The following is a 56,988-nucleotide window of genomic DNA, read 5'->3' as shown; positions in this document are numbered from 1 at the left end:
GTGTACACCAGGGTTTGCAACTAAATACCACTTTTCTTGCTGCTCGGCTGGTGTGATATTTTCCCCTACGCCTCCTGCAAAAGCGGTTTTGCCCCGAACAAAAATGGGCACGTCTGCGCCAAGTGCTAAACCAAGGTCAGCCAGTTGATCTTCACTAAGCCCTGTTTTCCACAGTAAATTAAGCGCCACTAATGTTGTGGCTGCGTTCGACGAACCCCCGCCGATACCGCCTCCCATAGGTAAGCGCTTATTGAGGGATATTGTGACACCTAACGGCGAATTTGCTTCCTTTGCCAGTAGTTTGGCCGCTTTTACAATAAGGTTATCTTCATCCCTGACGCCCTCAAGTGGGCTAGCCATGGTTATTTTTCCATCATTAGTAATGTCGAAAGCCAGCTCGTCGCCGTAATCTAACATCTGAAAAAGGCTTTGAAGCTGATGGTATCCATTATCTAAGCGACCAAGTATATGCAGAAATACGTTGAGCTTGGCGGGGGATGGCCACCAGTCTTTTTTTAGTGAGTTAGCGTTTGGCATAGATGCACTCATTACAAAGTTGTCCATTTATATATTTTTATTTTTAATTGAGTTTGCGGCGTCAGTGATGCATCAGGTTGTGTGTTTGAAGAGTTCTGTTCTTGTGCGAACGCCTGCTGCATCGGCAATTGAGTTAGCGTAATGCTGTGGGGTAGCCATACACTGCTGTCTACTTTACCGTATTGGCCGTAGCGTACTGTCCAATTGCTGCAGCCATTACATCCGCTTTGTAAAGTATCAACAAGGCCTTTATCGGTTAACGTAAAAGTATCGTCTTTAAGAGGAAGTCCTTTTACCCATGAGAGCAGCGGTGCCACAGGGATGATAATGCCAGTGGTGTTGTAAATTAGCGATTCTGGTTCTGCATCGTAATAAGTTTCACCATCCACCACTAATGTAGATTGTTCACTGGTTACATTTAAGTCAACCATGCTTACGCCGAGAAAATTACTTAATCTAAAATCAAAATCGCCTGAATCGTTTTTCCAGACTAGATTTAGACTTACCGCTTCGTTTCCTTGCTTAAATGCAATTTTGCCGCGCATTTGCCAGCGCTGAATTTCGGCTACCTTTTCAAGCTGTGCGGTGAGGTTTACTGCGTGCTGTGGGCCTTTTGGTGCGGTGCTACAAGCACTTAAAAATACTCCGGTGAGAAGAATTACGGTAATGACACGCAGCATAATGTAAATAATTTCCTTGATGGGTTGGGCGAAAACATCGCACATATTATGTGAACACAGTTTCACGAATACTTTCAATCATTTTGGCTTTTTCGTACAATGCGCGTCCGACGTTGCCAGCACAGATTTGAATGACTTTACTTGCCCTTGGCATTAACCACAAGACAGCCCCCGTAGCGCTTCGCGAAAAAGTGGCTTTTACACCAGATTCTCTGGTGGCTGCGCTTGCGAGTTTGAAAAGTGTTGAGGGTGTAAACGAGTCAGTGATCGTCTCTACCTGCAATCGAACCGAACTCTATGTTAATACGCAAGATGACACCGGAGAAAAAATTCTGCGGTGGTTAAGCGACTTCCACCATCTTGATGAGCAAGAGATTGCGAAAAATAGTTATCTTCTTGCGCAGGATGACGCGGTTAAGCATATAATGCGCGTAGCCAGTGGTTTAGACTCGTTAATTCTTGGCGAGCCGCAAATATTGGGTCAGGTAAAACAGGCGTTTGGTGATGCCAAACATTCTGGCATGATAAGCAGCGAATTCGACAAACTGTTCCAGCACACTTTTTCAGTAGCAAAACGCGTTCGCAGCGAAACCGATATTGGCGCTAACGCGGTAAGCGTAGCTTACGCTGCCGTGCAGCTGGCAAAACATATTTTTGCTGAGCTACCCAAACGCTCTGTGTTGTTGGTTGGTGCTGGCGAGACTATAGAGTTAGTGGCACAGCATTTAAAAGAGCAGGGCGTTAAACGCCTTGCTGTAGCAAACCGCACGGTAGCAAGGGCAGAAGCACTTGCCGAAAAACTCGATGCAAGTGTGTACACACTGTCTCAAGTTCCAGAACACCTGCACGAATTTGATATCGTTATTAGCTCTACAGCCAGCCAGTTACCATTAATCGGTAAAGGCATGGTAGAAAAAGCACTAAAGCAGCGTAAAAATACGCCTATGTTTTTGGTCGACCTAGCCGTTCCCCGTGATATCGAGTCGGAAGTTAACGAGCTAGGCGATGCGTACTTGTACACTGTTGATGACCTACAGCACATTGTTCAAAAGAACTTAGAGAACAGAGAGCAAGCGGCGTTAGAGGCGCAAAAGTTGATTGACGAGCAGGCTAGCCATTACATGAGTTGGAAGCAATCTCAGCAGTCAATAGATTTGGTCAAGCAATACAGACAGAAGGGCATGCTTCACCGCGATGATATAGTGGAAAAAGCAAAAGCCCAGCTAGAAGAAGGCAAAAGCGCAGACCTTGTTATCGAGGAAATGGCGTACAAGCTAACCAATGCGCTGTTACATCCCACCACGCTTGCGCTTCGCGAAGCGGCAAGACACGACGACCCAGCATTGAGTCGCTGGATGGGACAGGCATTAGATTTATCTGATGATCCATCAGATGAAAATAAATAAGGTAATAAAAAGAATATGAAAGAGTCGGTAGTTAGAAAACTCGAACATCTTGTTGAGCGTTTCGAAGAGGTTCAGGCTTTACTTGGCGATCCTGACGTTATCGGCAATCAGGATAAATTTCGCAATTTATCAAAAGAATTCAGTCAACTTGAAGGCGTTGTCGATGGCTTTAATGCTTATCAGCAAGCGCAAGAAAACCTTTCATCAGCGCAAGAAATGATGAATGAAGACGACGCCGAAATGCGCGAGATGGCCCAAGAAGAGTATAAAGAGGCCAAATCTGAAATAGAACGTCTTGAAACAGACCTTCAGTTATTACTTCTTCCTAAAGATCCGAACGATGATAATAACTGCTTTTTGGAAGTTCGTGCTGGCGCAGGTGGCGATGAGGCGGCTATTTTTGCTGGCGATTTGTTCCGCATGTACAGCCGATATGCCGAAAATAAAGGCTGGCGTGTAGAAGTGATAAACGCCAATGAAGGCGAACACGGCGGCTATAAAGAAGTGGTTGCAAACATTAGCGGTGACGGTGTGTATGGAAACCTTAAATTCGAATCTGGCGGTCATCGCGTACAGCGTGTGCCAGAAACAGAATCTCAGGGCCGTATTCATACCTCCGCGTGTACGGTAGCCATTTTACCTGAAATTCCAGAGTCTGAAGCGATTGAGATTAACCCTGCCGACCTACGCATAGATACGTTTAGAGCCTCGGGTGCTGGTGGTCAGCACGTCAACAAAACCGACTCTGCTATTCGTATTACGCACTTGCCTACCGGCCTGGTGGTAGAGTGTCAGGACGAGCGTTCTCAGCATAAAAATCGTGCTAAAGCTATGTCTGTGCTGCAAGCGCGTTTAAATCAGATAGAAGAAGAGAAACGCGCAGCAGAAGAAGCGTCTACTCGTAAGAGCTTGGTAGGGAGCGGCGATCGCTCTGAGCGCATAAGAACGTACAACTTCCCGCAGGGGCGAGTTACCGATCACCGTATCAACTTGACGATTTACCGCTTAGATGAAGTGGTTGCAGGTGATTTAAATCAGCTAATTAACCCTATTTTGCAGGAGCATCAAGCCGACTTACTCGCGTCTTTGTCTGACGAATAGTATGCGCATCGATGATGCCCTTGTATGGGCAGCAAAAGAGCTAGAGGGTGGTGAGTCACCCTCGGTTGACGCTAAAGTGCTGTTAGCCAATGTTATTGGCAAAGATGCCACCTACCTGTTTACTTGGCCAGATAAAACCCTCGAAACACAAGCTTTAGAGAGATTTAAACAGGCGATAGAGCGAAGACGTCTTGGTGAGCCGGTAGCCTATATAACGGGAAAACGAGATTTCTGGACGTTAACGCTTGCTACTTCGCCTCATACACTCATACCACGTCCTGATACCGAGGTGTTGGTTGAGCAAGTGCTTAATCGGTTGCCTCATAGTAATAAAGGTAATGAAGATAATGACGCTTGCTTCTCCATTTGTGACTTGGGCACGGGAACGGGGGCCATTGCGTTAGCGCTAGCCACGGAACTTCCGCAAGCCTCTGTAACCGGTATTGATTTCAAGCAGGAGGCCGTTGAACTTGCCACACACAACGCGTCAGTCAACCGCATAAGCAACGCCACATTTATTCAGAGCGATTGGTTTGCTGCACTCAATAATATGCAGTTTGATGTAATCGTGTCTAACCCGCCATATATTGAAGACTCCAGCACTTACCTAAAACAAGGTGACGTTCAATTTGAGCCTAAAACAGCGCTTATATCTGGAAAAGATGGCTTGCGTGACATCAGGCATATTATTAACAAATCGCAGTCATACCTCGCCGCCGGTGGTCTTATTGCTTTTGAGCACGGCTTTAATCAGGGAGAGTTGGTGAGAACGCTACTACTTAAAGCTGGCTTTACTGATGTTGAAACAGTCAAAGATTACGGTGGAAACGACCGAGTGACCTTGGGTTTTCTTCCAATCTAGCACCGCGTTATCCGCCATGCTGTCAGGGCACTTGCTAATATTGTGATATGCATTAGTATCTTGGTTAAAAAATAAAAAGGACATTTACCCAATGAGTGACGACTTTCTTTTTGCTGAGGATGACGACGATAGTAGCGGTGAGAATCTTGGTAGCTGGAAGATACTTATTGTCGACGACGAGCCCGAAGTTCACACAGTAACTCGGCTTGCATTGAATGACTTTATTCTTAATGGTAAATCACTCGAATTTATAAGCGCTTACAGCGGCGAAGAAGCAAAGGCTATGTTTAGAAAGCATAGCGATATCGCTGTTGTGTTACTCGATGTAGTGATGGAAACCGACGACGCTGGTCTTCAGGTTGCGAATTACATCAGAAACGAATTAGACAATCATTTTACCCGCATTATTCTGCGCACAGGTCAGCCCGGCCAGGCCCCCGAAAAAGACGTCATTATAAACTACGATATCAACGATTATAAATCTAAGACCGAGCTAACAGCGCAAAAGCTTTTTACCGTTATGATTGCTGCGTTACGTTCATATCGCGACATCATTGTAATTGAAGAAAACAGAGCCGGTTTAGAAAAGATCATTGATGCATCGGTAGATCTCTTTTCATCTCATTCGTTAGAAAAATTTATGCAGGGCATTATTCAGCAGCTCGCGTCTATATTGGGTTGTTCTAAGGATGCGGCCTACATCACTACAGCTGTGGCAACCACATCGCGTACACTTGATGTGGATAATGGCAAAATTGATGAAGACGAGCTTTATGTGTTTGCAGGTAACGGAGAGTATTCCTCGAAAGAGGGGCTACCACTTAAAAGTGCAATCACAGATGAAGAGTACGCCCTTTGCGAACAAGCGATGAAAGAAAAGCAAATTGTGTATGCCGACGACCATGTGGTTGCCTATTGCAATAGTAAGTCGCACAAAGGCGCGCTTTTGTATCTTTCTGGTTTGCCTCGCCGTTTGTGTGAAAACGATAAACACCTAGTGAAGCGATTTTCAAACAGCGTTCAACTCGCCTTCGACAACGTGTTAAAGACACTAGATTTGGAGGGCACGCAACGAGAAATTATTGAGCGCCTCGGTCACGCTCTAGAGCACGAATCTGGTGATTCAAACCACATTAAGCGAATGGCAGAAATGGCAGGTTTAATGGCACAAAAATTAGCGCTGCCTGAGCAAGAAATTGATACTTTCAAATTAGCCATATCCTTACATGACATAGGAACATCTCAGGTACCTAAATCTATATTGCACAAAAGTACGCCGTTATCCGACGATGAGATTTTTGCGATTCGTCAGCACGCGGAGTTTGGCTACCAAATATTAAAAGACTCTTCTCGACCTACTATTCAGCTAGCTGCTACCCTTGCGCGCCAGCACCATGAGCGATGGGACGGCGACGGATACCCAGAAGGCTTAAAAGGCGAGGAGATAGATCAAAAAAGTCGTATTGCGACACTGCTAGATGTTTTCGATGCCTTACTTAACGAGCGTCCTTATAAGCCAGCATGGAGCGTGGAAAAGGTTGTAAACACGCTAGAAGAGGAAAGCGGACGCCATTTTGATCCTAAACTGGTGTCTCGATTACTTAAACATTTACCCGCGTTTTTAGAGATACAAGCGCAGTACCCCAACAAAAATCAATAATAGGAACGCAAATTATGTACATGATGGCAAAACATCTTCATTTAACGGCAGTTGTGCTAAGTATTCTTTTCTTTATCTTTCGTTTTGTGTGGGCACAATTCGATGCCACAGTATTAGCAAAAAAATGGATAAAAATATTACCTCATATTATCGACACCATACTGTTGGGAAGTGCGCTTTGGCTATGCGTTATTTTGTCGCAATACCCCTTTGTTAACGCTTGGCTCACCTTCAAGTTATTCGGTGTTATTTTGTATATCGTATTTGGGTTGTTTGCACTGAAAAAAGCGAAGACGGCTGCGAGTCGCTGGGGTTTCTTCGTTGCTGCATTAGCCGTCCTCATGGCAACTGCCATGGTAGCCGTGACAAAGCAACCGCTTTTCTAGAAATTAATATTGGAAGTAAAAATGTCTGTATCTAAGCAAGTGATAAGTGTTGGCAATGTAGAAGTGGCTAACCATCTACCGTTTGTTCTCTTTGGTGGCATGAACGTGTTGGAGTCGAGAGACTTGGCAATGCAAATAGCCGAGCACTATGCTGAGGTGACGCAAAAACTGAATATCCCTTACGTGTTCAAAGCGTCCTTCGATAAAGCCAATCGCTCTTCTGTGACTTCTTATCGAGGGCCTGGCATGGAAGAAGGTCTGCGTATATTTGAAGAAATAAAATCTACTTTTAACGTTCCCCTCATCACCGATGTTCACGAGCCGCATCAGGCAGCACCCGTTGCTGAGGTAGTCGATGTTATTCAGCTTCCCGCATTTTTAGCCCGTCAAACTGACCTTGTTGTAGCAATGGCGAAAACGGGAAATGTGATTAACGTGAAAAAGCCGCAGTTTTTAGCGCCTCATGAGATGCGTCATATCATTGGTAAACTTAACGAGGCCGGTAACGATAAGGTTATCCTTTGTGAGCGAGGAAGCAGCTTTGGCTACAACAACCTGGTGGTTGATATGTTGGGCATGGACGCGATGAAAGCCTACGCACCGGTAATTTTCGACGCTACTCATGCGCTGCAAATGCCTGGCGGTCGTGCAACGTCTGCAGACGGTCGTCGAGCACAGGCTGCTCAATTGGCAAGAAGTGGGATGGCGTTAGGTTTAGGAGGATTGTTCATTGAAGCACATCCAAACCCTGATGAGGCGAAATGTGATGGACCTTGCGCATTACCGCTGTCAAAACTGGAGCCTTACTTAGCGCAAATGAAAGCCTTAGATGATTTAGTGAAAGGGTTCGCAGAGCTTGATACCAGTAATACCTAGTAAAAATCTACCTTTGTTATAGCTAGCAGCCAACAAGATGTCTTGTAGCAAGATTGCACTTAGCGAGATTAAACTTAGCGAGATGAAACTTAGCGAGACGGCATTTAACCGGGTGATTTGTAAACAATTGATATTCAGCGCCGTGGTTACTCGTTGTCTACAGCGAGAATAGCTAAAAAGTGAGTGCTGATGGCGTATGCCGGTGTTAGACACCGGCATGCGGATCAGGTGTGATGAGGAATTATTCGCCCGCTTTTTCTACCAGGCTCTCTTCACGTTGGGTCTTTGCTAACAAGTTTTTGTGTAGCGAGATTTGAGTCTCTTCAGTCAATATTGCCGTTGACTGTTTCTTAACAACAATGTGTGCATCGTTAGCCGGTAATACTTCAGCCATTTTTACATTCGTCATAGCGGTATTGATCAGCGACGCAAGATTGATCTTTTCTGGTTGTACGTTAGCATTTGCAGCGGCGCTTACGAACGCCATAACTGATACACTAGCAACAAGTAATTTTTTCATTTTCACACCTAATAAAAATAATTAAATAAAATGTGTTTAATTGTTAATGCGGTTAACAATTAAGCATCATAAAATACTGAAATTAATAGTTCTTTTTTAATTTCGGGTGAATTGTAGACAGTTTGAGCGTAAAGTGAAAACGAGTAAAAGTATGGCTTACCATTAGTAAATCTAATGCTATTGTCATGATCAGGTCACATTGGATTAAGAAAACGCTATGCATCGACGTTTACCCCCGCTAAATGCGCTAAAAGCCTTTGAGGCAGCAGCTCGACACCTTAGCTTTACTAAGGCGGCGGAAGAGCTTTTTGTGACCCAAGCAGCGGTTAGTCACCAAATAAAAGCACTTGAAGAATACTTATCAATGAAATTATTTCTCAGGCGCAATCGTACCCTGCTGCTCACCGAAGAAGGGCAGGCTTATTTTCTTGAACTAAAAGAAATTTTTAAGCACCTGCAAGATGCCACCGAGCGTTTGTTAGCAAAAGGTAGCAAAGGCGCTATAACGGTAGCCATGCCGCCAAGCTTCGCCAGTCAGTGGCTGGTACCCCGCATCAATAAGTTCAGCATTGCCCACCCAGATATTGATGTTCGTATTAAAGCAGTAGATTTTGATGAAGGATTTTTAGCTGACGATGTCGATGTAGCCATTTACTACGGCAAGGGGCGTTGGACAGGCTTACAAGCCGATCAGCTACACAGAGAGTTTTTAACACCCTTATGCTCGCCCATGTTATTTCAAGGGCCTAAGCCATTATCTACGTTATCAGATCTGCGCCATCATGTTCTGCTTCACGATATGAGCAGAGCCGCGTGGAAAAATTGGCTGAAACATGTCGATGTATTAGGCGTAAATGTTAATCAAGGTCCCGTATTTAGCCACTCTATGCTAGTGCTGCAAGCGGCAGCCCTTGGCCAAGGGATAGCGTTAGGTAACACTATTTTGGCGCGACCAGAAATTGAAGCCGGGCGGTTAGTCATGCCCTTTGAAGAGCGGGTGGAAAGTAAAGATGCGTTCTATCTGGTGTGTGAGGAATCTCAGGCTGAATTGGGCAAAATTGCCGCTTTTAGAGAGTGGATCCTCGCGTTAGTTGAAGAAGAGCAAGACAATGTTTGATATTGAAATAAAAAGAGCAGCTTCGCCTTTTGCACGCCTGTTTTTAGCCCATGGGGCAGGAGCCGGTAAGGAGCATGAGTTTATGCAGGCGATGTCGCTGCATCTCACAAACCTTGGTATTGATGTTGTACTGTTTAACTTTGCTTATATGCAAACGATAAAAGCTACCGGAAAGCGCCGTCCGCCAGACAAAGCAGATAAATTGCTTCAGCATTTCACAGACGTAATTTGCGACGTTAACGCAAAAGAGCCTCTGCTGCCTTCGTTCATTGGCGGTAAGTCAATGGGCGGGCGTATGGCAACCATGTTGTTGAGCGAAGCAACTGCATCTCAGCAACATCAATCCAATGAACCTTCCGTTGAGCAATGTGAGTATTTAGCTGGTATCTACGGCGCTATCGCTCTTGGCTATCCGTTTCACCCTCCTGGAAAACCAGAAAAAACGCGCACAGCGCATTTAGAAACACTCACCAAGCCGCTGCTTGTTATGCAGGGAGAGCGTGATACCTTCGGCACTCAAGCAGATATCAGTACATATTCACTGTCTTCGTCGATAAAGGTGAAGTATCTGCCCGACGGCGAACATAGCTTTAAACCCAGGAAAGCGAGTGGATACACACAAGAGTCTCATATTCAAACCGCGGCCGAAGCTACAGCTGAATTTATAAAAGCAGTAATGAATGAGCGAAAAAGCGTTATAGAAGAGACCGGTTTGGATGAGAAGTCGCACGCTCAGAATTCATCTGCTGAGAGGTTGTTATGAAAAGCGATACAAAAAGCTATACGAAAAGTCACACGAAAAACGAAACGAAGAGCCAGACTGACACCGTTAATGAGAGCACCTGCGAAGATACAAAAAGTATTGCGAAAGTCTATTTAGTTATTGGAGCACTTGCGGCTGGGTTAGCCGTGATATTAGGCGCATTTGCTGCGCATGGCCTCAAAGCTGTGCTGTCCGCACAGCAATTAGCCACATTCGAAATTGGCGTTCGGTATCAAATGTATCACGGTCTAGCACTCTTGTGTTTACCAGCCCTGTCCACAGTAATAGTGTCGAAATGGGCAAATCGTGTGGGTTTTTGTTTTACAGTAGGCTGCGTACTATTTAGTGGTAGCTTGTATGCCCTTGCCATCACAGGAATTAAATGGCTTGGACCTATCACGCCGTTAGGTGGCACATTTTTCATCGTTGGCTGGACGCTACTTACTGTTGCCTTAGTAAGGTCTAAAGCTAGTAAAAATGCTCAGGAAAACCTAGGGCAAACAGTATCGCCAGAGCAAACCGCTGATTCTGAGCAACAAAATGCAAGTCAATTTAAATGAGTCAAAAATGAGTCAAACTAGTGTAATAGCCTATTGTCGCCCAGGGTATGAAAACGATGCTGCAAACGAGCTAACCACGCGCTATGGCGAGGTAAGTATATATGGGTATCCGGTCTCAAAGAAAAATAGCGGGTTCGTGTTATATCATCTCTATGATGCGCAGCAGCTCAGTAACGCCATTGCCGAGTTCGCCGTTAGGGATACTATTTTTCCTCGTCAATTAATTGCTGCTTTTGCGACCTTAGCGAATATCGAAAAAGAAGATCGCGTGGGCCAAATTCTTGAGTGTCTGAAAGATGTTGAAAAACCCTTGTCTATCTTTGGAGCCATTGATATTGAATATCCTGATACCGAAGAAGGGAAAACATTAGCCAAGTTTTGCAAAAAGTTTACTGTGCCCATGCGCCAAGCTCTTCGCAAAGCAGGTTGGCTTACTGCAAAGGAAAATACCGGCAAAGCAAAAATTCATATTTTCTTTGAGTCCTTCGAGACATGCCACATTGGCTATTCGTTACCCACTCATGCAAGCAAAGACCATCTGGGAATATGCAGACTTAAATTTCCCAGCGACTCACCAAGTCGCTCAACCTTAAAACTAGAAGATGCTCTGGTTAATATGTTGAGCTCTCAAGAGCAAGCAAAAGTGCTTCGCAGCGGCGGGAGAGCGGTAGACCTGGGCGCCTGCCCTGGTGGTTGGACTTATCAGCTGGTAAAACGAGGTATGTATGTAGAGGCCATTGATAACGGATTGGTAGCCGACTCACTCATGCAAACAGGTCTTGTAGAACACCACGCCGCCGACGGCTTTACATATAAACCACAATTTGGTCGCGTCGATTTATTAGTCTGTGATATGATAGAGCAACCCGATAGGGTAGCAAAGTTAATGGGCGATTGGCTGGTAAAACACTGGGCGACGCATGCTATCTTTAACCTAAAGCTCCCTATGAAACGGCGCTTTGAAACAGTGGAAGACGCTGTAGCGCTGCTAAAGACGCGATTACAGGCATTGGAAGATGCGTTTTCGGTCAAGGTGAGGCATCTCTACCACGACAGAGATGAAGTAACAGTAACAATTATTCGCACTTCAAAACATGAGGTGTGATTTTGTTATTTTAAAAAAAGTGTCAAAAATGAATAAGTTTTTGATATTTATAGAAAAGAATTAATCGGGGCTTGGTTTTGTACAGTCGATTTATCGGTTTGTGCTAAAAAAGGTGTAAATTTGGTACAGAAATCCTTATAATCCAGCCGTTTTTTTACTCTGAACCAATTGAAAGTGAACTAATGTCAGACTTATCTCATTACAGAAACATTGGTATTTTCGCCCACGTAGACGCGGGTAAAACTACCACAACAGAACGTATTTTGAAGCTAACCGGTAAAATCCATAAAACTGGTGAGGTTCACGATGGTGAATCTACTACCGACTTCATGGAACAAGAAGCTGAGCGTGGTATTACCATCCAGTCTGCAGCGGTAAGCTGTTTCTGGAAAGACCACCGTTTCAACGTTATCGATACTCCTGGACACGTTGACTTCACCGTTGAAGTTTACCGTTCACTAAAAGTACTTGATGGCGGTATCGGTGTATTCTGTGGTTCTGGTGGTGTTGAACCACAATCAGAAACTAACTGGCGTTATGCTAACGAATCAGAAGTTGCACGTATCATTTTCGTGAACAAATTAGATCGTATGGGTGCTGATTTCTATCGCGTAAAAGAGCAAGTTCGTAAAGTGCTAGGCGCTACACCTCTTGTTATGACATTACCTATCGGTATTGAAGACGAATTCGTTGGTGTTGTAGACGTACTTAACAAGCAAGCATACGTTTGGGATGACACAGGTCTTCCTGAAAACTACGAAATTAAAGACGTTCCAGAAGACATGGTTGACTTGGTAGAAGAATACTACGAGCAACTAATCGAAACTGCTGTAGAGCAAGACGATGACCTTATGGAAGCGTACATGGAAGGTGAAGAACCTTCTGTTGAAGACATCAAGCGTTGTATCCGTAAAGGTACTCGCGACCTTGCATTCTTCCCAACATACTGTGGTTCTGCATTTAAGAACAAAGGTGTTCAGCTAGTACTAGACGCCGTTGTTGATTACTTACCTGCGCCTACAGAAGTTGATCCACAGCCTCTAATGGACGAAGAAGGTAACGAAACTGGCGAACACGCTATCGTATCTCCTGATGAAACGTTTAAAGCGCTTGCGTTTAAAATCATGGATGACCGTTTCGGTGCCCTGACATTCGTACGTATATACTCTGGTAAACTTAAGAAGGGTGACACCATCCTTAACTCGTTTACTGGTAAAACAGAGCGTGTTGGCCGTATGGTTGAGATGCAAGCTGATGAGCGTATTGAATTAGAAAGTGCTCAAGCCGGTGACATCATCGCAATCGTGGGTATGAAGAACGTTCAAACTGGTCACACACTTTGTGATCCGAAAGACAAAGTAACGCTAGAGCCAATGGTATTCCCAACTCCAGTAATCTCAATTGCTGTACAGCCTAAAGATAAAGGCGGTAATGAGAAGATGGGTATTGCTATCGGTAAGATGGTTGCTGAAGATCCGTCGTTCCAAGTAGAAACTGACGAAGATTCTGGTGAGACTATCCTTAAAGGGATGGGTGAACTTCACCTAGACATCAAAGTGGACATTCTTAAGCGTACTTACGGTGTTGACCTTATCGTTGGTCAGCCTCAGGTTGCTTACCGTGAAACTATCACGCAACAAGTTGAAGATAGCTACACGCACAAGAAGCAATCAGGTGGTTCTGGTCAATTTGGTAAAATTGACTACCGCATCAAGCCTGGTGAGCAAGGTTCAGGCTTCACGTTCAAGTCAACAGTTGTTGGTGGTAACGTACCAAAAGAATTCTGGCCTGCAGTAGAGAAAGGCTTCAAGTCAATGATGGACGAGGGTGTTCTAGCTGGATTCCCAGTACTTGACGTTGAAGTTGAACTTTACGACGGTGGTTTCCACGCAGTAGATTCATCTGCAATCGCATTTGAAATTGCAGCGAAAGGCGCATTCCGTCAGTCTATTCCTAAAGCAGGTGCACAACTTCTTGAGCCAATCATGAAAGTTGACGTGTTTACTCCTGAAGATCACGTTGGTGACGTAATCGGTGACCTTAACCGTCGTCGTGGTATGCTAAGTGACCAAGAAGCAGGTTTAACAGGCGTTCGCATTAAAGCCGACGTACCGCTTTCAGAAATGTTTGGTTACATCGGTTCACTACGTACAATGACATCAGGTCGTGGTCAGTTCTCTATGGAGTTCAGCCACTATGCACCATGTCCACAGAACGTATCTGACAAAGTAATTGAAGAAGCGAAAGCACGCAAAGCTGCTAAGTAATTAGCAACTTGCTTCCACCGCTTTAGCGGTGGTTTTAATAGTATTTAAAGCCAGTCTTCACAGACTGGCTTTTTTGTTTGCCCAGCGAAGCTGGCAAACCCGTCAGGTTGAAAGAAACCTGAATCACCCTGACTGAGGGGAAGATAATCCGAATGGCAAGGGCGTTGTTGGCCAACGGCAGGGTCTCCGGGGGCCGGCCCGAAGCAAGCCATAGGAAGTTAGAGGTACACAACGCAAGTGAACCTGATTCGGCAAGACAGGAGGGTAAGCGTGCAAAATAGCGCGAAGCCCGATACTCAGTCAGTCCTGTTTTGTGTTTGAGGGTGGAATTTCTAACAGGGAGCCAGTGCAGTAACTGGGGAAGCCTGGCATTAGATCCAATCAAATGGTTGGACGTATCGTTCAAGGAGTGATCCAAGAATGTTGCGAGTGTGAGGTGGCATAACGTGGTTACCAGATAGAACCCGTAGTAGTGAGTAAGGCTAGGCCGATGAAAGCCAGTAATGGTGTGGAGGGTAAAACCAAGCCGACTATCAGCATTGTGTTTGATAGGATCTATTTTAGCCAAAAGCTTAAATGGATTGCGAAGGGGGGAAGCAGACTTTAAGACTCTGATGAGTTGTGAGTTTTTTTATCATTGATACACAAGCCGCCAGATCAGCGGGACAAGTCGAATCGGTGCGCTAGGAATAGTGATGTCTGGTGAGACAGGCCGTATATGGGAAGTAATTGTAGTCAAATTTGGTAGATTGCCTCAGTGCTAGAACGCCAAACCCTGCAATGAAAGTTACCACAATGTTAGAAAATGAACGATGTCCATAGGGCGCACGATACTAGATTGCAAATTAGCATTGTGTCACTTAGCAAGTGATATGAAGTATGCAGGAGCCGTATACGAGGCCCGTACGTACGGTTCTGTGAGAGGGATGAGGCGCAAGCCTCACCCTACTCGATGTTTGCCCAGCGAAGCTGGCAAACCCGTCAGGTTGAAAGAAACCTGAATCACCCTGACTGAGGGGAAGATAATCCGAATGGCAAGGGCGTTGTTGGCCAACGGCAGGGTCTCCGGGGGCCGGCCCGAAGCAAGCCATAGGAAGTTAGAGGTACACAACGCAAGTGAACCTGATTCGGCAAGACAGGAGGGTAAGCGTGCAAAATAGCGCGAAGCCCGATACTCAGTCAGTCCTGTTTTGTGTTTGAGGGTGGAATTTCTAACAGGGAGCCAGTGCAGTAACTGGGGAAGCCTGGCATTAGATCCAATCAAATGGTTGGACGTATCGTTCAAGGAGTGATCCAAGAATGTTGCGAGTGTGAGGTGGCATAACGTGGTTACCAGATAGAACCCGTAGTAGTGAGTAAGGCTAGGCCGATGAAAGCCAGTAATGGTGTGGAGGGTAAAACCAAGCCGACTATCAGCATTGTGTTTGATAGGATCTATTTTAGCCAAAAGCTTAAATGGATTGCGAAGGGGGGAAGCAGACTTTAAGACTCTGATGAGTTGTGAGTTTTTTTATCATTGATACACAAGCCGCCAGATCAGCGGGACAAGTCGAATCGGTGCGCTAGGAATAGTGATGTCTGGTGAGACAGGCCGTATATGGGAAGTAATTGTAGTCAAATTTGGTAGATTGCCTCAGTGCTAGAACGCCAAACCCTGCAATGAAAGTTACCACAATGTTAGAAAATGAACGATGTCCATAGGGCGCACGATACTAGATTGCAAATTAGCATTGTGTCACTTAGCAAGTGATATGAAGTATGCAGGAGCCGTATACGAGGCCCGTACGTACGGTTCTGTGAGAGGGATGAGGCGCAAGCCTCACCCTACTCGATATTGGCGAAGAGATTTTTTCAAGGCGCGGTTATGGTGTTTCATCTTCAACGTAACCTTGGCTTTATCGTCACCAATACCTTCACGGCTGTAACTACTCTCGATAAAGAGCAACGTCATTTCACTAAGGATCTTTTGAGTATTTTCATTTAAATGCGAAGAGACCTTGTTGAGATATTCCCGAGGGCTTAAATATTGCCTTTCAACGCCGCTATGTTTTTCAATGGCTGACAAAGCGTTAAGATAAATACGGTGATACTTAGGCAGGGTAGACTGGCGCTGGATAGGAAAGAAATACACCAGCAATATAACGCCTACAATGCTCAAGGTAGCCAGAAATACTGCGGTCATTTTCTTTGTCGTGATTTGGCCTAATAAGTCTTCAAGTAAGTCTTTTTGCTTGTTTGCATCGAATCCTAAAATCCACTTACTCCATTGATAATCCATCTGCCGCATCCAGTTTTGCAGCGTAGTAAATAGCGCTCCTTCCCGCAAATCACCTAACAGTCCGTCGGTACGCTTTTCACCAAATTCAGCTAAAGCCTGCTCAATGCCATACTGCAAACGCGAAGGCGCTACCATGCTGGTGGGGTCGTAGCGCACCCAGGTATCGTCTATTAACGCTTCCACCCACGCATGCGCGTCGTATTGTCTTACTTGCAACACGTTATCGTCTAGTTGCTCACCTCCCTGATAACCTGTCACCATTCGGGCTGGCACACCGCCTGCTCGCAGTGCAAACGTCATGGCACTGGCGTAATGAGCACAAAATCCGGCTTTTTCTTCAAATATAAATCTATCGATAGGGTCTACCGGCATCGCGTTAGGCTCTAGCGTGTAGGTAAAGCCCTGTTGTTTGAAGTAGTTCATTATGGCTGATGCTAACCCCTTGGGCGTTGGGTTCGCTTGTTTAAGGTTGCTTACCCACTGGCGAGTTTCTTGGTTAGATGTTGCTGGCAATAAGCTATTCAACTGCCGCTCAAATTCGCCAACCGGGTTGGTTACCGGCGCAGTGGGTAGGTAATCGAAGTAAAACGACTTTTTGCTCATAAGTGGCGTCGATGTCCGTAGGGTGTAGTCGAACTGCGCATTAACCGTAATGTTATTTTTTCCATTATTGGGCGCGGATAACTCCAGAGCAAACAGCCAGTTTTGCTTTGTGGGTTCAACAATCATTTCATAGCTTTTTGTCTCGCTTACACTGCTTTCATCGCTTTCTTCACTTTCGGCAGTATTGGCAAGACGTACAAGAGGAGGCGTACGCCGCATAGTTGCAAGCTGTCTTTCTGCCTGCTTGCGTTTTTGACTTATTGACCATGTTTTGCCATTAAAGTCTTCCATAACCAGGGCACGCCAGTAGCGCTGTTGAGGCTCTGGAACGGCGCTCGCTGATGGAAAAGTGGCAGTGAACGCGAGCTCTGATGATTTTGCCAGTGACGCTATGTCTCCGGGCGTTACTGTGTCTGACAGACCCGTTTGCTGAGACTTGGACGTGGGCATTTGCCACAGCGGCGGCAGTTGAGGCATCACCAAAAACAGTAATGCAGCAATGGGAATAGATTGAACAACCAAAGTGCCTACAAATTTAGCGCTACTTTTAAGCGGGGTTATCGGGCCATGGTAATAGGCAAGGGAGAGCAATAAAAATAGCAAAACTCCAAGATACCCTAGCCATGCAATAACACTGAGCGCTGAAATAAAGCCGCAGCCAATAAGAAAGAGGCTGGTACAAAAAAGAAGGTGGAAGTCTCGTTTGCTATCTAGCAGCATAAGTTTAAGGGCAAATGCGATAGCCAGCAGATTAATCATGCTGTTAAGCAAGCCTATTGAAAAGCCAAACCATGTAAGCGCAAACAAAGATAACACTGCGAGCAAGTTAACGGTGCGAGCATTGGGCAAATGACTGCTCTTTTCAAAAGAGACAGTGCGAACAACAATGGCGCACAATCCCAATATGATTACCCATATCATCAACTCTTCGGTTAGTGTAAGTAGCAATACTCCGTACGCAATAGCCAGCATGAAATATGAAATAGGCTTGTGAGATGATAGCGCCGAAGGCTTTAAAAGCGCTATCACGATGACGCTGCCTCTGCTGAGAAGGTGTCATTTGGATAGGTGCGCTGTGGTAAATTCAGAAGTGACAGTGCTTTTAAGCATTGATGAGTATGGCTGTCTCCATAATGGGGGCTAATATCGATAGAGCGATACTGCAAGCCAAACTGATTACCATTTTTACTCTGCTCAATAACATGATGGGTGAGAATACTGATAGCCCGCTCAACGTCTATTTGGTTATCTACAGAAAGATAATATTTTTCGTTAATAGGATCTGAAAACTGTTTAACTACCCAGTCACCGCTTTTAGCAACTTGCTTCCAGACCACCCGGTTGAGCGGCTCTCCTGCTTTATAGTCACTCAGGCTATGAAAGTCTGTACTGCTATGGCTAGAGGTTGTTGTATCGTTTTTACTTTGCTCTGACTCATCAAAAGGTAAGGCGACTTGTATTGCCTCATCTTGCAGTGGTTTAGGGTAAACCAATATATCTGCATCAAAGTCGAGGTGTGTCCAGCATTTAAACAAACCCAGTGGAAAATCGCAGGCAAGGGTAAGTCTAGGTAATGAATATTTACCCCTTTTGCTTCTTTTAATGGGTACTGAGAGCCGTTGTTGAGATTTTTCTTCGGCGTTAAGAATAAAAGACACGTGCTCTTTTGTGTCTAACCACCTTGCAACTAAATTACCTTTGCACGGTTTGTCTTGCTGTGCGTAATGCTTAATGACAACAAGCTGAAATGTACCTGTTTGATGGCAATGAAAAGGGGCTGTTGGCTGGGATTTTACCGCCAGGCGGGCAAAGTTTTGATGAGTGTAAAATAGCGTAAGAAGCATCACACTCAGTAAAATATAGCTCAGCAATACCATAAGATTGTTTTGATAATTCGTGCCCAATAAAAACAGACAAAGCGCCATAACAATAAACGACCAGCCAAAGCCAGTGGGTAATACAAAAATGGAATTCAAGGTAAGGCTGTGCTGTGAGGCTGGCGGAATTCGCTTATCTAACCATCTTGAAAGCATTGTTGATAAGATTGCTTTCCTACGTTGAGAAAGCCGTGCTCTTACACTCGTATTTTGCTTTTGCTTGAATTCGTGCTTCGCCGCGTTAGACACCGTTATTAACCTTACTCACCTTATCAAGCCGCCAGAGGATCGATGCTTTCAAGCAGTTTTTTACTGAGCGTTTCGCCAGCAGACTCTCTCGCGTAAGTGCTGTTATCAAAGCCAGTGCCTTGATGCTGTGATGATGACGTTAGTCTGTGAGCGGTAATGGCCGTAAATACCGCTTGTACATCATCCGGGGTTGCAAACGCCTTGTTGGAAATAAAGGCCCAGGCTTTTGCTCCTTGCAAAAGCGCTCTACTGGCTCGTGGCGAGAGCGGGTTGGGGTAAGCGCTGTTACTTCTACTTTCATTAACCAGCATCAAAATGTAATTGATAAGCGCATCACTGGCGTGCACGTCATCAACACTTTTTTGAAGCGCCGTAAGACTCCTTTCATCTAATATCTGTGAAAGTGCGGTTGAAGCATTAGATTGTTTCAGCATAGCTTTTTCGGCATCCCACTCTGGGTAACCTAACGATATACGCATGAAAAACCTGTCGAGCTGAGATTCTGGCAGCGGATATGTGCCCGACTGAGAACTTGGGTTTTGAGTCGCTATAACGAAAAAAGGCGAGGGCAGAGAGTGAGTCGTGCCATCTATACTGACCTGGCGCTCTTCCATAGCTTCAAGTAAGGCACTCTGGGTTTTAGGACTTGCTCTGTTTAGCTCGTCGGCCAGCACCACTTGACTAAAAATAGGGCCGTGGCGAAAAGTAAATTGTTTATCGGTATCGGCCTCGCCAGTGTGGAAAATATTAACCCCTAGCATGTCGGAAGGAAGCAAGTCTGAAGTAAACTGAATGCGTGAATATTGTAACCCGAATACTTGGGAAAGCGCATGAGATAGGGTGGTTTTCCCCATGCCTGGTAAATCCTCAATAAGCAGGTGGCCGTTTGAGAGCAAACAGGTAAGCGCCAGCTTGAGTTGGTGCTGTTTGCCAATTATTTTTTCACCTAAAGCCTGTAAAATTTCTTCAATATCTAAACGCATTGCATTATCACTTAAGGTTAATTGTTGTGGATTGCCTACTTCATTAAACATGCTTGAATTAAAGCACATAATTGCAGCTATTATTTACTGTTACGTGCCTGCCTTCATTAAAGCGCAATAGTGCTGTTGTAGCTTCTTATTACTTTTTGGGGCGCTTTGTTGTCGTTGCATTCTCATAAATGAACCAGAATTGTTTTTTAGTTCAGTCTATTAAAAGCCGCATAGTTTAATTCTAGCAATGTCGGCATAGTAGATTCTGCTGTGCTTTAATACCCAAGTATATTTGCTCATTACTTGGCTGCTTACATATTAAGTGGCATTTTGTGCTGCGTAGTTATTCTGGGTTGTCTATAATGGTGCATCTAAAAAAGGAAGTAGTTATGAAAAGCATTGAAATAGATGATGATTTATATGCCTTTATCGCCAGTCAAACAAAGCATATTGGTGAGAGTGCATCGCAAATTTTAAGACGTTTACTGTTACCCGAAGACGGGGCAGCACTGCACAGCGTTAAAACGCCAGCGGCATCTTTGGCAAACAATACAGCAAACAGCTCAGTAAAGAATGCGAGTGCTTCGCAAAGTGCTGAAGCGGATAAAAAGGTAGAAGTATCAACAACTCAAAAACAAGTGCCTTCTGCAACCGCCATCTCAAATACGGCTACCGAAAAAGCCACAGTAACCAGACAACGTAAATCGACTGCAGGCGCAGCTCAAGATGATGCGAGCACTAGCACGTCAGCAACCTCCTCTTCAACGAGCAGAGCGAAGCAATCTCCGGTGAAAAAGGCAGCCTCGGCAAAAGCAGCGGTAACATCTGCAGCACCAGTTAACGAGAATGCCGATAGTGAAGCAAGCAGCGCTGCACAAGCTCATGATAAAGACGATATTTTAACTCTGGTATCTAAAAGCGCATTGTCTACATTCACAAAACGAGTAGATCAATTCTTGTTCGTTTTAAGTGCAGCGCACAAACTTAATGCAGATAGCTTCGAGCGCGTAGAATCAATTAAGGGCAAAAATAGAACCTATTTCGCAACAAGCAAAGAAGCCTTGCTCGAGAATGGCAGTAGCACCAATCCCAAAGCGATACCAGACAGTTCTTATTGGGTAGTAACCAATAACAACACCGCTAAAAAAGTGAGTATGTTGGAACAGGTCTTGCGTCAGTTAGGCTATTCACCAGAAGTTATCGACAGCGTGATCTCTCGTTTCTCTTCTGAAGGCAAATAATCGACCCTATATCATAAAGGACTAAAACATGGCATTACACCCTCAAGCTGGACAGCCTGCGGCAAAAGAACAGCTTATTAACGTTGCGCAACTGGTAAGTCAGTACTATAGCTTTAAACCTGATATTCGCGAGGCTGGTCAAGGCGTATCCTTCGGTACGTCTGGTCATAGAGGTACAGCGTCAAACTGTACTTTTACCGATACCCATATCAGTGCCATATGCCAAGCGTTGGTTGAGTACAGACAGCAAGAGGGAATAACGGGGCCTTTATATATAGGGAAAGACACCCATGCACTTTCTGAACCCGCTATGGTGACTGCAATAGAAGTACTTTGCGCCAATGGTGTCGATGTTGTTGTTCAACGAAGTGATAATGCAAGCTTGGGCTATACACCAACGCCGGTTATTTCTCGCACTATAATACGCTATAACCGAGATAACACGGAACATCAGGCTGACGGCATTGTAATTACGCCATCACACAACCCGCCTTCAGATGGTGGATTTAAATATAATCCTCCCCACGGCGGTCCAGCCGACAGCGATGTGACCAAACTCATCCAAGACAGAGCCAATGCGCTTATTGCCGATGGAAACAAAGACGTTAAAAGAATTGATATTTTAAATGCCCGCGAGCGCAAGCTTGTTCGCGAAGAAGACTTCATGGAACCCTATATTGATGACTTAGCGAAGGTTATCGATATGGAAGCGATTGCTAAAGCAAACCTCACGTTGGGTACAGACCCGCTCGGCGGGGCAGGCATAGGCTATTGGTCGCGTATAAGCGAAAAATACGGTATCAAAATTGAAGTGGTCAACGACAGTGTAGACCCCCAGTTTGGTTTTATGCGAAGAGATAAAGACGGCAAGCTGCGCATGGACTGCTCTTCTGCTTACGCCATGGCTGGACTTATTGAACTGAAAGATAACTTTGATTTAGCGTGGGGCAACGATCCAGACTTCGACAGACACGGCATTGTGTGTAAGAGCGTAGGGCTGATGAACCCCAATCATTATCTTGCTGTGGCCATTAATTATTTATACACCCACCGCACCGAGTGGCCAGCTTCACTTAAAATAGGCAAAACCTTAGTATCTAGCAGCATGATTGACCGCGTAGCGAAAAGTTTAGGCAGACCGTTGGCAGAAATGCCCGTTGGCTTTAAGTGGTTTGTAGACGGACTAGCCAATAGCCACATTGGCTTTGCGGGCGAAGAAAGTGCCGGAGGCATTTTTCTAGAGAGAAATGGTGACACTTGGGCAACTGACAAAGATGGCTTCATTCTTTGCTTACTCGCCGCTGAAATTTTAGCGGTAACGGGTAAAGACCCAGGCGAGCACTATATTGCTTTAACAGAACAATTCTCTGCTCCCGTTTATAACCGTGTCGATGTTGCCGCCACCCTAGAGCAAAAACAAAAACTATCGGCAATGGATGCCTCTGTTGTAACCAACGATATGCTGGCGGGAGAGCCCATTGTATCCATACAAACTCACGCACCTGGTAATAACGCAGCTATTGGTGGTGTGAAAGTATCGACTGAAAATGGCTGGTTCGCTGCGCGTCCTTCAGGTACCGAGCAAATATATAAAATATACGCAGAAAGCTTTAAAGGTGAAACTCACTTACAGAACTTAATTGAAGAGGCCGAAGCGTTAGTAGGTAAAATTATCGGTTAGCGCTTAAAAATTAAACTGCTTTTAGCTTTAAATGTAATTTAAATGTTAAAAAACGCATGAATGCATACGAATTCATGCGTTTTTTTGTTTTGTTTACAAAATAATAACAACATAATCGTTTAAGTATTGATATATTACTGTCATATTATTGACGTAAGCTGTAATTAAATTACGTTTTAGAGGGTGCATGAGCACCGTTTAACCTAAGAGTGAGACGCAATATGAATGCAAAAGCGGCAAAGACGCAAACCTCTCAAAAAATTGACAAGTCTGAATTTAAGGCTGCGGTCATAAACCATCTTCATTGTTCGTTGGGCACCGACGAAAACAAAGCAAACAACCACGCATGGTGGAAAGCAACGTGTGCCGCTATGCAGCAACAAGTATTAGAGGGGCTGCGTAAAACTCAAAAGTCTCACTATTTAAACGACACGCGTGCAGTACATTATTTCTCTGCTGAGTTTTTAATGGGGCGTTTGCTATCGAACAACCTGCAAAACTTTGGTCTGTTTGAAGTTGCAAGCGAAGCATTAAAAGAGCTGGGTGTAGAAATTTCAGACGTGCTGGAAGAAGAGCCGGATATGGCGCTAGGAAACGGTGGTTTAGGCCGCTTAGCAGCGTGCTTTATCGACTCACTGGCAACGATGGAAATGCCTGCAATTGGCTATGGTATTCACTACGAGCACGGTCTGTTTCGTCAGGAAATTAAGAGTGGCGCGCAAATTGAGCGTCCTGATAGCTGGCGAGATTACGGCAATCCATGGGAAATTTGTCGCCCAGAATCTACTCAAGAAATTTCACTATACGGTTACGTAGAAACTAAATACGGTGAAAACGGACGTGTAGTAAAAGAGTGGCACCCTGGTTCGATTGTTAAGGGTGTGCCATGGGATATTCCGGTTGTTGGTTACGAAGGTAAAACCGTTAACGTATTGCGTTTGTGGCAGTCTGAAGCATCAGGTTACTTTAACTGGGATGTATTCAATGCAGGTGGTTATGTAGATGCACAACGTGAAAACGTGCAAGCAGAAACTATCTCTAAAGTATTGTATCCGAATGATGAAACCGAAGCCGGTAAAGAGCTTCGTCTTATTCAACAATACTTCTTCAGCTCATGCTCACTAAAAGACATCATTCGCCGTTATAAGCGCGCGCATGGAGATGACTGGAGCCGCTTTGCTGATCAAGTTGTTATTCAGCTTAACGATACTCACCCAGCCATTTCAATCCCTGAATTAATGCGCATTCTTGTGGATCGCGCCGAACTTAATTGGGACGACGCGTGGGCAATTTGTACTAAAGTATTCGCCTACACAAACCATACTTTGCTTCCTGAAGCACTAGAAAAGTGGCCTGCACGAATGATTGAGAAAATCCTTCCGCGACACTTAGAAATTATTTACGAAATTAACCATCGCTTTATGGCTGAAGTTGATAAGCAGTGGCCTGGCGACAATGCCATGAAAGCGAAGCTGTCGATTATTGAAGAGGGCAGTGAGAAGATGGTACGTATGGGTAACCTATCGGTTATCGGTTCGTTTGCGGTTAACGGCGTGGCAGAAATGCACTCTCGCCTAGTCAAGTCTTCTCTTTTCCCAGAGTTTGATGAGCTTTATCCAGGTAAGTTAACTAACGTGACAAACGGTATTACGCCACGTCGTTGGTTGAAAGCGTGTAACCCAAAACTTTCAAAGCTTATCGACAAGAAAATTGGTGATGACTGGCCGACGGACTTAGATAAACTTCAAGGTTTAGCTAAGTTTGCCAAAAACAAAACGTTCCAAAAGCAGTTCATGAAAGTGAAGCTAGAGAACAAAGAGTTATTGGCAGAGGAAATTCGCAAGTCTTTGGATATCGAAGTTGACGTAAATGCTATTTTTGATGTGCAAATTAAACGTCTGCACGAGTACAAGCGACAGCATCTAGCGCTTCTTTATATTATGGCTCTATACCGTCGAATCTTAGAAAACCCAGATTATGACATGCATCCTCGCGTGTTTATCTTTGGTGCGAAAGCGGCTCCGGGCTACAAGCTGGCAAAAGATATCATTTATGCCATCAACAAAGTGGCTGAAAAGATAAATAACGATCCGCGTGTAAACGACAAGCTTAAAGTGGCGTTTTTACCGAACTACCGCGTTTCGTTGGCAGAGAAGATGATTCCGGCTGCAGATGTGTCTGAGCAAATTAGTACAGCGGGTAAAGAAGCCTCTGGTACAGGTAATATGAAGCTTGCGCTTAACGGTGCGGTGACTATTGGTACATTAGACGGCGCGAACGTTGAAATTGCCGAAGAAGTAGGCGATGAAAACATCTTTATCTTTGGCTTAACTGTTGAAGAAGTGAATGAGCGTAAAGCTGCGGGTTATAACCCTCACGACTATTACTACAAAGATGCAGAGATAAAAGCGGTTCTTGACTGGTTAGAAACAGACTACTTCACTCCCGGTAAGCCAGGTGCACTAGTTTCTATTAAGCAGAGCCTACTGGATCACGGCGATCAGTACATGGTGTTGGCTGACTTTAGAGCTTATTCTGATGCACAAGCTCTAGTAGACGCCGCCTATAGAGATAAAGAGCGTTGGGCTGAAATGGCCATTATCAACACGGCGAAAATGGGTAAATTTACCTCAGATCGCTCAATAAAAGACTATGTAGAGCGTGTATGGAAGCTTTCACCGTGTAAGATCGAAGGCTAATCGCAATACATCATCGAAAAAGCTCGAAAATGTTATTATTTTCGGGCTTTTTTCATTTTGTAGCCGGCAATTAGACTACACTCATAAATATCGGGTTACCGAGAGAGCGCAACTTTGCGCAGATATGGAATAAAGTATTCGTAAGCTATACGTAAGTATAACCTCGTATGCTTATTTATACGTTAGTGGCATTGCTACAAACGTTGCGCAGTGTTTCTATAGAAGCAGTTAGTATTAGTACTTCGTTGCCATTGAGCGCAAGGAAACTTCATGAGTCGAACCCATACTTCACTGGCCACTATCCCAAATAGATTCGCATTTATAGATAGTGTATCCAAAGTCGCTTCACAGTGTTCAGAGCTGTCGTTAATGCTCGTTGATGTTGTGAGGTTTTCTGATGTAACCACCAGTTTGGGGATCACCGTAGGCGACCAGTTTCTTCTTGAGATAGCGAATAGGATCCAATCGCTGTTTGGCAAAGATGTGTCTATTGGCCGAATAAGCGGTGATGTTTTTGGGATTGTGTTCCCAAATGTTAGTAACGAGGCGTCGCTTCGTTATTCATTCGATTACCTTGTAGAGCACTTCAAAGTACCCATGCATTACGAAGATAATGCATTTATGGCAGATTTTAATGTGGGCGTGGTGTGCAGCAACGACACACATTGGGTAAACAGTGAAGTTGATACGCCGCGTTTTGATATCACTGCATTTGTCTCTCGTGCTGAGGCCGCATTAAAACAAGCCAAAGAGAACAAATACGAAAACTACTTTTCACTCGCATTAAAAGATAAAGCTGACACGGGAAGAAGTCTTGCGTTAAAAGCAGACTTAAAGCGTGCGCTATCCCAAAACGAATTAGAACTGTATTACCAGCCAAAAGTAGACTTACAAACCTTGCAAGTTGTGGGCGCTGAGTGTCTTCTCAGATGGAACCATCCTCTTGATGGTGTGCTATTTCCCGGGCCGCTTATCGAAGCTGCTGAATCTTATAACATGATGAATGAGTTGGGTTATTGGACTCTCGAGCAAGCGTTTAGAACACTGGCGGAGTTTGAGGCATTGAAACTTCAGCTTTCTCTATCGGTGAATATATCGCCAACGCAGCTTTACGATAACCAACTTATTCCTACGTTACACATGCTTAGTAAGTCTTACGATATTCCCATGTCTCGATTAGAGCTTGAGTTAACAGAAGATATTGCGCTCTCAAACTCATTAATGGTTAAAAAGCAATTAGATGAATTACGAAGCCTAGATATTTCTATATCTGTTGACGATTTTGGTAAGGGATATTCTAACCTAGCTTATATACGTGACTTGCATCTCGATGCGCTTAAAATTGATAAAGCCTTTGTTATGGAATTAGAGGAAGCAGGCGTAAACCGAGCGATAATAGAAGCTGTTAAAATTATCGGCGAAGCTAAAGGTTGTAAAGTGGTAGCAGAAGGTGTTGAAACCGTTGAGCAGCTGCATATTTTAAGAGACATTGGTATTACCGATGGGCAAGGATATTTGTTCTCAAAAGCAGTTCCGTTGAAAAAATTTGTGACCTTGGCTCAGCAGGAAGTGATTATAGGCAGCTCGCCAACGAGGAAGCAGGCATAAAGAACAAACGGAAGCTCCTCTCTGTTGAGTTTTAGTTACTTGACTCGCTAATGCTCTAACTTACTCGCTAACTTACTCTCTTAAACACCAGCTTGAGCTCGTTCCACAAACGGAAGCGAGTGGAGTATGGTTATCACATTTCGCTTTTTCTGTGGTATAACTTGTTAAAGCAAAAACTACCATAAAGCACAGCTTGAAAAGTGCTTCATTTCTTATTTTAATAATAAAAACAATTAGCTCAGTTAAATAGCTAATGTAAACATTGAGGGAATTTAAATATGGACGTTGTATTCAATTACTTGTTCTCCTACCAGGCATTTTTACTCATCCTTGTGGTGGTTTTACTCAAGTCATCGGTGAAGTTTGTACCGCAAAACAGAGCCTACATTATCTCTCGTTTTGGGAAGTACAATACCACTCTTGAAGCTGGGCTTAACTTTATCGTGCCATTTATCGACACGGTTGCAGCAGACCGCTCTTTAAAAGAGCAGGCCGAAGACGTTCCTGAACAATCTGCCATTACTAAAGACAATATTACGCTGTCGGTAGACGGTGTACTTTATTTTCGCGTGGTCGATCCTTACAAAGCTACCTATGGCGTAGAAAATTATACCTTCGCAGTAAAGCAATTAGCTCAAACCACCATGCGTTCAGAGCTGGGTAAAATGGAGCTAGATAAAACTTTTGAAGAGCGAGATTTACTAAACACTAATATTGTTTCTGCACTTAACGACGCCGCAGCGCCCTGGGGCGTTCAGGTGCTACGTTACGAATTAAAAGATATCAATCCGCCAAACTCTGTTCTTGATGCCATGGAACAGCAAATGAAAGCCGAGCGTCTTAAAAGAGCACAAATCTTAGAGTCGGAAGGTGACAGGCAAGCAGCTATCAACCGCGCAGAAGGTGAGAAGCAATCTATTGTATTAGCAGCTCAAGCCGAGAAAGAAGAGCAAATTCTAAAAGCCCAAGGTGAAGCCGAAGCGATAATTCAGGTTGCTAAAGCCGATGCAGAAGCTATTGAAACAGTGGGTAGGGCCGCTGCTACTGAAGATGGTCAAAAAGCCGTGCAGTTAGACTTGGCAAAAGGTGCTATTAAAGCAAAAGAACAGATTGCTAAAGAGAGCTCAGTAATTTTACTGCCAGACGGCTCAACGGAAATAGGAAGTGTTGTTGCGCAGGCCATGTCAATTGTGAACAAGCTCGGCAAAAAAGTTGATTAATTGCGTGAAGCTTTTTGTTATGAAAAGCTCTGCCATTGATAGCCTTGTTATGCAAAGGCCCGTTACGCAAAGTATTGTTTGGAAATAGGATTATGGAAAATATAGAAAGCTACCTCCTTGCATTAGGCTTGGTATTAATGATTTTAGAATCGCTACTAGGGTTCTCAGTTATTTTGCTTTTCACACTAGGGCTATCTTTAATAGTCACCTCTGCATTAGTGTATATGGGCGTTTTTGAGCCCAGTGTACTAAATCTTTTTATTGCGGTATCTGTGCTAGATTCCATTCTTATGGTGGCACTGTGGAAACCTATGAAATATCTTCAACGAGATAGGGCGCCTCGCAAAGTAAAGAGCGACTTGATAGGCAATGTTGTAGAGCTTTCTCAAGACGTAGGGCCTGCTCAACCATCATCGTTGCATTATTCTGGAGTAACATGGAAAGTAAAAAGTGATGAGCAGTTAGCGGCCGGCACCAGCGTTGTCATTCAAGATGTTGAGGTAGGTATACTCATCGTAAGCGCTAAAAAGTAGTAGAAGCCAAAATGAGTAAAACTAGAATTAGTAAAACCACAATGAGTAAATGTAACTGAGCACGCTCATAAAAATAGATTGTGAGTAAAAAGAGTGCTTTCGCCAGCCTTTTAGGTGAAGTGCTCTTTACGCTTTCTATGTTGTTAATACTCAGATTTTGCGCGCGAAAACGTGCTTTTAATTAAGGGTGTCGTTAGACTATTAGCATTCTTGATTACGTAGGTTAACTATGCAGCAACTTATCGATGGCGGAAACTTTCTCGCCTTATCCCGACAATCGCCTTCTCTATTTTCAGCACCAACGACCTTCGAACTGGCCAATGGCACAAGCGTGATTATTACTGCGCCGGGCATCATTCAACTTCATCCCGTAGGCAACACTACGAGCAAGAAGAAAGTAGTATTATCTTGCGGTGTTCATGGTAATGAGACAGCGCCCATTGAAATATGTGATGAGCTGGTGCAGCGTATTTTATCTGGTCAACTTTCCCTGTCGCACGATGTGCTTTTTCTGTTTGGTAACTTACCTGCAATGGATATTGCAGAGCGCTTTGTTCAAGAGAATATGAACCGCTTATTTAGCGGAGCTCACTCAGAAGGAGAGGGACTGATAAACGATGAACGCAAGCGTGCGAAAGCCCTTGAAGATGCAGTAGCTGACTTTTTCACGAGGCAGAACGAGCAAAACGGTGAACGTTTGCATTACGATTTACATACTGCAATTCGTGAGTCTAAAAATGAGAAGTTTGCGGTGTATCCGTATCTTCACGATAGAAAACACAGCAAAAGTCAGCTTGCATTTCTTGCTGCGTGCGGCGTAAAAACCATTCTTCTCTCAGAAAACCCGACAACTACATTTAGTTACTTCTCTTCTTTCTACCACAATGCTCATGCGTTTACGGTAGAGCTTGGCAAGGTAAAGCCTTTTGGGCAAAACGATATGAGTCGCTTTAAGGAAGCAAAAGACGCTTTGGTTTCTCTTATTACCAGCAATGATTATTCGCCTCAAGTGGACATGGATGAGCTTGATATATTTCGGGTTAACCAAGTGATAAACAGACAACAAGAAGAGTTTACACTGCATTTCGACGACGATACGCCAAACTTTACGGGTTATCCAAAAGGAACCGTTCTCGCCTCGGAGCCGGGCACAGACTATACAGCCCAAGTAGACGGGGAAGCTATTGTATTTCCTAATGCAAAAGTGGCTATTGGCCAACGAGCACTGCTTACGGTAGTGCCTACAAAACTGGACGATCTTGATGTTTGAATTAGACAGTCGGTTACAGAATGATACATTTTTTGTCTGCGATTTAACGCTCAGTCGTGTACTTTTAATGAATGACAGTCAATTCCCATGGCTTATTTTAGTGCCGATGAGAAACGACGTGGCTGAAATAATTGATTTAACCGAGCAAGAGCAACAAATGCTGCTGAGTGAGTCTGCCAAAGTATCTAAAGCAATGCAGAACTTATTTTCACCTTATAAGCTTAATGTGGCAGCGCTTGGCAACGTAGTTAGGCAACTGCACGTGCATCATGTTGCCCGTTTTGAAAATGACGTGGCGTGGCCTAAACCCGTATGGGGAAATCAGAGTTCTGTGGCCTATGAAGAAAGCGATGCTGCAGAGATAATTTCAAAATTAAAATTGAAACTAACATCCTGAATAAAACCTAAATTAAATGGAGTTACCTATGATTATATCTACAACCCCTACACTTGAAGGTCAGAAAATTGATGCATATTGCGGCATCGTGGTTGGCGAAGCGGTAATGGGGGCCAATGTATTTAAAGACTTATTTGCTTCTATCAGAGACATCGTGGGCGGACGCTCTGGTTCATACGAAGAAGAACTTACTACGGCTAGAAAGTTGGCGTTTAGTGAAATTGAGCACGAAGCAAGAGCAATGGGAGCCAATGCAGTGGTGGGTATCGACCTAGATTACCAAGTTATTGGCGATAAAGGCAGTATGCTTATGGTGAGCATTAGCGGCACCGCAGTGAAAACTTCGCCTCTTTAAAGCCTGATATTGGAAAGCTTTCTATTGGAAAGTCTTATACTGGAAAGCCTGTCACCGCAAAGCCTGTCACCGGAAAGCCTGTCACCGGAAAGCAAGCTGTTAAACGCCTGCATTGATAAAAGCAGCCAGCGCTATGCCTGTTTTTAACGAAGTCTTGTTTTATTCTATGGCATAGTTGTGACATTGCTAACACGCGCGACATATCGAATGTTGCGCTTTTTTGTTTTTAAAAACGATAGATTTACCACTCGTCATCATCTTCATCGTCAAACCCATTTGACGTTTTTTTACTCGCCTTGTCGTCATCCTGCTTTTTATTGCTATCAAAGGGCTTTGATGGCGTAGGGAATTTAAATTTTGCGCTGTACTTCAACAGAGTAATGTTGCCAACAATGACACCTAGCACGAGTACAATAATTAAGACTATCCATGTTGTGTCCATTGAGTGTTCTCCGTTTATAAAGTTATGACAGCGAAATATTATGCTCAACTCACAGGTTATTAGAGGCGGCTAGCTTTCGCCCTTATTAAGCACGTATTGTTGGTACAACGAGGGCAGTTGGCCTAAAATAATGTCCTTGCCAAGAATCTCACTTTGCGTAAGGGCATCGGCTAATGCATTTTCACTTCTAGCCAACTCAAAGTTTGACGCCACACTTTTATAACTAATATGCCAGGGTTCTCGCGCCACGCCACCAACATTTTTCTCGAAAGGGCGGTAAAAGCCAAATTCATTCATATTATCCTCAAGCCAGCACGCTAACGCATAGCAAGGGCCTTCGGATAAATATTCTTGCTCTACCAATTCAAAGCTACCGCTCCATTGATGAACAGAGGTTCTGTCGTAGACATCAAGATCGGTACCCCAATGATGACGACTGCCTCCAGGCAATGCAGACCATGTCAGAATAGCCTGTAATTTTTGGGAGTCAGACAACTCGCTAAAAACAAGCTCGTTACCTTGAGCATCTCGTAGCACAGCGTCCCCCTGCCATTTTCTATTAAAAATAGCCAGTTGGCGGTCGAAGCTTCTATAGCTGCTTACTATTTGTAAATCGATACCGTCACAATGCGCTTTTTGCTGCATCGCCTTAACAGCATCATTCACATCAGGGTGAAGAAAGTGACCATGGCCAGCGTCTACTAAGTAGTCGTTTTGCTGGCCTAGCCACTGTTGCTTTAAAATACTTGATGGCATTAGTTAGCCAGCAGGCGTTCTAAAATACCGAAGTACATGTCGGCGAGTTGTTCTAAATCTGACATTTTTACGCATTCATCTATTTTGTGAATGGTAGCGTTAACCGGGCCTAACTCTATAACTTGCGCTCCAGTGGGTGCAATAAAGCGACCGTCGGATGTACCGCCGGCAGTTGAAAGCACCGTTGGCGTGCCTTTTACCGCTTCAATAGCGCCTTGAGTGGCTTCAAGTAAAGCGCCAGAGTCGGTAAGGAATGGTTGCCCGTTGAATGTCCACTTAATATCGTAATCCAGCTCGTGTTTGTCCAAGATGGCTTTGGTGCGCTCTATGAGAATGTCATTGGTAACTTCTGTTGAAAAGCGGAAGTTAAAACACACGTGCATTTCACCGGGAATAACATTACCTGCGCCTGTACCAGCATGGATATTGGATATCTGAAAGCTGGTGGGCGGGAAGAAATCGTTACCATTGTCCCAGTGTGAAGAAGCTAGTTCATCGAGTGCAGCTGCGGCCATATGAACAGGGTTTTTGGCTAGATGAGGATAAGCAACATGCCCCTGTATACCTTTAACAATAAGGTCGCCGGTTAGCGAGCCTCGACGACCGTTTTTCACAATGTCGCCAACGTGGTCAGTGGAAGATGGCTCGCCAACTAAACACCAGTCAATTTTTTCATTGCGCGCTTCAAGGGTATCAATAACGCGGGTAGTGCCATTGATAAATGGCCCTTCCTCATCGCTGGTGATCAAAAATGCGATGCTGCCTTTGTGATCGGGATACTTATTCACAAACTCTCTGGTAGCCACCAGCATAGCTGCTAAGCTGCCTTTCATGTCTGCGGCTCCACGACCATGCAGATAGCCGTCTATTTCTGTGGCGACAAAAGGAGATGTCTTCCAAGCACTTTCAGGTCCACTTGGGACAACATCAGTATGGCCTGCAAAACAGAACAGTGGGCCTTCGGTATTGCGTCGCGACCATAAATTTGTTGTGTCATCGAACACCATGGTCTCATTGTTGAAACCTAAAGCGTCGAGAAATGTTTTCATCGCGTCCTGACAACCGGCGTCTTCTGGTGTAACCGAACGGCGGTTGATCAGATTTTTAGCAATGTCGATGACTGAATCGTTTAACAAAATATTTCCTCGTATTGAGCAGGTTTAAAACCAATATGGAATTGATTGTTGTGAACCATAATTGGGCGCTTAATCATGGCCGGGTGAAGTTCAAGCAGGGCCAGAGCTTTTTCTCTATCGATGGTCGCTTTTTCTGCTTCATCAAGCTGCCTGTAGGTGGTGCCGCGTTTGTTCAGCATTACTTCCCAGCCAAGATGTGCTTCGGCGCGTTGTAAAAACTCTGAATCTGCGCCCTCTTTTCGATAGTCGTGAAACGTGAATTCAATATCCCGTTCGGCTAACCATTTTTTTGCTTTTTTAATTGTATCGCAGTTTGGAATGCCGTAAATAACAGTGCTCATATATATCTATTCCGTACTTATAAAACCGTTTATTTGTGTCGTGTGCGTATTTAAACCATGTCGCTGAGCTACACCGCTAAGTCATGTCGCTAAGCCATGCCAATAACCCATAAAAATTGCTAAACAAGCATGGGGCTACACGAATAGCGTGAGTAATGGATCTTCCACAGCGTCTACGTGTTTTCTATCTGTGGCCATTACGCCAAGTAATGCATGGGCGTTTAATATGGTCATTATACAAATATTTTCGACGCCTTGCTGCTTTAGCCAGCTAGAATTAACGGTAAATAATAGAGAACCCGCTTTAAATGTATCACCTGTCTTTATTGCGCAAGAAAATTGAGCGCCATGCAATTGATGGGTATCGCTACCGTATTTGATCAAACACTTTAGTCCTGCACTCGACTTAATTTCAACAGCGTAATCAAGTGGGATAACGCGAGTGCAGATACCGCTAAAAGGGGCTTTCACACTTGACGATGGTGATGTGATTGCCGCTCCAGGTCCAAAATACCCCTTTGCATATAGGCTATCACTGGCAGCACTTAACGGTTTTACCTGTCCGCTCATTGGCGCTAACACATCAAACGACTTTCTGTATGAGTCAGGTGCACTAAAAAGTAACTGGCCTTTTTTCACTGTTACGGGGTCTCGTTGACGGTATAACCAGCTTTCTTAAGCGCTTTTACAGCATCACTAAGTTTGTTGTCCTTTACCAAAAAGAAGTCGGTGTCGAACGTGGACACAACAAAAATAGAGACTTTTACCGCGGCTAAAACCTGTCCAAGTTCAGCCATAATACCCACCATAGAGAGGTGAAGGGGGCCTAGCAACTCTAATGCTCTCCAATTTTCGTCGCGGTCGACAGAATCGACTTCCACAGACTCTGGCACCACAATAGAGAGCTCGTCTTCGGTTTTTCCAAGAAAAAATAGAGGGCTACTAAGCACTGACGAAGGAATGCTTGAGTCTGGATCTAGACTGTGAATAGTGAATAATTCGTCGTGTACGAAGAGTGTTTGTTTAGGCATGGATTATCTAAAAATATGAATACTTCAACATATCCACATTAAACCATTAACTGTGATTAAGTGTCACGTGTTATCCACTTTATCTGTGGATAAGTTTGTTGAGTAGTTTGGAGTGTTCTCTTAATTTGTTGATATTAAACAAAAAAATAAACTGTACAAAAAAAGCTCAGTGGATAACATTAACGGTTTAACAAGCATTTTCCACAGGCTATGTCTACAACTTAAATAAAAAATGTTTATATTTTTTGCAATTTCTTTGCTTGACATTATGTCTAATCTTTAGCGAAAAGCGCGTTAGCAGATAAGATCTAAGTGCCGTTAATATGCACCCTTGTTTAACTTTTCCAACTCGGCCTTATACCTTTTGTTCAGATCACTAAATAACAGCCACATTTGATGAATGAGGGCAACTTTTTACACAACAAAATAAGTCGCTTTTAGTGACATAAGCTAAACTGAATAAATATCTCTGCATATTCGCTGTGCCGCTACATATGCAAAGATTAGCAAAGATAAACAAAAATGCGTAAATCCAAAATTTTATTAAGGAAGAGTTATGGCTGATTGGTGTGATATTACAACTGACTGTGCAGAGGAGTTAGTGCATTTCTATGAGGCGGTAATGGGATGGCAGAAACAGGCGATAGATATGGGCGGATACAGCGACTACGTAATGATGAAGCCCGACGGCACGCCAATTGGAGGCATTTGCCATAAACGAGGGGTAAATAGCGAACTACCAGGTGGTTGGATTAATTATTTCACCGTTGATAGTGTAGAAAAATCACTGGCCGCATTAAAAGAGGCAGGCGGAACCCAAGTAGGGGACGTGAAACATCACGGAAGTGACCTTTTTTGCGTGGCCTTGGACCCATCCGGCGCCCCCTTTGCGCTATATGAAAAGGGGAGTGAAAATGGCGATGAATGAGACAATAAAAAACGGCGAATGAAACTTCATTCGCCGTAAATTAAGCCCTTGCCGCAAGGGCTAGCGCTTTTATCGAGTAGCTTGTTGCTCGCTACTTTTTATTAATAGCGCCGCGGCTAACTTGATCACGCTCTATAGACTCAAATAGCGCTTTGAAATTTCCTTCGCCGAAGCCATCATCTTCTTTGCGCTGAATAAACTCAAAGAAAACCGGGCCAAATACCGTCTCAGAAAATATTTGAAGCAGCAGTCGAGGCTCGCCATCTTTTGTTGTGCCGTCGAGTAATATTCCGCGCTTTTGAAGTTCTTCAACATTTTCGCCATGACCTGGAAGGCGCTCTTCTAGCATTTCATAGTAAGTATTAGGCGGAGGCGTCATAAACTTCATACCTCTGGCTTTCAACTTATCTAAGCAAGCGACTAAATCATCGCAGGCAAACGCAATATGTTGAATGCCTTCGCCGTTATATTTCATCAAAAATTCTTCAATTTGACCGCCACCGCCAACAGCTTCTTCATTTAGCGGAATACGGATTTTGCCGTCTGGAGCTGTCATCGCCTTAGACAGCAGTCCTGTGTATTCCCCTTTAATATCGAAATAGCGAATTTCTCTGAAGTTAAAGAGCTTCTCGTAAAAGTTTGCCCAAAAGTCCATGCGACCACGGTAAACGTTGTGCGTAAGATGATCTAGAGTATGGAAACCACATCCAACTGGGTGACGATCTACGCCTTCAATCCAGTTAAAGTCGATGTCGTAAATGGTATTTTCGCCTTTATAACGGTCGATGAGGTATAGCATGGCACCGCCGATACCTTTTATTGCAGGCAGTTTTAGCTCCATTGGACCGGTGTAAGTGTCCATGGGCTGTGCCCCACGCTCTAACACTTCTTTATAAGCCACTTGTGAGTCTTTTACTCTAAACGCCATGCCGCAAGCAGAAGGGCCGTGCTCTTCAGCATAGTAGGCAGCATGACAGTCTTTCTCGTAATTACTTAAAAGGTTAATGTCGCCTTGACGCCACAATTCAACGTCTTTTGATTTATGGCGAGCCACAAGCGTAAAACCCATCGCTTCAAACATGGGTTCTAAAATACCTTTCTCTGGTGCGGTGAATTCTAAAAATTCGAAGCCGTCTAAACCAATGGGATTTTCAAATAGATCTGCCATAGGAAATTTTCCTTCGTGAATATGTTTTTGTAATTGTGAGTCGATTGTAAGCGCGACGTTAAAACACAAGCAATAGACGCTACCAACACCTGCTTTTGCTATGGAAAGCAAAGCTGTAACGATAAGTTTTCACCCCAAAATACGCAGCGGCTTAATGTGGTAATAAAAGCTCTAAAATACTAATTTTTAGCGCTTTTATTAAAAATTGATGGTGGTAGAGAGTGTCCATAATTTGATACAGCCTTATGTACTCTCGTTAATTAACCATGACTTAATAACGCAACCTGTTTAAAGGTTACCATCGAAATATTTTTTCAGGCCGCTCCAGCAGTTGATATAGTCTTTTTGCCTTTGCGGGCTTTGCATGGCATACGCCGTTGGAGCAATTGCGTAACGGGATTCAAACATAAATGCCAATGTATCTTTATATTGCTGTGGAGCTAAATCTGCGTTCGATGCTTTTTCAAACACTTCGGCCTCAGGGCCGTGAGGCGTCATGCAATTATGAAGGCTCATTCCGCCTGGCACGAAACCGTGCTCTTTTGCGTCGTACGTACCTTCAATTAACCCCATAAATTCACTCATCACATTTCTGTGATAGTAAGGAGGGCGAAATGTATTTTCTGCCACCATCCAGCGCGGAGGAAATATCACAAAGTCTACGTTTGCAGTGCCTTCTAATTCAGAGGGCGAGGTGAGCACAGTAAAAATAGAGGGGTCGGGATGATCGAAGCTCACAGTGTTCATCACATTAAAGTTAGCAAGATCGTATTTATAAGGGGCAGAGTTGCCTACCCATGCCACTACATCAAAAGGAGAGTGGTCCATTTCCGCTGCGTACAAATTGCCGCAGAATTTATTGATAACAGTATGCGCTGTATCGTTATCTTCAAACCAAGCCACAGGGTAAAGAAAGTCGCGCTGATTCGAGTAGCCGTTGGCTCCTACCGGGCCGCGTTCCGGCAAAACAAACGGGTGGCCATAATTTTCACAAATGTAGCCGCGAATTGGCTCGTCTTTGCTCACATCTATAGAAAAGCGCACGCCACGAGGAATAACCATAATTTCACCTGGCGCTACAGAGAGTAAACCAAATTCGGTTTTCACGTTAAGCTTACCTTCTTGAGGTACAAACAGCATTTCTCCATCGGAAGAGTAAAACACTTTATTGCCCATAGATGTATTGGCAGCGTAGCAGTGAATGCCCATACCAATTTGCGTTTTCGCATCGCCATTTGTGCCAATAGTGACTAGGCCATCAACAAAATCGGTGCTTTTCTCTGGCAGTGGAATAGGATTCCACCTCAGAACATTAGGAGGGCAGGGAATGTCGCTATCCGGAGCGGTTTTTATTAGAGCGTGGGCATAAGGTGCAAAGTCGCCCATAGCAATAGACGGCCTAATACGATAAGTCCAGGTGCGTCTGTTGGCGTGACGAGGAGCCGTAAATGCCGTACTGCTAAACTGCTCTGCATACAGCTTATAATTTACTTTCTGGGGACTAAACTGGCCTTTAGGAAGTGCATTTTCAAGCGCCTCGGTTTCGTGCTCATTATTGAAACCCGTCATGTATTTTAAGTTTTTCATTGCTCCCCCAATTTGCTTTTTTGGTCGCGGTATTATCAACCGTTCTTCTGCGCTGCATTTCTACACTGTGATTTTAAATAGTGATTTTACATCGCGGGCTTTCATAGTGAGTTGAAACCTGCTGTTCATCTCGTTACTTCTAAAAATATTAGTGAGACACCCACGCTATTAAACTAGTTACAAATGAAACTAATTCGTTTAGGCTAGTGCTTAATGTTATGTAAATCAATTGTGAACAGTAAAACATGTTGGGAGTTAGTCGAGAAACGTGCTGATTAGTTTACATCCGGAGTAATTATTCAGTGTTTGCCGGCAACTGCACCTTTGAATGGGTTGGTTAAAACAACTTAGGTTGATAAACACTATTTGAGAGCATGTTGATTCAAGTGAAGCGGCAATAGTCAGCAGATAGATTTCTAATTGCTCCGAAGAAGAGCTTTTTATAGCACTAACACAATTGGTTGAAAAAGAGGTTTAAAATGAAGCTTAACGACATGTTGGCCTACAAGGTAGCCATGCTTTCTAATGATCTCAGTCAGTCATTAGCCTCTATTTATCGACCATTTGGACTGAGCATGCCCGAATGGCGTGTGGTGGCCACATTAGGAAACAATAACGCTATGTTATCTAAAAATATAGCGATTGCCACGCGCCTCGATAAAGTACAAATAAGTAGGGCACTTCAGCAATTAGAAAATAAACGACTGGTTACTAGGATGGCTAGCGAGCGAGATAAGCGTGCCGTTAATGTTGCGCTTTCTGAAAAGGGAAAAAACATCTTCAATGAAATTACTCCGTTAGTTTCCCAATGGCAGGCCGAAAAAATTAAAAATATCACTGCTGATGAGTACAACACATTTTTAAAAGTGATGAATAGTTTAAGCGACGAATAATAGAGGCGTGAGCCGAGTTCAGAATAGGTAATAGCCGCATTCGACTACGAGAAAATCATTACTTTTAAGTTGTTAGCTGGTAATTTACGACATAAGTGCAAAAACACACGATTTTATGAATAAAAACTAACAGAACAATCTAGATTTAAAACAGGAAAGCGCGTGGCACCATTAGAAGTATATGCAGGAGATAAAGCAAGAGAAACTATCTTAAAGAACGGTTTTACCCCTGAGTTATTTAGCTACTTTCTGGGGGCATCCGGAGGGCCTAAGTGGTTTTCACTTGCCGGGCTAGATAGAGTTTTATTTCCAGAATGGTTTGCCAGCGTAAAGCACCAAATTCACGTAATTGGTTCATCAGCAGGGGCTTTTCGTGCCATTTGTGCGGTGCAAAACGACCCGCTTGCAGCAATAAACAGACTTGCAGAGTCTTATTCAACAACAACGTACAGCAGTAACAAACCCACAGCTCGAGAAATAACATCAAAAGCAGAAGACTTGTTAAAACACATGGTTGATGAAAAGGGCAAGCAAGAGGTTTTGGCAAACGAGCGGTTTAAAGCGCATTTAATTGTTGCTAAATGCTTAGGTGCAACGCGTTTTGAGGGTAAATTTCAGCAGCTGTCTGGCTTGGCCATGAGTGCGGCTGCTAATACCGTAAGCCGTAAAAACTTAGCTAAGTTGTATGAGCGATATGTGTTTTCATCGCCAAATAGCCAATTAACTATTACCGATCCCTACGGAATGCCCTCTCATTTTTATTCGCTAACGCAAGGCAATATTCATAGTGCATTATTGGCGTCAGGCTCAATTCCGATAGTGATTGAAGGGGTTACTCAAATAGAAGGCGCGCCACCAGGAATGTATAGAGACGGCGGCATAATAGACTATCACTTTGATGTGTCGTTTGGCCCCGATGAAGGCTTGGTTTTGTATCCTCACTTTTACAACAAACCCATTCCTGGATGGTTTGATAAAGGCTTAAAGCGCCGCGTTCCCCATCGTTCAAGCTACGATAATGTAGTTATGTTGGTGCCTTCGCCATCATTTGTCGCCAAATTACCTTACGGCAAGATACCTGATAGAAAAGATTTTGAAGTGCTCGATGCACCCACGCGTATAAAGTATTGGCAAACCGTATTAAGCGAAACCGACAGGCTAGGTGAATACTTCATGGAAGCGGTGAACGACGGAAGGTTGGTAGGTAGCATAAAACCGCTCCCTTTTAACTTGCGTTACTAACAGTGCTTTCAGCACGCTGTGGGCTGTGAGTATTTTAACTGACAGCCTATACTGCTTGTAAAATAAGCACTTAATTCAGTTTTATTAAGTTTTTCTTGCAGCTTTCATTCTGCCTCAGTATTATACGCGCCGTTGAGCAGACAAATGCCCGTTTGTTTTTTTACGCCTCAACTCAAAATGCGTCTATAGCTCAGTTGGTTAGAGCGCTACCTTGACATGGTAGAGGTCGCCTGTTCGAATCAGGCTAGACGCACCACCACACAAGCTCTACAGCGTAAGTACAGACTCACAAAAAACGTTAAAATAAAAGTGGGAACGATTAGGGAACAGTAAAAGTCAGCGCTAAATTAGACTGACCTTGATGCTCTTCTAAACCCCATATAAGCCGCCTTTTCAACTTGTCTACGTGAAGTAGGTCTTTCAAAGTCGGTTGGTGGTCGAACGTTCAAATTAAAGTGATTGACTGTCTGTCCGCTTGTTGAGCGGTTATTGTCTACTATGGTCTCATTAGGATGCACGATAGCATGCATCCCGCCACGCCCATCTATACCGCCTACTCTAGCGCCTAAGCCTGTATAACCACCACCTTCAAATGAACCAGCGCTTTTAAATCCTGCTAAAGCTGAAATCGACTCGGCGGTTGCCATTGCTATGGCTGGTAAATTTACAGGGAATGGAGCTGATGCGACTGCTTCAGAGATAGCTTTAAACTTATTAGCAATCATCTCTCGATTCTTTATTAACCATTTCGCCTTGGCTACCTTCTTCGAATTCCCAATTTCTAGAGCAGCAAGTCTATCTAAATAACTCTTTTTCTTATTTACGTCTTCCTCTTGATCTTCGGGCTCTTGTGTCTGCTCATTTTCTGGTTTTTCAACGGTTGGAGTAATTTGTAATGTTTTTTCTATGCTTTCTTTTACTTCTTCAGCTTTCTTTAATGCGTTCTGGTTAGCATTTTCGAAAACTTCATCAATCCTTTCTTTCATCGCTACTGACGGAATCGTTTTCATCATCGCATCTTGTAAATCGGCTCTTGAACTTTCTAAAGATTCTTTCATCGAATCTGCAAAGTTTGTTATTCCGTCTACATTTTTTATACCCTCGAAACTAGAAATCTCGTTAAGCATTTGTTTCGCGGTATCGCTATACTCTGAAGCGAATGACAAAACATTTTTAATTGGACCTAAAGCATATTCGTTTATTTTATTCGCAAATGGTATTAGCCCTTGATTTACGACTGTGTCAAGAACTGTTGCCCAAACCGTACCAAACCCTTTTACGGCAAGTTCGACAGTTTTTAAGATTATGCTGATGCCATGTATTCCATCGGCAAAAACACCAACGACCTTCGAGCTTCCTGTTATTACATCCTTTACTGTCTCACCAAAATTATTCCCTTGTGTTGCGGACTCCGTGAAAGCAGTTGCAACGGCTTCAATCAGTGGTGAAAGCTGGGAACTCGCTTGTAACGATACGCCTTTAATTGCTTTCTGCGCTCTCAATATCGCATCGTTCGCGGCTTCAATCTTTGCGGCATCAACTCGATTCAATGCGAGGCCTAAAGACTCAACTTCATTTTTAGCGGCTTCGAAACCTTCGCGGCCCTGGTCAAGTGTGTTTATCAATTTGATACCAGACCTACCGAAAATATCAGACGCATAACTTGCTTGAAGTGATTTATCTCCTACGCCCTTTATCGCTTCAGCAATGGTTAAGAAACGTTCTTCAGCATTAAGACCTTGCAGCTGGTCGATAGAAATTCCAAGTTCTTCGAATGCTTTTTTACCGGTACCTATTCCGCGGGATGCTTCACCGATTGAGCGTGACATTTTCTCGATTGATTTATCGAGGCCCTCGATAGATTCACCATTAAGTTCAGCCATGTGTTGGAGTGCTGAAAGGCTTTCCGTACTTATTCCAACTCTGTCTGATAACTTAGCAATTGAATCACCAGCTTTAAGGCTGCTTGATATCATTGCGCCAAAACCTGCAACACCCACAAGGCCAGCTATTCGTGCTTGCATGCCCCCGATAGATTTTACAGCGGTATTGGCTTTATTCCTGAATGTAGTTAAGTTAGCCGTAGCTTTTTTAAGGCTGGTCTCAAATTTCTGTGAAGCCAGTCTTAAGTCGACTGTTAAGCGTCCGATGTTACTCGCCATAATTGCCCCTTAGCATTACATGCCGTATTTTTTGAGAGGATCATCATCTTCAGCAATGCTTAATTTAGCTTTGCGGCGGCTCTCTGGCGTGAGGTATAGATCGTTTGCTAGTCCTCTCAGTTGAGCGTGTAATGATGCTGTAAATTCGCTTGGTTGCTCTCTCAATTGCGCCATAAGAAAGCAGTATTGTTCGAGAATAGCCTTATCGGCGCCCGTTATTAGTTCAAAAACTTCCATTTCCTTTCGAACTTCGCTCCATACTTTTTTTTCAGCACCTTTAATGTGACGGGGGCATGATGGAAAGCTGTAAGCCTTATCTGTCTTACTCTTGAGTGGATCTGTTTGTTGCTTGGCTGCGCCTTCTTTGATCCTGTCAAGGGCTCCAATTGCTTTATTCATATTGCTAATTCCAAATTTTGAACGCCTGGCGTGTAAAAAAAACTATGGCGGCGGTACTGTGTAAATCGAACCTAGTTTTGAAAATACCCCCGTACCCCTTGCCCAAAGTGATACCTAATCCGGCGTCGGTTCTGCTGCTTTCGCTTGTTGCAACCAGCTTTGACTGTATTGATCACCACCTTCTCTTGGCTCCATGTTCTCGGCTCGTCTACATTGATTAGGATTCATCAATCCATTTCTAATCGCTATGTCATATAGTTCAAAGCGTTCCCTAGCAGTTGTTCTCATTATATCTTTTGTCTCGAACTGAATAGAGGTGGCGCTCTGTGCTCTATCTGGTATCAGGTTCATCAGTAAAGAGGCTTCAATATTAGTTAGCCAAGGCTTTAACGTTTGCTGTAAAAAAGCTTTAGAGGCCTCGGCAAAGTTGCTGTATGTACTGTTACTGTAATCCTGTAAGAATATAGGGCTTATCTTAAACATACGTGCTATCTCAGCAATGCCGAACTTCTTAGACTCCAACCACTCTGCATCATGGTTACTCATGGTTAAGTTGGTGAACTCTCCGCCCTCAGTCATGATCAGGGGCTTGCCTGAGTTCTTGTTGCCAGTGTAGTTCTTGGTAATGTAGTCTAAGGTAGTCCTCATCGTCTCGGCGCTCATTTTATTGGGCCAGGTAAATACGCCTGAAGGAGCGCATTTATTTTTAAAAAGGCTTGAGCCGTGTTCTTGAGTGGCCATTTCGGCGCCTAATGATTCTCTACAAACAGTAATAGGGCTTTTGCCTATTATTCCGTCATCTGAGTTGACACGAATATGAAGTACTTCTTCTTGCTGCAGCGATCGATACTTACCCTTTCTGGTAACGTGATAACCCAAACGATAATTAGGTAACTCTTTGACTGTTACCTCGTTAGGGTGAAGCGGTATGATTCTTTGAACTCTACCCGCATTATCATAAATAATTTCAGCGTAAGCGTTACCAGTGAGTAGAGCGCTGCGCATCAATGCAACTTTGAAGTCGAAAGCAGTTTGGTAGCCGTTTGGCGAAATGTTAAGTAAACGCTCTATTACACTATTACGCTGTCTTTCTTTGTCGCCACTTTCATTTTTTTTGTAAACATGAACAGGCATCGAGGCGATAGCTTCACTAATAGTATTTACCGCGCAATAAACAGCGGGTAGGTTCTGGGCCGTGTCGGTACTCACCACTGAGCCGGAAGCGGTTTCATGGGTGGTAGACAGAAGATTTAAAAGTTGGTCTGTCGATGTTATCGAGGCTGACCGCTTGAAGAACTTCAACGGGTTTAGCATCCTAGTACCTCTGTTTTGTACTTAGCCAAGTCGAGCTCATAACCTAGCGAATTAAGTGCGCTTGAGTTCTTGTAATTTTCCAAGTGTCTCATTGCGACTTGAACATTAGTTGCCCTGTAAGCTGGCATGCTAGTAATGGTTATCTCGTGAAGCACGGCGCTTGTTACCGTTCTAAGTGCGGGGTCTTCGTCAAAGTTCCATTCTGCACCCTGGTCATTAACGGTAAAACCGAAACTCATTCCAGTAATATCACGGCGTTCAATGCTCTCCAAAAGATCTGCTCTTGTATTGGGCGGGTCTATCTCCACTAATAAACCCTCCCGATCTTCCTTGATGCGCATCGTATTAGACTCAGTTCGACCAATGAGCATTTTGGAGTCGTGTTCAACTAATGCGCGTATATCACCATTGATTGAATCACCAAACGCACCAGGCGAAATAATTTCCACGAATCCGCCTAAATTTTCTGAGCGTGAGTTGTAAACAACTGGGCGCCCGATGATCTTCTTACCTTGAAGGCTTAAACCAGCCGCCGCTCTTACTTCTAGTTTCATTGAATAACCTCGAAAAAAGGGGCCTCGGCCCCTCTATGAATTAAGCTGCTGCGATTGTTAGTGATTTAATAGCATTTGAATCAACTAGGCCGCCGCCTACATAACGAGTCGTGAACATCTTCACAAAACCTTTTGAGGTAAGATTGTCTCGAATCATTTGGATGCCGCTTGTATGGTCTAAAACCGTGTAAGCCTTAGCTAAGTCACCATATACAATTTGGTCGTCTGGAATAGCTTCTGCTATCTCAACCGCTTTACCTAAAAGCGTACTAGGTGAGCCTTCTGCGATGCCTGGTCTCCAAAGGTAATTATTATCAGAGTCTTTGAGTTTGCGAACTCGCTCTAACATTGCATCATTCATATAGAACTTAGCGCCGGCTCTGTAGCCCTGGCGTAACTTGTGAACAAAGGTAATCAGGTCATCACCGGTAAGTGTGTTAGCGGCTGCGGTTTCAATTGCTTGGATAGTACCGAATGCTCTTGTTGAGTCGTCAGTTGCTGCAGTGGGATAAGTTAACAAGCCGTTTGGCTTTTTAACGCCATCTCCATTCCAAAATGATGCTTCTTCTACCACTCCCGTTTGCTCTGCTACTTCTGAGGTTAACCAGCCGGCAATGTCAAAGTCTGACCAATCGAGCAACTCTTGTGTCGTGCTTGGGTAGGCGAAGAGGCTATTCAGTCTGATTTCTATGCTTTCTAAATTGCTTGTGCTTGTCTCGCCTCGTGTATCACCTTCAGCGGCCCATGAAGCTGTAGTACCGCCGGTACTTACTAGCAATTCATGTGATTTGCTTGAGGTGGTTTTAACAGTGGCGTTAGACCGAAAAACTGAGTTGTCTCGGAGTAGTTTGTAAATAGCTCTATCGAGTGTCGGAACTACCGCGAAACCGCCATCTGCATCAACGGCGCTTGTCAGTGAGCGAACATCACCAGTTTTGATAAACGTTCTAAGTTCTGCGTTGCTAGGGGCTTTATCTTCTGGAGTTGACTCGGGGCCAGTAATTAAACTGCGTTCATTGTCTGCAAGAACTTCCGCTCGCTGAATGCTTGCGTTCGTTTCTTCAATTGATTCTTGAAGCGCTTTGAATTTTGCGTCTTCGTCTTTGGATAAACTGCGCTTTTCACTTTCGGCAGTTTCAACCATGTTCTTCATTTGGGCATGAAGGTCTGCCTTTTTCGATCTTAACTCTAATAATAATTTCATATTGTTACCTGTTTTAGTTTTTAACTTCAGGCAACTATTAGAGTAAGCGGGGCGATAGTGAGCGCGGTATCTAAACTTTAATAAGGCAAAAGACTTGAAACCAAACCGCCCCGCTTGGTAGTTGCCCGCTGCTTAAGCATTGAGCAACTCAATAATACTGTATATAAATACAATATCAACAATAAATTGTGCAAATATTGATCTTTACAGCATAAAATGCTGAATAAAACGCCTTTTATAGATTTTTATTCTAACAATAATATATTGAGAGTTAACTAATCAGTTAACTTTTTTAAACCGATTGGTTGATTGGTCAACGGTTTCGCGTTTTGCTAGTCCCCAGTATTGACGGGGCCTGCAAGGAAGCCCTAAATCAGGGCATCGTCAATAACTGTGTGCCATTGGTTATGCCAATAATCCCGATATCAGGACAGAACAGTCCCGATATCAGGACAGAACAGTCCCGAAATCAGGACAGGGGGGTCGTGTTTCACGACCTCCTTACTAGGTGCGTTTTGCTTCTGTGGGTATTCCGTGTGGAAAAACGCCAATAATGCGGTAAGGCACTGTAAAGAAATGAAAATATGCGGTTGTGTTTTTGGTCGTGGTTGTCTCAGAACATCGTTTTTATGTATTGCGCGTTTTCCTTAGGTAAAAACTCTTAAATTTATAAGCTGCTGAATTATAATTATTTTATGGTTTTTTTAAATTTGCTACGGACGGGATTTAAGGCGCTACGGACGGGTATTAAATAGTAAGGGGTAACAGAACGTTACCCCACTACAAGGTTAGATTTATGCGCTTAGTTTTCAGAAACTATGCGGATTGTACTTCTAAGGCCTCGAGCGGCTAATTCCTTTCGAAATTCTTCATCATCTTCTCTGACTTCATGAAGCAAATCGATAGCGGCCCATAAGGCGCGTAATACCGTGCCTTCATTCAATTCATGTTCATCAATGCCCATCTGCAACAAAGTTAGGATCGCTTCGGACTTGTCTATTGCAGCGTCTCTTTTGTCTTCAAGGCGTATTGCTCTTGTTTCCATTTCTGCTTTCATGGTTCTCTCCAGGTTAAAGTTAATGTATATTGGTACGTACCAATTAAACATAACAAAGTGGTACGTACCAATGCAAGATAAAAATAAAAAAAGTTTTGAGCGTTCCGGCTCTACTCGAAAACAAATTAGGTTTGAAGATTCGCTCCTGGATAAAATAGAGAGCGATAGAGCCAAAACTAATCAAGCTTTCTCTGAGTGGGTAAAGGATGCATGCGAGCAAAAATTAAAACCTAAATCCACCAGCTAGTCGGATTTGACTTTTTTTAAGTCGGATTCGACTTGAGGCCAAATTTTTCTACTCGTCCTTTTCCCTTTATTTCTGTGTTTAGTTATTGTTTGTTTAGTGCGTTAAATAACTCTATGTATGGCTTACTATTAAGGAGTACAGAATCTGTACACTGGGTAAGGTTTTTCAATATTCGTAAGTTATTGTTTTAACTACATACTGAACTTGAGCCAGTGTACGGAATGTGTACCGCTAAATTGAGCCAGTGTACGGAATGTGTACCGCTAATCATGTTTGCTGTACACATTTTGATACCTGGCTTTTTTAAGCACTGCGCCTTTTATCTACATCATCAATGAAAGTTCTTAGGGCCTTATTAGTTGGCTTTATATCCATGTCAAAGCCTCTAATGTCGTCCACGCTTTCATAGGTTAATGCGTAGTAGTTCGGCGTCCGTCCGTTCTTACACAAGCCTGAGCCTTTACTGAGCTCAATAAACCCTTTAGTAAGCAGCTCCTTTAAAGCAGCACTAAGCGTAGACTTCGACCTAAACCCTTTATCATGTAGCTGCGAGTGAACGGCGCATAACTTGCCATTATTGTTACCTTTGTATTGGTAAGCGAACCAGAGTAATAAGCGCACTGAGTTAGCACTTAAAGCATGAAAATCAGGATGCTCGATAACTCTGTTAGGTATACCAGCAAAAGGTCTTGGTTTGCTCTTTGCCATAATATCCCCTCGGTACTTCTTACCCTGTTATGGGTAAGAAGTTACCCGAAAAAGGGTAACCACAAGGGCTACACTGGTTTACTAGTGGGTTGATATATAGCGCTAAGCTTTAGAGATGGGGCGTTCCTCTGCTTTCGATAAAAATTCAGCAACGTTAACGCTCTGTTAGCTTGAACAATATCGGGTAGCCAATAACGAGAAAAAGGCTTCTGGCGCTTGTGTACTATTGATTGTTTATCAGACCGTCTCATTATTTTGATATTGTGCTGATTCTGTAGCGCTGAAATAGTTGAATGCAAGCACGATTCACGGTAGACGGAATAGGCCTCCGGCTGGGTAATACCGTTTGGACCTACCTTTAAAAGCATCTCAAGTGTATATTCGCTCTTGATACGTGGGCCGATTTCTGTAACATAAGAATTGCCGTTCTTGATGTTGTCGCCCTTCGGGGTGGCTTCATTCTTTTTCATTTCTTCACCTTTGCTTCAAGTTCTTCTACTTTTTCATTTAGGCCGTCGATGGTCATACTTAGTCCAGTTTCGACTTCAAGAAAGTGCCTAAGCATTTCTTCTGCTTCGCCTAACTTATCCAGGTTCTCTTTGCGCTCCTTACCGAACGACAACAGCATCGACCTGTAGAACTTCACTTTCTTTTTATCGCTTAGGTGGGAATATCGAGCGTGTAGCTCTTCAAGCTGTTTGTTTACCAACTCCTTTATTGTTTCCATTACATGCCCTCCTTGCCATTCTGATCTAAGCCTTCAAGCCAGTCTTGAATGTCTGCGAGCCGGTAACGTACAGATTTACCGAATTTTATGTGGTGTGGTGCGGGTACTCCTAGGATATAACCTGTCATTCGTGATTTGCGCCATGAACTTGCAGGTATGCCCGTTAACTCATTTAACTGAGTATCTTTGAGCAAGAGCATATTTGGTTTGTAGTTTTCTAAACTTTCGGAAGTTGCGGTCTTCATTTGTGCCTGAACTGTCATTTTGTTTCCTTAGTTGTTACTGACAGTTCCATATTGTTGCTTTTCGCTAATTGTTTTTACCTAACAAAGGATCACGACCTTTTTTTTACTTCATTAACATGTTTCTTAGCTTTCTCTTCATATAATTTTTTGTATTGCTCTGCTCGTTTTTCTCCAACTGCTTCTTTTTCTCCTGCAAGTCTTAATGCCTCTTCATATGAAGTGCCAGATCTGCGCAGTTCATTAAAAGTAATCGCGATACTCATGCCTTTTCTATATTCTTCTGCAGGGTTTGGCTGCTTGTGTGGGGTGCGATTTGCTTTAAGGTACTTCGCAGAAAGGTTTCTAATTTCCTTAGCCTGGGTTTTTTCACCGTTGCACAATTCATCTTCAAGCATGGGTTTGAGTATTTCGTATAAGTTATCGACGGTTAATTCATTAATTTTGCCTGCTTCATATTCAGAGCAAAAGTCAGCAAAAACAGCAAAGCCGCCAGCAGATTTCCGTAACTCTTTTTTCAGTACGTCCGTGCTGTCGTTATTTTTTTTAATTTCCATTAGAAACCACTCCACTATTAAAGTCGGATGATATAGCTTCAAGCGCCTCGGCGGCGTGATGGGGGGAAAGATGCCCGTAATGTTCTTCTATCATCTTTGTTGACTTGTGGCCTGATAACTTCGCCACTGTAAAGAGTGGAACTCCTTTGGCCACAAGTTTACTTATGTAATGATGTCTTAAAGAATAAAAGTCCAGCTTGGCCTCTACACCTCCAAGCATCAAAATATTATTCCATGGCTTTTCGTGCGCGTCTCTGGATAACTCCTTGCCAGTAACAGGGGAGGGAAAGACAAGATTTTCTTCTGAAGGGTTTCCGTTCTGCTCTTTCCATTGTCGCATTACATGCGTTATTGATTCACTCAATGGTATATCGAGTTTAGCCGGTGATTTATGGTGTCGTGTTTTGTTTGGTACTTTCACCAAGCGCTTAAAATTAAGGTTAAGCTGATGCCAATGAAGGTTATAGAGATCACCTGGGCGCATACCTGTATAAGCGGCTAACTTAAAAAAAGGAAAAAACCAATTTGGAAAAGCAACATCGTTAAAAGAGGGTAGGTGTGATTTACCATGTTGCCGACTATTTTCACGGCCTTGTATTATCTGCTCTCTATACTTCTCCAATCCATCATTAAGTTGATCAATTTCTAAATCAGAAAGCAATCTTCTCTTATTGTCTGCTTTGTTGTGAAGTTTTTCTTTTTCGGTATCAGTCATATCCAATAGCGAAACCTCAGCTAATGGAAAAGAGCTTATAACCTCATTTCGATACGCATGCCTTACCATTGTTTTTAAAGCTGCGTATGAGCGGCTCACGGTGTCATGTGAACGAGGTTTAATTTCTTTAGTCTTTTTATCAACTCTTGAATTGGTATATTCAATTTGCCATTGATGTATGAGACTCTTGTTTAATTCATCCATTGGATGATCAAGGCATTCAGCAAAAGCCCTACGAATCATGTCGAGCGTATGCTTACCATTGTTTGACTTGCGCGACTGATGCAACTTATAGGGGCCGTCTAAATATGCGCCTATGGTTCTTTTGCTTCGCGTGAGCTCATTGAGCCTATACTCTTCCTTTTTAGCTTCTACCTCTTTTACCGGGTCTGTTCCTTTGTTTAAGCTACTACGATATTCAATTGCTTGCTCCGCTGCATCAATTCTATCTTTTGAACCATCAACAAATTTAACTAAGCTGGTTTTTCTGCGTTTGCCAGCAAAGTCGGTGTAACGCAATCGCCAGGTTCCACCCCTTTGTGTCTTTCTAAGGTGAAAGCCGATGATCTTTTCACACGGTAATTCAGCTTCATGCTTTGCTGTTTTAATAAAATTAGCTGCAGCGGTTTTGGTGATCGAAGTAGGGCTGAAATTTGCCATAACTTTCCCTTAAATTAAAAAGTGGGAACAAAGTGGGAACATTATGGAAGAAAAAAGGGGAACAATCAAGAACAATCAGGAATGGGTAGAGGTCTCTAGTTAACTTGTATTTTTAATTAAGTGTATGAATATAATTGATTTGTTTGTTTTTGGTTGTTCTTTGTGGTTCTTGGTGGTGAGATGGTAAAAGTGCTTGACATGGTAGAGGTCCCCTGTTCGAATCAGGGTAGACGCACCATCTATTTCTCTTTCAAAAACTTTTTCCAACCCCATTTTAAAAATATTCAAAGTTCCTAAGTCATTGTCAGCATTGAATTAATCGGTTTTAAGCAGTTTTTTCAGAATTTCTGTTTCTTTTCGTTTTTTTCCTTTGAAAATAGATGAATATTGTCAGAATGGTCACGAGTGGTCACAATTCGTGACCAAATCTAGATTTCACTCCTTGTTATTTGCCGTTAAAAACCATAGCGTTTTTCTCTTATGGCATTTTGTATTTAACAAAATCACTCAAGAACATTTCACATTTCTGCTTCGCACAACCACGCATTAAATTATGTAATGCAGTTTTTTAATGAGGTTTTAGGAGAGCGGTATCGCGAAATAATGTACTGCTTGTAGGTATGCCGTATCCATTTGCCGAGCAGTGAACACTGAATAACGTCGCACACTACTCATCCTGCATTTTTTTAGAGTTTTTTCACATCATTGAAAAAGTTAGCACATTAAAGATATTAGTGAAATTGTTTAGATGAAAGGCAATCAATGCAGGTTACGAAATATCATAGTGTAGGTGCGGATTTTGTGAAAACTTAGTTCTAATGGATTCAAGGTGGGGCAATCAGTAACAAGTCTAATCTTATTCAACTACTGGCTTTTTTAGCCAAGAAAATAGTGTGCTTACGTCCTTTTCCTTTGCGAGCTCTGGCAATACGCGTAGACACTTTGAAACCCGCATTTTTTAAGCGAACGGAAAATAAATAATCAGGCCCAGCTGACCATATAGCAAGCATGCCATTAGGTTTAAGCACCTCATAGATGTCTTCTAAACCCTCTGGCGAATAGATCCAGTTGTTATCGGAATGTGTTAAGCCTTCTGGGCCATTGTCTACATCGAGTAATATAGCGTCGTAGGTTGGCTCGCTTGTATTCAAAAGGTGTTTAACGTCACCTACTACAACGTTGGTTCTAGGATCTTGAAGTGGGTTTTTAGCACAGTTACCTAAGGGGCCTTTGTTCCATTCAACAACCTCAGGAATTAGCTCGGCGACAGTAACCTGTGAGGTTGCAGTAACTTCATTTAGCGCTGCTCTTAGCGTGTAGCCCATCCCCAAACCACCAACGAGAACGTGGGCGTTTGGTGTTGATTTAAGATGCGCGCAGCCCATTTGCGACAGCTCTTTTTCTGAATTGAATACACGGCTATTCATTAATTCACCACGAATTCCAGAAAGCCTAATACTAAATTCCTGATCTCGCTGAGAAAAGGTTAGTTCACCACCATTGTTTGGAATTTTTGCTGTACCCAATTTAACCCATGGAACCATGTGAAGACTTTTCCTTTAAAACGCATTTTTTGCGTAAATTAATTGTCGGCGCGCAGAGTAGCACAGAAATAAACAGGGTCAGATCCAAATTAACGCACTGGCATTCAAAATCACCTTCTGCGATTACAAAAAGCTCGCTATCTCACTAAGCGATTTCTTCTTTGTGGCGTGAACTGGAACCGTCGCATTCTTTGCAGGGTACCCAGCAATAATCAGCATGTATGCTCGTTCGTTATCAGGCCTACTACACACATTGGTTAAAAAATTCATTGGCTTCGGTGTATGAGTGAGCGTGGCTAGCCCGGCATTGTGCAAAGCAGTTATTAGCATGCCAACTGCGATGCCGACAGACTCGTGAACGTAGTAATTCTGCTGTTTTTCTCCACCGTCAGTCTCTGAGAACTTTTGACTAAATACAGCAATTAGCCAAGGCGCTATTTCTAAGTAAGGCTTATCGGCGTTTGTGCCTAATGGCTTTAAGTCATCTAACCATTGCTGACCAGCGCGCCCCTCATAAAATCCGCGCTCATGAGCTTCGGCATGTTCACGTATTTTTTGCTTCACTGATGACGAGTTAATTGCAGCGAAATGCCAGGGCTGATGATTAGCACCGCTTGGGGCAGTGCCTGCTGTTAATAAGCAGTTCTCGATAATGGCCTGATCTACAGGGCGATCGCTAAATTGGCGAATACTGTGTCTTCGCTGCATTGTTTTTAAGAAGTCAGCGCTTCGCAACACCATGGTTTGTTCTGAATATTCTATAAAATCGTGTAGAGGTAACTGGTCATGAGGTTGCATAAAATAATCCGATAGTATCCGTTGTTAGCTGTTGTTATTAAAATTTTGGCTAAATTGCTGGTTCTCATTGTTATCCATAGGGTAAATGGATAAGGCGTCTTTAGCAAAAGAGAAGACTCTGCGTCGATATACGTCAATTTCTGACGCATAAATGGTGCATGCTCTATAGGTACTTAAACGCTGAGCTATCCCCACGAATAGTAAAATAAAGTCAAAGAGTTAGGGAACATTCATGGCATTTGGTGATCAGATCTTTCGCCAAAAAAAACCAACACAGAAAACACCATGAATGCACGCTCTATATTGAACAATCTTGTCTCTTTTGTCAGCCATAAAATGCATAAAACCCGCAAACAGGCCGTTGTCGCCTGTGTGCGAAGCTTGATTGAGAGCGGTTCGGCCACTGTGACCAGTATGGGGCGCGGTATCCGTTCCAATGCCTATGAGAAACACCGTATTAAGCGGGCTGACCGGCTGTTATCTAATGGTCACCTCCAGCGTGAAGTACCGTTTATCTATGCAATGATTTGCCGGTTATTTTGTACCTGTAAACATCCTGTCATTGCCGTTGACTGGTCAGATTTGGATAAGTGCAAAAAGCACTTTTTACTTCGCGCCGCAATTGTCGTTAAAGGGCGGCCTATTACCCTTTATCAGGAAGTGCATGATAGAAAAGCCAGTGCAAAAGCGACTACACATAGAGACTTTTTAGAGATATTGCACACGCTCTTACCGGATACCTGCCAGCCCATTATTGTCACTGATGCGGGCTACAAATCGCCGTGGTTTCGTGAAGTGCAGGCATTGAGATGGCATATTGTCGGACGTGTGCGAAAGCCACATTTATATTCGCTGGATGGCGGTAATGAATGGCAATCTATCGCTGAGCTTTATCTAAAGGCTACAACACGGCCCAAGCGATTTGATAACGCGCTTATCGTCAAGTCACGACCTTTTGCCTGTACCTTGGTGTTGGTTAAAGAGAAAGCGAAAGGTCGACGAGCGTTTAATGCCAATGGCTCGCGCCAACGGGATACCAATTCATTGAAATATGCTGATGGCGCAAGAGATCCGTGGCTACTGGCGACGTCATTGCCCTACCATCGTCACTTATCTAAACAAGTCATCGATATTTATCGCCAGCGCATGCAAATAGAAGAAGGCTTTCGGGATATGAAAAGCACGCGCTTTGGTCTGGGGTATGAAAATAATCGCAGCACAACCAAGACACGCATTACTGTTCTGGTCTTGCTTACCACACTGGCTTCGTTAGTGGCTGTACTGTTGGGCATGCTATTAGTTGTCAGTAACAAGCATCGACGCTTTCAGGCAAATACCGAAACAAAATCCGTACTATCCTTTCACTTTCTTGGCTTGAGAGCTTTTAACACCTCAATGCGATTTACCCTGCATCAGTGGAAAAAGACGATCCGCTGGCTTGATGAACTCACCGCTGAAGCTTGCATGAGCAAGATTACATGCTAAATTCGTGGGGATCCCTCAGACTTAAACGCTATTTATACCAATAACATCACCAATAACTAGAGTAAGGGACTGAGCATGCACAACGTAGAGTCTAGAGAATTAAACATTCACGTCATTGGGGTTGGTGGTTGTGGAGGGAACGCCGTTACCAATATGGTGGATTTATGTAGCCATACTAATATTCGATTTAGCTCTATCAATACCGACATATCTGCGCTACACCAATGTAAAAATCATGAAGTGCTTCTTATCGGCGAGTCAACCACAAAAGGGTATGGCGCTGGTGCCGATCCCGAGGTGGCCTACAACGCAGCTCAACAAAGTGAAGAAGCGTTAAGAACCCTTATAGAAAACGATACCATTATCATCATAATTGCAGGGCTGGGCGGTGGTACAGGCAGCGGAGCAACACCTGTACTGTTAGACATCGCCAAGAAAAATCACATCGACGTGATGTGTTTTGTCACCTTGCCGTTCAAATCGGAAGGAAGTAAACGTCAAGAGATTGCGTTCAATGCACTAGAGGAGATAAAAGCAACGGCAAACGCCACGTTAGTGCTTTCAAATGATTCGCTAGTTTCCGCGCTAAATGAAACCGTTGGATTACTCTCGGCATTTCGTCATTGCGATACACAAATGCACCGAATTGTTGAAGCTATAATTACCATGCTTACCAATACTGGCTATATCAACGTTGACATAAACGACTTTAGTCACATTCTCTCGTTAGATGGCGATACCGCATTAGGGGTAGGTATAGCAGAGGAAAATAGCTCTCTATGCAGTGCAGTAACTCATGCTTTAAATAACCCCCTTGTTAATGAGCAAAACATAGTGGGGGCTCAGGGTGTTATTGTTCAGCTTACCTGTAAAGAAGAGCCAAGCTTAGTGGCGTACGAAGAAATGCTGGCTACGCTTCAGGTACTTATAGACGATACTCGCACGTTAATCATTTCTGGGGTAACGGTAGCATCAGATTTACCTTATTTTGGTGAGGTGTTGATCATTGCTACGGGAATTCCCAGAAAAGAGCAGACTAAAAGGCTGGGTACTACGCAAAAAGAAAATGTGGTACCTATGACAAAACTGCTCAAAGCGTCTGGCGGTGGATTAGAAAAGGCGTATCTCGATATACCTACGTTTGTGCGCCTACAGGGGAGAGAGCAGGGCTAATTTTTATCTGTAATCACCATGCGCTATTCATAGGTGTTGTAGAGCTTTTTCGAGAGTTCGCAAAAGTAATCTCTCAGTTTTTGTGGAGCAATAATTTCAATGTTATCGCCTAAACCTCTTAAAAATGCTCTTAGTTTGTTGGTATCTTTTACTGTAGCAATAAGCAAAGATTTATCTTTGTGAGATGACTTGTTGATAGTTTGATCTTCAGAGAGTTTGTAACCATGAAGCAGAAACAGAGAGTTGTTTTTTACCAATAATTTTAGCTGAACTTCTTCTTTGCTCGTAGCCGTTAAGAACTGAACATTTTCAAGCTCTCCAAATGTTTGTTGGCAATCATCGTCAGTTACGGTCACATTTCTTATAAATTGTAGAGGCAATGCATAGCGCCTTTTATGCAAAGTTCCAAAGGTACAAACAAACAGCTGCCTTCCGTCTTGTTTTACCAAGCCCATGGGATTTACTCGGTCGTAGTGTTTCCAAACCGTTTCGTTACCACCACTGAATACACGTTTTATATCTGCCGATATCTGTTTTTTGAAGAAGATGGCGCTTTTTATTTTTTCAAAACAAGATGCATCAATTTCCGGAGCAATGAGGGGTTGGGACACTTGAGAGTCTGCAACCGATTTTAACCAGTTGGTGAGCAGTGAATCACTATCTTGCTGCAAGATTTGCGTCGCTTTATCAAAGTAGGGTTGCATTTCAGTTAGGGTAGAATTGGGCAGTGTAGCTCCAGATTGTTCTAACACTTTAAATGCTAGCGCGGTGTTTCCATCCATCAAGCTAAGGTTCAACTTTTTAAAGTTGGCGTTTATATACCAGCCATAGGGCTTTGAGCGTTTATCAACCTCTAGTCCAAATAACCCCACGTTTTCAAGATTGACGAGATCTCGTTGAATAGTGCGCATATCGATATGATGATGTCCGCAATTTTGAAGATTCTCAAAAATTTGTCGGCTTGACACTTTACGAGGGGCCGTAGGCACAAACTGCAAGATATCGAGTTTTCGTTGAAATGCGCTCATAATGAGAAAACAGGCTTTAAGGGTAACAATGACGATAGCATAGTTACCATATGCGACAAAAACTG

General features: G+C 43.5%; 57 protein-coding genes and 1 tRNA gene (1 of these 58 cut by a window edge). 27 read left to right on the top strand and 31 right to left on the bottom strand.

Annotated features, from left to right (window positions below):
- Positions 1-549, bottom strand: the 5' portion of a protein-coding gene (ispE, locus tag CW735_RS12565; protein WP_442857491.1) for a 4-(cytidine 5'-diphospho)-2-C-methyl-D-erythritol kinase. 327 nt of this gene lie to the left of the window's left edge; the window shows 549 of its 876 coding nt (coding positions 1-549); the start codon lies at positions 547-549; its stop codon lies beyond the left edge, outside the window.
- On the bottom strand, positions 549-1,217 hold the full coding sequence (gene lolB, locus CW735_RS12560) for a lipoprotein insertase outer membrane protein LolB (RefSeq protein ID WP_071979297.1): 669 nt from the start codon (positions 1,215-1,217) through the stop codon (positions 549-551). Before lolB ends, ispE begins: the two co-directional genes overlap by 1 nt.
- Positions 1,218-1,348: 131 nt before the next feature.
- Between lolB and hemA the strand changes: the two genes are divergently transcribed.
- The 6 genes from hemA to kdsA all read left to right on the top strand — a co-directional run bounded on the left by hemA (position 1,349) and on the right by kdsA (position 7,508).
- Positions 1,349-2,623, top strand: coding sequence for a glutamyl-tRNA reductase (gene hemA, locus CW735_RS12555; protein ID WP_100972461.1), 1,275 nt, complete (start codon positions 1,349-1,351; stop codon positions 2,621-2,623).
- Between the two features lie 15 nt (positions 2,624-2,638).
- Positions 2,639-3,724, top strand: a complete 1,086-nt coding sequence (prfA, locus tag CW735_RS12550; RefSeq protein WP_071979295.1) for a peptide chain release factor 1 — start codon at positions 2,639-2,641, stop codon at positions 3,722-3,724.
- A gap of 1 nt (position 3,725) precedes the next feature.
- Positions 3,726-4,586 carry a peptide chain release factor N(5)-glutamine methyltransferase gene (gene prmC, locus CW735_RS12545; RefSeq protein ID WP_100972459.1) on the top strand — a complete coding sequence of 287 codons (861 nt, stop codon included), beginning with the start codon at positions 3,726-3,728 and terminating at the stop codon, positions 4,584-4,586.
- 91 nt (positions 4,587-4,677) lie between these two features.
- Entirely contained in the window at positions 4,678-6,246 is a 1,569-nt protein-coding gene (locus CW735_RS12540; RefSeq protein ID WP_071979293.1) for a DUF3369 domain-containing protein, read from the top strand.
- A gap of 14 nt (positions 6,247-6,260) precedes the next feature.
- Entirely contained in the window at positions 6,261-6,632 is a 372-nt protein-coding gene (locus CW735_RS12535; RefSeq protein ID WP_071979292.1) for a SirB2 family protein, read from the top strand.
- Positions 6,633-6,653: 21 nt separating this feature from the next.
- Positions 6,654-7,508, top strand: a complete 855-nt coding sequence (gene kdsA, locus CW735_RS12530; protein WP_071979291.1) for a 3-deoxy-8-phosphooctulonate synthase — start codon at positions 6,654-6,656, stop codon at positions 7,506-7,508.
- A 241-nt stretch (positions 7,509-7,749) separates the two neighbouring features.
- Here the strand turns inward: kdsA and CW735_RS12525 are convergent, their stop codons facing one another.
- Positions 7,750-8,028 carry a hypothetical protein gene (locus CW735_RS12525; RefSeq protein ID WP_071979290.1) on the bottom strand — a complete coding sequence of 93 codons (279 nt, stop codon included), beginning with the start codon at positions 8,026-8,028 and terminating at the stop codon, positions 7,750-7,752.
- A 217-nt stretch (positions 8,029-8,245) separates the two neighbouring features.
- On the opposite strand from CW735_RS12525, the gene CW735_RS12520 reads away from it, so the two are divergent.
- From CW735_RS12520 to fusA, 5 genes are all read left to right on the top strand, one after another.
- Positions 8,246-9,145 carry a transcriptional regulator GcvA gene (locus CW735_RS12520; RefSeq protein ID WP_071979289.1) on the top strand — a complete coding sequence of 300 codons (900 nt, stop codon included), beginning with the start codon at positions 8,246-8,248 and terminating at the stop codon, positions 9,143-9,145.
- Positions 9,138-9,908 carry an alpha/beta family hydrolase gene (locus tag CW735_RS12515; RefSeq protein ID WP_232368282.1) on the top strand — a complete coding sequence of 257 codons (771 nt, stop codon included), beginning with the start codon at positions 9,138-9,140 and terminating at the stop codon, positions 9,906-9,908. Before CW735_RS12520 ends, CW735_RS12515 begins: the two co-directional genes overlap by 8 nt.
- Before the next feature lie 98 nt (positions 9,909-10,006).
- Positions 10,007-10,468: a DUF423 domain-containing protein gene (locus CW735_RS12510; RefSeq protein ID WP_232230637.1), complete on the top strand. Its 462-nt coding sequence runs from the start codon at positions 10,007-10,009 to the stop codon at positions 10,466-10,468.
- A 7-nt stretch (positions 10,469-10,475) separates the two neighbouring features.
- Entirely contained in the window at positions 10,476-11,573 is a 1,098-nt protein-coding gene (gene rlmM, locus CW735_RS12505) for a 23S rRNA (cytidine(2498)-2'-O)-methyltransferase RlmM (protein ID WP_071981203.1), read from the top strand.
- Positions 11,574-11,755: 182 nt separating this feature from the next.
- Complete coding sequence (gene fusA, locus CW735_RS12500) at positions 11,756-13,840, top strand: elongation factor G (protein ID WP_071979286.1); 2,085 nt, start codon at positions 11,756-11,758, stop codon at positions 13,838-13,840.
- Between the two features lie 34 nt (positions 13,841-13,874).
- Here fusA and CW735_RS19580 read toward each other — a convergent pair whose 3' ends face one another.
- The 5 genes from CW735_RS19580 to CW735_RS12475 all read right to left on the bottom strand — a co-directional run bounded on the left by CW735_RS19580 (position 13,875) and on the right by CW735_RS12475 (position 19,830).
- A complete protein-coding gene (locus CW735_RS19580; protein ID WP_198521020.1) occupies positions 13,875-14,246 on the bottom strand; it encodes a hypothetical protein in 372 nt (123 codons plus the stop codon).
- A 534-nt stretch (positions 14,247-14,780) separates the two neighbouring features.
- A complete protein-coding gene (locus CW735_RS19575) occupies positions 14,781-15,125 on the bottom strand; it encodes a hypothetical protein (protein ID WP_198521019.1) in 345 nt (114 codons plus the stop codon).
- A gap of 534 nt (positions 15,126-15,659) precedes the next feature.
- On the bottom strand, positions 15,660-17,750 hold the full coding sequence (locus CW735_RS12485; RefSeq protein ID WP_232368281.1) for a transglutaminase family protein: 2,091 nt from the start codon (positions 17,748-17,750) through the stop codon (positions 15,660-15,662).
- Positions 17,747-18,754 (bottom strand): DUF58 domain-containing protein, encoded by a 1,008-nt coding sequence (locus tag CW735_RS12480; RefSeq protein ID WP_157812687.1) that lies wholly within the window; start codon positions 18,752-18,754, stop codon positions 17,747-17,749. The genes CW735_RS12485 and CW735_RS12480 overlap by 4 nt, the downstream gene beginning before the upstream one ends.
- Positions 18,755-18,870: 116 nt before the next feature.
- Positions 18,871-19,830, bottom strand: coding sequence for an AAA family ATPase (locus CW735_RS12475; protein ID WP_100973259.1), 960 nt, complete (start codon positions 19,828-19,830; stop codon positions 18,871-18,873).
- Between the two features lie 380 nt (positions 19,831-20,210).
- On the opposite strand from CW735_RS12475, the gene CW735_RS12470 reads away from it, so the two are divergent.
- From CW735_RS12470 to CW735_RS12430, 9 genes are all read left to right on the top strand, one after another.
- Positions 20,211-21,062, top strand: coding sequence for a hypothetical protein (locus CW735_RS12470; protein WP_100972455.1), 852 nt, complete (start codon positions 20,211-20,213; stop codon positions 21,060-21,062).
- Positions 21,063-21,090: 28 nt separating this feature from the next.
- A complete protein-coding gene (gene pgm / locus CW735_RS12465; RefSeq protein ID WP_100972453.1) occupies positions 21,091-22,743 on the top strand; it encodes a phosphoglucomutase (alpha-D-glucose-1,6-bisphosphate-dependent) in 1,653 nt (550 codons plus the stop codon).
- A gap of 221 nt (positions 22,744-22,964) precedes the next feature.
- Positions 22,965-25,442: a glycogen/starch/alpha-glucan phosphorylase gene (locus CW735_RS12460; RefSeq protein WP_100972451.1), complete on the top strand. Its 2,478-nt coding sequence runs from the start codon at positions 22,965-22,967 to the stop codon at positions 25,440-25,442.
- A 270-nt stretch (positions 25,443-25,712) separates the two neighbouring features.
- On the top strand, positions 25,713-27,050 hold the full coding sequence (locus CW735_RS12455; RefSeq protein ID WP_100972449.1) for a putative bifunctional diguanylate cyclase/phosphodiesterase: 1,338 nt from the start codon (positions 25,713-25,715) through the stop codon (positions 27,048-27,050).
- Positions 27,051-27,328: 278 nt separating this feature from the next.
- Positions 27,329-28,270: a slipin family protein gene (locus CW735_RS12450; RefSeq protein WP_071979279.1), complete on the top strand. Its 942-nt coding sequence runs from the start codon at positions 27,329-27,331 to the stop codon at positions 28,268-28,270.
- Between the two features lie 92 nt (positions 28,271-28,362).
- Complete coding sequence (locus tag CW735_RS12445; RefSeq protein ID WP_100972447.1) at positions 28,363-28,803, top strand: NfeD family protein; 441 nt, start codon at positions 28,363-28,365, stop codon at positions 28,801-28,803.
- Positions 28,804-29,032: 229 nt separating this feature from the next.
- Positions 29,033-30,073: a succinylglutamate desuccinylase gene (gene astE, locus CW735_RS12440; RefSeq protein WP_100972445.1), complete on the top strand. Its 1,041-nt coding sequence runs from the start codon at positions 29,033-29,035 to the stop codon at positions 30,071-30,073.
- On the top strand, positions 30,066-30,470 hold the full coding sequence (locus CW735_RS12435) for an HIT domain-containing protein (RefSeq protein WP_100972443.1): 405 nt from the start codon (positions 30,066-30,068) through the stop codon (positions 30,468-30,470). Before astE ends, CW735_RS12435 begins: the two co-directional genes overlap by 8 nt.
- A gap of 28 nt (positions 30,471-30,498) precedes the next feature.
- On the top strand, positions 30,499-30,825 hold the full coding sequence (locus CW735_RS12430) for a heavy metal-binding domain-containing protein (RefSeq protein ID WP_071979274.1): 327 nt from the start codon (positions 30,499-30,501) through the stop codon (positions 30,823-30,825).
- A 241-nt stretch (positions 30,826-31,066) separates the two neighbouring features.
- On the opposite strand, the gene CW735_RS12425 is transcribed toward CW735_RS12430, so the two are convergent.
- The 6 genes from CW735_RS12425 to CW735_RS12400 all read right to left on the bottom strand — a co-directional run bounded on the left by CW735_RS12425 (position 31,067) and on the right by CW735_RS12400 (position 34,531).
- A complete protein-coding gene (locus tag CW735_RS12425; protein WP_071979272.1) occupies positions 31,067-31,267 on the bottom strand; it encodes a DUF2897 family protein in 201 nt (66 codons plus the stop codon).
- 69 nt (positions 31,268-31,336) lie between these two features.
- Positions 31,337-32,023, bottom strand: a complete 687-nt coding sequence (locus tag CW735_RS12420) for a M15 family metallopeptidase (protein WP_100972441.1) — start codon at positions 32,021-32,023, stop codon at positions 31,337-31,339.
- Positions 32,023-33,159, bottom strand: coding sequence for a succinyl-diaminopimelate desuccinylase (dapE, locus tag CW735_RS12415; protein ID WP_071979270.1), 1,137 nt, complete (start codon positions 33,157-33,159; stop codon positions 32,023-32,025). The genes CW735_RS12420 and dapE overlap by 1 nt, the downstream gene beginning before the upstream one ends.
- Complete coding sequence (locus CW735_RS12410) at positions 33,153-33,500, bottom strand: ArsC family reductase (protein WP_100972439.1); 348 nt, start codon at positions 33,498-33,500, stop codon at positions 33,153-33,155. Before CW735_RS12410 ends, dapE begins: the two co-directional genes overlap by 7 nt.
- A gap of 135 nt (positions 33,501-33,635) precedes the next feature.
- The gene (locus CW735_RS12405; protein WP_232368280.1) at positions 33,636-34,139 is read right to left on the bottom strand and encodes a PTS sugar transporter subunit IIA; all 504 of its coding nucleotides are present in this window, start codon (positions 34,137-34,139) and stop codon (positions 33,636-33,638) included.
- 2 nt (positions 34,140-34,141) lie between these two features.
- Positions 34,142-34,531 carry an ACT domain-containing protein gene (locus CW735_RS12400; protein ID WP_071979267.1) on the bottom strand — a complete coding sequence of 130 codons (390 nt, stop codon included), beginning with the start codon at positions 34,529-34,531 and terminating at the stop codon, positions 34,142-34,144.
- 556 nt (positions 34,532-35,087) lie between these two features.
- Between CW735_RS12400 and CW735_RS12395 the strand changes: the two genes are divergently transcribed.
- Positions 35,088-35,459, top strand: coding sequence for a VOC family protein (locus CW735_RS12395; protein WP_100972437.1), 372 nt, complete (start codon positions 35,088-35,090; stop codon positions 35,457-35,459).
- 91 nt (positions 35,460-35,550) lie between these two features.
- On the opposite strand, the gene hppD is transcribed toward CW735_RS12395, so the two are convergent.
- Together hppD and hmgA are read right to left on the bottom strand one after the other, a co-directional pair.
- A complete protein-coding gene (hppD, locus tag CW735_RS12390; protein WP_071979265.1) occupies positions 35,551-36,627 on the bottom strand; it encodes a 4-hydroxyphenylpyruvate dioxygenase in 1,077 nt (358 codons plus the stop codon).
- A gap of 288 nt (positions 36,628-36,915) precedes the next feature.
- Positions 36,916-38,214 carry a homogentisate 1,2-dioxygenase gene (gene hmgA / locus CW735_RS12385; RefSeq protein WP_100972435.1) on the bottom strand — a complete coding sequence of 433 codons (1,299 nt, stop codon included), beginning with the start codon at positions 38,212-38,214 and terminating at the stop codon, positions 36,916-36,918.
- Positions 38,215-38,693: 479 nt separating this feature from the next.
- Here hmgA and CW735_RS12380 point away from each other — a divergent pair, with 479 nt between their 5' ends.
- The 3 genes from CW735_RS12380 to CW735_RS12370 all read left to right on the top strand — a co-directional run bounded on the left by CW735_RS12380 (position 38,694) and on the right by CW735_RS12370 (position 40,605).
- Positions 38,694-39,107 carry a MarR family winged helix-turn-helix transcriptional regulator gene (locus tag CW735_RS12380; protein ID WP_100972433.1) on the top strand — a complete coding sequence of 138 codons (414 nt, stop codon included), beginning with the start codon at positions 38,694-38,696 and terminating at the stop codon, positions 39,105-39,107.
- A 162-nt stretch (positions 39,108-39,269) separates the two neighbouring features.
- Positions 39,270-40,349: a patatin-like phospholipase family protein gene (locus tag CW735_RS12375; RefSeq protein WP_100972431.1), complete on the top strand. Its 1,080-nt coding sequence runs from the start codon at positions 39,270-39,272 to the stop codon at positions 40,347-40,349.
- Positions 40,350-40,528: 179 nt separating this feature from the next.
- A tRNA-Val gene (locus CW735_RS12370) sits at positions 40,529-40,605 on the top strand.
- A 91-nt stretch (positions 40,606-40,696) separates the two neighbouring features.
- Here CW735_RS12370 and CW735_RS12365 read toward each other — a convergent pair.
- The 6 genes from CW735_RS12365 to CW735_RS12340 form a co-directional block, all read right to left on the bottom strand.
- The gene (locus CW735_RS12365; RefSeq protein ID WP_157812686.1) at positions 40,697-42,373 is read right to left on the bottom strand and encodes a hypothetical protein; all 1,677 of its coding nucleotides are present in this window, start codon (positions 42,371-42,373) and stop codon (positions 40,697-40,699) included.
- A 153-nt stretch (positions 42,374-42,526) separates the two neighbouring features.
- Entirely contained in the window at positions 42,527-42,910 is a 384-nt protein-coding gene (locus CW735_RS12360; RefSeq protein ID WP_100972427.1) for a hypothetical protein, read from the bottom strand.
- 114 nt (positions 42,911-43,024) lie between these two features.
- Positions 43,025-44,224, bottom strand: a complete 1,200-nt coding sequence (locus tag CW735_RS12355) for a phage portal protein (RefSeq protein ID WP_100972425.1) — start codon at positions 44,222-44,224, stop codon at positions 43,025-43,027.
- The gene (locus CW735_RS12350; protein ID WP_032095040.1) at positions 44,218-44,778 is read right to left on the bottom strand and encodes an HK97 family phage prohead protease; all 561 of its coding nucleotides are present in this window, start codon (positions 44,776-44,778) and stop codon (positions 44,218-44,220) included. Before CW735_RS12350 ends, CW735_RS12355 begins: the two co-directional genes overlap by 7 nt.
- Positions 44,779-44,818: 40 nt before the next feature.
- On the bottom strand, positions 44,819-45,982 hold the full coding sequence (locus CW735_RS12345) for a phage major capsid protein (RefSeq protein WP_100972423.1): 1,164 nt from the start codon (positions 45,980-45,982) through the stop codon (positions 44,819-44,821).
- 802 nt (positions 45,983-46,784) lie between these two features.
- On the bottom strand, positions 46,785-47,039 hold the full coding sequence (locus CW735_RS12340; protein WP_100972421.1) for a hypothetical protein: 255 nt from the start codon (positions 47,037-47,039) through the stop codon (positions 46,785-46,787).
- A 70-nt stretch (positions 47,040-47,109) separates the two neighbouring features.
- Between CW735_RS12340 and CW735_RS12335 the strand changes: the two genes are divergently transcribed.
- Positions 47,110-47,286 (top strand): DUF3950 domain-containing protein, encoded by a 177-nt coding sequence (locus CW735_RS12335; protein WP_100973257.1) that lies wholly within the window; start codon positions 47,110-47,112, stop codon positions 47,284-47,286.
- Between the two features lie 303 nt (positions 47,287-47,589).
- Here CW735_RS12335 and CW735_RS12330 read toward each other — a convergent pair whose 3' ends face one another.
- The 8 genes from CW735_RS12330 to CW735_RS12290 all read right to left on the bottom strand — a co-directional run bounded on the left by CW735_RS12330 (position 47,590) and on the right by CW735_RS12290 (position 53,237).
- Positions 47,590-47,994, bottom strand: a complete 405-nt coding sequence (locus CW735_RS12330) for a hypothetical protein (RefSeq protein WP_100972419.1) — start codon at positions 47,992-47,994, stop codon at positions 47,590-47,592.
- A 68-nt stretch (positions 47,995-48,062) separates the two neighbouring features.
- Positions 48,063-48,464, bottom strand: coding sequence for a hypothetical protein (locus CW735_RS12325; protein WP_100972417.1), 402 nt, complete (start codon positions 48,462-48,464; stop codon positions 48,063-48,065).
- Positions 48,461-48,721 (bottom strand): hypothetical protein, encoded by a 261-nt coding sequence (locus CW735_RS12320; protein WP_032095046.1) that lies wholly within the window; start codon positions 48,719-48,721, stop codon positions 48,461-48,463. Before CW735_RS12320 ends, CW735_RS12325 begins: the two co-directional genes overlap by 4 nt.
- Complete coding sequence (locus tag CW735_RS12315; protein ID WP_032095047.1) at positions 48,721-48,984, bottom strand: hypothetical protein; 264 nt, start codon at positions 48,982-48,984, stop codon at positions 48,721-48,723. The genes CW735_RS12320 and CW735_RS12315 overlap by 1 nt, the downstream gene beginning before the upstream one ends.
- Positions 48,985-49,055: 71 nt before the next feature.
- Positions 49,056-49,520, bottom strand: coding sequence for a hypothetical protein (locus CW735_RS12310; RefSeq protein WP_100972415.1), 465 nt, complete (start codon positions 49,518-49,520; stop codon positions 49,056-49,058).
- Positions 49,510-50,895, bottom strand: coding sequence for an integrase family protein (locus CW735_RS12305; protein ID WP_100972413.1), 1,386 nt, complete (start codon positions 50,893-50,895; stop codon positions 49,510-49,512). Before CW735_RS12305 ends, CW735_RS12310 begins: the two co-directional genes overlap by 11 nt.
- 860 nt (positions 50,896-51,755) lie before the next feature.
- Entirely contained in the window at positions 51,756-52,439 is a 684-nt protein-coding gene (locus CW735_RS12295) for a spermidine synthase (RefSeq protein ID WP_100972411.1), read from the bottom strand.
- A gap of 123 nt (positions 52,440-52,562) precedes the next feature.
- A complete protein-coding gene (locus CW735_RS12290; RefSeq protein WP_100972409.1) occupies positions 52,563-53,237 on the bottom strand; it encodes a nitroreductase family protein in 675 nt (224 codons plus the stop codon).
- Positions 53,238-53,522: 285 nt separating this feature from the next.
- Between CW735_RS12290 and CW735_RS12285 the strand changes: the two genes are divergently transcribed.
- A complete protein-coding gene (locus CW735_RS12285) occupies positions 53,523-54,722 on the top strand; it encodes an IS4 family transposase (protein WP_100970741.1) in 1,200 nt (399 codons plus the stop codon).
- A gap of 75 nt (positions 54,723-54,797) precedes the next feature.
- A complete protein-coding gene (locus tag CW735_RS12280) occupies positions 54,798-55,895 on the top strand; it encodes a cell division protein FtsZ (protein ID WP_100972407.1) in 1,098 nt (365 codons plus the stop codon).
- A gap of 23 nt (positions 55,896-55,918) precedes the next feature.
- Here the strand turns inward: CW735_RS12280 and CW735_RS12275 are convergent, their stop codons facing one another.
- Complete coding sequence (locus CW735_RS12275) at positions 55,919-56,923, bottom strand: helix-turn-helix transcriptional regulator (RefSeq protein ID WP_100972405.1); 1,005 nt, start codon at positions 56,921-56,923, stop codon at positions 55,919-55,921.
- Positions 56,924-56,988: the final 65 nt, after the last annotated feature.

It is taken from the genome of Alteromonas sp. MB-3u-76, from assembly GCF_002831605.1.
Classification (GTDB): Bacteria; Pseudomonadota; Gammaproteobacteria; order Enterobacterales; family Alteromonadaceae; genus Alteromonas; species Alteromonas hispanica.
Note: the sequence above shows the minus strand (reverse complement) of the source record. Positions and strands in the feature narration are given on the sequence as shown.

Excerpts from the sequence above, each read along its gene's own strand:
- lolB (WP_071979297.1), bottom strand. The coding sequence starts at position 1,217 with ATGCTGCGTGTCATTACCGTAATTCTTCTCACCGGAGTATTTTTAAGT.
- hemA (WP_100972461.1), top strand. The coding sequence starts at position 1,349 with ATGACTTTACTTGCCCTTGGCATTAACCACAAGACAGCCCCCGTAGCG.
- prfA (WP_071979295.1), top strand. The coding sequence starts at position 2,639 with ATGAAAGAGTCGGTAGTTAGAAAACTCGAACATCTTGTTGAGCGTTTC.
- prmC (WP_100972459.1), top strand. The coding sequence starts at position 3,726 with ATGCGCATCGATGATGCCCTTGTATGGGCAGCAAAAGAGCTAGAGGGT.
- CW735_RS12540 (WP_071979293.1), top strand. The coding sequence starts at position 4,678 with ATGAGTGACGACTTTCTTTTTGCTGAGGATGACGACGATAGTAGCGGT.
- CW735_RS12535 (WP_071979292.1), top strand. The coding sequence starts at position 6,261 with ATGTACATGATGGCAAAACATCTTCATTTAACGGCAGTTGTGCTAAGT.
- kdsA (WP_071979291.1), top strand. The coding sequence starts at position 6,654 with ATGTCTGTATCTAAGCAAGTGATAAGTGTTGGCAATGTAGAAGTGGCT.
- CW735_RS12525 (WP_071979290.1), bottom strand. The coding sequence starts at position 8,028 with ATGAAAAAATTACTTGTTGCTAGTGTATCAGTTATGGCGTTCGTAAGC.
- CW735_RS12520 (WP_071979289.1), top strand. The coding sequence starts at position 8,246 with ATGCATCGACGTTTACCCCCGCTAAATGCGCTAAAAGCCTTTGAGGCA.
- CW735_RS12515 (WP_232368282.1), top strand. The coding sequence starts at position 9,138 with ATGTTTGATATTGAAATAAAAAGAGCAGCTTCGCCTTTTGCACGCCTG.
- rlmM (WP_071981203.1), top strand. The coding sequence starts at position 10,476 with ATGAGTCAAACTAGTGTAATAGCCTATTGTCGCCCAGGGTATGAAAAC.
- fusA (WP_071979286.1), top strand. The coding sequence starts at position 11,756 with ATGTCAGACTTATCTCATTACAGAAACATTGGTATTTTCGCCCACGTA.
- CW735_RS12480 (WP_157812687.1), bottom strand. The coding sequence starts at position 18,754 with ATGCTTTCAAGATGGTTAGATAAGCGAATTCCGCCAGCCTCACAGCAC.
- CW735_RS12475 (WP_100973259.1), bottom strand. The coding sequence starts at position 19,830 with ATGCGTTTAGATATTGAAGAAATTTTACAGGCTTTAGGTGAAAAAATA.
- CW735_RS12470 (WP_100972455.1), top strand. The coding sequence starts at position 20,211 with ATGAAAAGCATTGAAATAGATGATGATTTATATGCCTTTATCGCCAGT.
- pgm (WP_100972453.1), top strand. The coding sequence starts at position 21,091 with ATGGCATTACACCCTCAAGCTGGACAGCCTGCGGCAAAAGAACAGCTT.
- CW735_RS12460 (WP_100972451.1), top strand. The coding sequence starts at position 22,965 with ATGAATGCAAAAGCGGCAAAGACGCAAACCTCTCAAAAAATTGACAAG.
- CW735_RS12455 (WP_100972449.1), top strand. The coding sequence starts at position 25,713 with ATGAGTCGAACCCATACTTCACTGGCCACTATCCCAAATAGATTCGCA.
- CW735_RS12450 (WP_071979279.1), top strand. The coding sequence starts at position 27,329 with ATGGACGTTGTATTCAATTACTTGTTCTCCTACCAGGCATTTTTACTC.
- CW735_RS12445 (WP_100972447.1), top strand. The coding sequence starts at position 28,363 with ATGGAAAATATAGAAAGCTACCTCCTTGCATTAGGCTTGGTATTAATG.
- astE (WP_100972445.1), top strand. The coding sequence starts at position 29,033 with ATGCAGCAACTTATCGATGGCGGAAACTTTCTCGCCTTATCCCGACAA.
- CW735_RS12435 (WP_100972443.1), top strand. The coding sequence starts at position 30,066 with ATGTTTGAATTAGACAGTCGGTTACAGAATGATACATTTTTTGTCTGC.
- CW735_RS12430 (WP_071979274.1), top strand. The coding sequence starts at position 30,499 with ATGATTATATCTACAACCCCTACACTTGAAGGTCAGAAAATTGATGCA.
- CW735_RS12425 (WP_071979272.1), bottom strand. The coding sequence starts at position 31,267 with ATGGACACAACATGGATAGTCTTAATTATTGTACTCGTGCTAGGTGTC.
- CW735_RS12420 (WP_100972441.1), bottom strand. The coding sequence starts at position 32,023 with ATGCCATCAAGTATTTTAAAGCAACAGTGGCTAGGCCAGCAAAACGAC.
- CW735_RS12410 (WP_100972439.1), bottom strand. The coding sequence starts at position 33,500 with ATGAGCACTGTTATTTACGGCATTCCAAACTGCGATACAATTAAAAAA.
- CW735_RS12400 (WP_071979267.1), bottom strand. The coding sequence starts at position 34,531 with ATGCCTAAACAAACACTCTTCGTACACGACGAATTATTCACTATTCAC.
- CW735_RS12395 (WP_100972437.1), top strand. The coding sequence starts at position 35,088 with ATGGCTGATTGGTGTGATATTACAACTGACTGTGCAGAGGAGTTAGTG.
- hppD (WP_071979265.1), bottom strand. The coding sequence starts at position 36,627 with ATGGCAGATCTATTTGAAAATCCCATTGGTTTAGACGGCTTCGAATTT.
- hmgA (WP_100972435.1), bottom strand. The coding sequence starts at position 38,214 with ATGAAAAACTTAAAATACATGACGGGTTTCAATAATGAGCACGAAACC.
- CW735_RS12380 (WP_100972433.1), top strand. The coding sequence starts at position 38,694 with ATGAAGCTTAACGACATGTTGGCCTACAAGGTAGCCATGCTTTCTAAT.
- CW735_RS12365 (WP_157812686.1), bottom strand. The coding sequence starts at position 42,373 with ATGCAAGCACGAATAGCTGGCCTTGTGGGTGTTGCAGGTTTTGGCGCA.
- CW735_RS12360 (WP_100972427.1), bottom strand. The coding sequence starts at position 42,910 with ATGAATAAAGCAATTGGAGCCCTTGACAGGATCAAAGAAGGCGCAGCC.
- CW735_RS12355 (WP_100972425.1), bottom strand. The coding sequence starts at position 44,224 with ATGCTAAACCCGTTGAAGTTCTTCAAGCGGTCAGCCTCGATAACATCG.
- CW735_RS12350 (WP_032095040.1), bottom strand. The coding sequence starts at position 44,778 with ATGAAACTAGAAGTAAGAGCGGCGGCTGGTTTAAGCCTTCAAGGTAAG.
- CW735_RS12345 (WP_100972423.1), bottom strand. The coding sequence starts at position 45,982 with ATGAAATTATTATTAGAGTTAAGATCGAAAAAGGCAGACCTTCATGCC.
- CW735_RS12340 (WP_100972421.1), bottom strand. The coding sequence starts at position 47,039 with ATGAAAGCAGAAATGGAAACAAGAGCAATACGCCTTGAAGACAAAAGA.
- CW735_RS12335 (WP_100973257.1), top strand. The coding sequence starts at position 47,110 with ATGCAAGATAAAAATAAAAAAAGTTTTGAGCGTTCCGGCTCTACTCGA.
- CW735_RS12330 (WP_100972419.1), bottom strand. The coding sequence starts at position 47,994 with ATGGCAAAGAGCAAACCAAGACCTTTTGCTGGTATACCTAACAGAGTT.
- CW735_RS12325 (WP_100972417.1), bottom strand. The coding sequence starts at position 48,464 with ATGAAAAAGAATGAAGCCACCCCGAAGGGCGACAACATCAAGAACGGC.
- CW735_RS12320 (WP_032095046.1), bottom strand. The coding sequence starts at position 48,721 with ATGGAAACAATAAAGGAGTTGGTAAACAAACAGCTTGAAGAGCTACAC.
- CW735_RS12315 (WP_032095047.1), bottom strand. The coding sequence starts at position 48,984 with ATGACAGTTCAGGCACAAATGAAGACCGCAACTTCCGAAAGTTTAGAA.
- CW735_RS12310 (WP_100972415.1), bottom strand. The coding sequence starts at position 49,520 with ATGGAAATTAAAAAAAATAACGACAGCACGGACGTACTGAAAAAAGAG.
- CW735_RS12305 (WP_100972413.1), bottom strand. The coding sequence starts at position 50,895 with ATGGCAAATTTCAGCCCTACTTCGATCACCAAAACCGCTGCAGCTAAT.
- CW735_RS12295 (WP_100972411.1), bottom strand. The coding sequence starts at position 52,439 with ATGGTTCCATGGGTTAAATTGGGTACAGCAAAAATTCCAAACAATGGT.
- CW735_RS12290 (WP_100972409.1), bottom strand. The coding sequence starts at position 53,237 with ATGCAACCTCATGACCAGTTACCTCTACACGATTTTATAGAATATTCA.
- CW735_RS12285 (WP_100970741.1), top strand. The coding sequence starts at position 53,523 with ATGAATGCACGCTCTATATTGAACAATCTTGTCTCTTTTGTCAGCCAT.
- CW735_RS12280 (WP_100972407.1), top strand. The coding sequence starts at position 54,798 with ATGCACAACGTAGAGTCTAGAGAATTAAACATTCACGTCATTGGGGTT.
- CW735_RS12275 (WP_100972405.1), bottom strand. The coding sequence starts at position 56,923 with ATGAGCGCATTTCAACGAAAACTCGATATCTTGCAGTTTGTGCCTACG.